The following is a 40,439-nucleotide window of genomic DNA, read 5'->3' on the forward strand; positions in this document are numbered from 1 at the left end:
CAGACCTTGAGAAACGGGTCGCACCATTCGGCGATGTCGTGGATCAGCGAGGTCGGCAGGTCGAGCCGAACGCCGCCCGGCCTGAAATACGCCGCGTGCATGCGCGAGCCCGAGGCGCGCTCGTAGAAGATCATCAGCTTCTCCCGCTCCTCGAAGCCCCAGAGCGGAGGCGTGAGGGCGCCGACGTCCATCGCCTGCGTGGTGACGTTCAGCAGGTGCGAGAGGATGCGGCCGATCTCGGAGTAGAGCACGCGGATGAGTTGGCCGCGCCGCGGCACGGTGATTCCCAGCAGCTTCTCCACCGCCAGGCAGTAGGCATGCTCCTGGTTCATCGGCGCGACATAGTCGAGCCGGTCGAAATAGGGCAGAGCCTGCAGATAGGTCTTGGCCTCGATCAACTTCTCGGTGCCGCGATGCAGCAGGCCGATATGCGGGTCGACGCGCTCCACGATCTCGCCGTCGAGCTCCAACACGAGGCGCAGCACGCCATGCGCCGCCGGATGCTGCGGGCCGAAATTGATCGAGAAGTTCCGGATGTTGTGTTCGGTCATCGCTCAGAACCTCGCTCCAGCGCCGAAGCGGATGCTGCTGTAACCGAATTCGCGCATGCAGGCCGGCAATGCGCCTGCGTCGATCTTGTCCCGGTTAGATGACTGAATGGCCTCGCAATACTTAGCGGCCAATTTGATACCGACATCCGGCGCACCGGCCCCCTGAGCCACGGCGCTGGTTGCCAAACCTGACAGCACGACGGCAGCGATCAATCGAGTCATCAACGCTCTCGCCTCCATCACGCCTTCGCCTTCTCATCGCCCGGCAGCACGTATTCCGTGCCTTCCCAGGGCGAGAGGAAATCGAAGTTGCGGAATTCCTGGTTGAGCTTCACCGGCTCGTAGACGACGCGCTTCTGCTCGTCGTCATAGCGCACCTCGACGAAGCCGGTCAGCGGGAAGTCCTTGCGCAGCGGATAGCCCTCGAAGCCGTAATCGGTGAGGATCCGGCGCAGGTCCGGGTGGCCGGAGAAAAGGATGCCGTAGAAGTCATAGGCCTCGCGCTCGAACCAGTTCGCCGCCGGAAAGACGTCGATCACCGAGGGAACCGGGGTTGCCTCGTCGGTGCGGACCTTGATGCGAACGCGCCGGTTCCTGTGCGGGGCGAGCAGGTGATAGACCACGTCGAAACGCTTCTCGCGGCCAGGATAGTCGGCGCCGGCGAGATCGATGAAATTGACGAAGCGGAAGCGCGGGTCGCTGTAGAGCGTGCGCAGCACCTCGACGATCGACGCCGCATCGGCTTGGATCGTGAGCTCGCCGAAGGCGACGACCGCGTCGGTGACCGCGCCGGGAAGCGCCGCCTTGATCTCTTCGCCGAGTTGTCCGAGCGCTTCGCTCATCGCTTCACCTCAACATCACCTGCCACGACAGCCGACCGGCGCTCAGCGCTCGATCGTGCCGGTCCGGCGGATCTTCTTCTGCAGCAGCAGGACGCCGTAGAGCAGCGCTTCGGCCGTGGGCGGGCAGCCCGGAACGTAGATGTCGATCGGGACGATCCGGTCGCAGCCACGCACCACAGAATAGCTGTAGTGGTAATAGCCACCGCCATTGGCGCAGGAGCCCATCGAGATGACGTAGCGCGGCTCCGGCATCTGGTCGTAGACCTTGCGCAGGGCCGGGGCCATCTTGTTGGTGAGCGTGCCCGCGACGATCATCACGTCCGACTGGCGCGGTGACGCGCGCGGCGCGAATCCGAACCGCTCGACGTCGTAGCGCGGCATCGAGAGCTGCATCATCTCGACGGCGCAGCAAGCCAGGCCGAAGGTCATCCACATCAGCGAGCCGGTGCGGGCCCAGTTGATGAGGTCGTCCGTCGCGGTGACGAGGAAGCCCTTGTCCGCGAGTTCGTTGTTGATCTCGACGAAATAGGGATCACGGGCGCCGAGGGGCTGCCCATCCGGCCCGAGCAGACCCTTGGGTGCCGGCGCGACCAGCGGGTTGCCGCGATCGATCGCTGTGACTGCCATAAACCTGATCCTCGTGAACTGTCAGCTATCAGATAAGAAGCGGAAAACCGTTTTTCTACCCGATAGTTAGTCCCACTCCAGAGCGCCCTTACGCCATTCGTAGACGAAGCCGACGGTGAGGACGCCGAGGAAAACCATCATCGACCAGAATCCGTACCAGCCGAGGCTGCCGAAGGCCACCGCCCAGGGGAAGAGAAAGGCCACCTCGAGGTCGAAGATGATGAACAAAATCGCGACCAGATAGAATCGGACGTCGAACTTCATGCGAGCGTCGTCGAAGGCATTGAAGCCGCATTCATAGGCCGAGAGCTTCTCGGGGTCCGGCTTGGAATAGGCGATCGCGAAGGGGGCGATCAGCAGCGCCAGGCCGATCACCGCCGAGACGCCGATGAACAGCACCAGCGGCAGGTAGTCGGTGAGCAGGGAGTGGACCGGGAGAGCTTGCATCGTCGAACTCGCTTGGCACGGCCGCGCAACGGCTCACCGCACCAGTCGCTTAGACCCTCGATTAGAATGAAGCAAGACTCCGCCGCACCGCACAATCGCCCCGGTGGGTTGAATCCCGCGCAAGATGCGGCAAATTGCGCCCCTCGCTTCCGCCTCTGCCCGCTCTCGGAGCGAAAACGGAGCGGCTTTGCCGGCTTTTCCCCGATTTCACGGCGGCGTGCTTCCTGTCCTCATGGCGAATCGTTCGTCACCGTACCCGAAAGGTCTCCATGTCTTCACCGGCCCGCACGCTCGCAACCTGCCTCGCGGAGGAGCATCGGGCGTGAGGTGCGGGAGGTTGGTCATCACTGTCGCCGCACTGCTGGCGGCGGACCCCGGCCTCGCGCAGGAGGGCCAGAGCCTGCGCGTGACGCTGCCGCCGCAAAGGCCTTTCGATCTCGACCTGGAGGGCACCCCGAAACTGCCCCCCATCATCGTCCCACCCGCAAAGGCACCGGCGCGCGAGACACCGGCGGCCGGCGTCTCCGAGGAGACGCCGGAAGAGGCGCCGTCACAACCTACGCCTGCTACGGACGGCGCCCCGGTCACGCCGCCGGCCGGCAGCAACCCGCCCTCCCCTGTGCTGGAAGAGGATGAGGACGAAGGGCCGGTCTGGCCCAAGCTCACGCCGGGCCAGAAGGCCGGCGCCGAGCCGCAATACGACCCGAACGAGAAGGCCGAAAGACCCGGCATTTCAACCGATCCCGGCACCTCGGTCGCCTGCCTGCCGAAGCCGCTGAAGGAGGTGCTCGGCCGCGTCGCGGAAAAATACGGTGCGGTGAAGGTGACATCGACATGGCGCCCGGCCTGGCGGGCGCGGCGCAACTCCTATCACCGGCGCTGCGAGGCGATGGATTTCCGGGTGCCGGGCGTCAAGCCGCGGCTCGTGCTGGAATGGGTGCGGGGGTTTGAGGATGTCGGCGGCCACCATGTCTACTGGAACGGCCTGATCCATGTGGATACGGGTCCGCGCCGACCCTGGTGAACGGAGGCGCGGCCAACGCGGCAGTCTGGCGTGAGCCCGCATTGCGGACGCGGCCAGGCCGAGGGCGAGCAGCGCCGATCACATGATCGCCGCTATCGTGACGGGGGCGAAGCCGATCGTCGACCCGGCGTCCTGTCGGCCGGAACGCCTGGAAGGCTCGACCTTCGGCAAGGTCGCCGAGTTCTGACCGGTGCCATGGTGACGGCCCGCTGTCACCGAACCGTTTAGAAGGGGTCACAAGAGGTTCATCCGCCGGTCCTACCTCCCCGCCGTCAAGAAGCGGCGGAGACATTGCATGGCTGGATTTTCGATCACCCGGCGGGCTGCGCTCGCCGGCGGCACCGCGTCCCTGATCCTTCCGCGCTTCGCGATCGCGCAGGCCGACAACCGGCCTTCGATCACCGTCGCGGTCCAGAAGGTCTCGAATACCAACACACTCGACGTGCTGCGCGAGCAGTCCAATGTCGGCGAGCGCGTGTTCTTCTCCTCGCTCTGGGAAGGGCTGATCGGTCGCAACTGGCTGGGCCAGCTCGAGACCGTGGCCGGCCTCGCCACGGAATGGCGGCGCATCGACGATCGCACGGTCGAGCTCAAGTTGCGCAAGGGCGTCAAGTTTCACAATGGCGACGAGCTGACGGCGGAGGACGTGGCCTTCTCCTTCGGCCGGCAGCGCATGTTCGGCGACACGCAGCCGACCGCGGGCAAGACCATCGCGGCCGATTTCTCGATCGGCGGCGGGCGCGCCTCCAAGGAGCTGCCGCCGGAGGTGCCGGCCGTGGCGCGGCGCAACTGGCCGGCTCTGCTCGGCGTCGAGATCGTCGACAAGCACACGGTCCGCTTCGTCAACGGCACGCCGGACATCACGCTGGAAGGCCGCATCTCGCGCTACGGCAGCGAGATCATGAACAAGCGCGCCTTCGAGGAGGCCAAGACCTATTCCGACTGGGCGACCAAGCCCGTCACCACCGGCCCGTATCGCGTCGCCGATTACCGGCCCGACGTCTCGCTGCTGCTCGAAGCCCATGACGAGTATTGGGGCGGGCGCCCGCCGCTGAAGTCGATCCGCTTCGTCGAGGTGCCCGAGACCGCCGCGCGCATCGCCGGCCTGCTCTCCGGCCAGTACCAGTTCGCCTGCGACATCCCGCCGGACCAGATCGCGCAGATCGAGCAGAACAAGGCCTTCGAGGTCCAGGGCGGCACGATCCTCAATCACCGCCTCACCGTGTTCGACAAGAACCACGAGCAGCTCGCCAACCCGCTGGTGCGCCGCGCGATGACCCACGCGATCGACCGCCAGGCGATCGTCGACTCGCTCTGGGCTGGCCGCACCGTCGTGCCGAAGGGTCTGCAATGGCCCTATTACGGCGAGATGTTCATCGAGGACTGGGCGGTTCCGGCCTTCGACGTCAAGCTCGCCAAGGATCTCGTCAAGCAGTCCGGCTACAAGGGCGATCCGATCCCCTACCGCCTGCTGAACAACTACTACACCAACCAGGTGCCGACCGCGCAGATCCTGGTCGAGATGTGGAAGGAGGCCGGGCTCAACATCGACATCCAGATGAAGGAGAACTGGCAGCAGGTGCTGGAGCGCACGCCGAGCCGTGCCGTGCGCGACTGGTCCAACTCCGCGCCGTTCAACGATCCCGTCTCCTCGCTCGTCAGCCAGCACGGCCCCAACGGCCAGCAGCAGCAGATCGGCGAATGGACCAACGCTGAGCTGAACCGGCTCTCGGTCGAGCTCGAAACCTCGATGGATCAGGCGCGCCGGAAGCAGGCCTTCCGCCGCATGCTTCAGATCGCCGAGCGTGAGGACCCCGCCTACACCGTGCTGCACCAGAACGCGACCTTCACCGCCAAGCCGAAGGCGCTGGCCTGGAAGGCTTCGCCCGCCTTCGCGATGGATTTCCGCACTGAGAACTGGGGCGGCCGCAGCTAAGGCCGCGCAAGCCGGCGCGCCAGCCGCGCCGGCTCCTTTCGATCACGCATCAGGTTTCACGCATGACCCATTTCGACCGCCGCCAGTTCCTGCGCCTGGGTGCCGCCGCGGGCGGTACACTCGCCCTGCCCGGCTTTTCCGTCGCGCAGGCCGATACCCGCCCGTCGATCACCATCGCGGTCCAGAAGGTGGTCAACACCAACACGCTGGAGACGCTGCGCGAGCAGTCCAATGTCGGCACGCGGGTGCTGTCGAACATGCTGGAGCCGCTGATCGCGACCGACTGGCTTGGCGATCTCTCGCTGCAGCCGGGGCTCGCCACGGGCTGGCGGCGCCTCGACGAGCGCACCGTTGAACTCACGCTGCGGGAGGGCGTGACCTTCCATGACGGCGAGCCGATGACGGCAGAGGACGTCGCCTTTTCCTTCGGCGCCGAGCGCATGTGGGGCGGCGCAGCCGAGGCTGGAGCGGCCGGGCTGTTCGGCTCCGTCACGGCCGGACAGGGCGGCAAGCAGCCCCCGGCGGAGGTCGTCGCGGTCGCCAAGCGCGCCTTCCCCGCCTTCGAGCGCATCGAGATCGTCGGCCCGCGCACCGTCCGCTTCGTCAACAAGACGCCGGACATCACGCTGGAAGGGCGCATCTCGCGCAATGTCGGCGTCATCGTCTCGCGCAAGGCCTTCGCGGCGGCACCGAGCTGGCTCGACTGGGCGCGCAAGCCCGTCGGCACCGGCCCCTACAAGGTCGCCGAGTTCAAGCCCGACCAGTCGCTGACTCTGGTGGCGCATGACGCCTATTGGGGCGGGCGGCCGCCGCTGAAGCAGATCCGCTTCGTCGAGGTCCCCGAGATCGCCTCGCGCATCAACGGGCTGCGCTCGGGCGAATACGACTTCGCCTGCGACATCCCGCCCGACCAGATCGGCGACATCGCCGCGAGCGGCCGGCACGAGGTGCTCGGCGGGCTCATCGCCAACCACCGCCTCACCGTCTTCGACAAGAGCCATCCGCTGCTGGAAAGCCCGCTGATCCGCCGCGCCATGACGCATGCCATCGACCGGCAGGCGATCGTCGAGGCGCTCTGGGCCGGCAGGACCCAGGTGCCGAAGGGGCTGCAATTCGACTTCTACGGGCCGATGCTGATCCAGGACTGGGCCGTGCCGGCCTATGACATGGCGCTGGCCCGCAAGCTGGTGAAGGAGAGCGGCTACAAGGGCGATCCGATCCCTTACCGCCTGCTCAACAACTACTACACCGGCCAGGTCGCGACGGCGCAGATCCTGGTCGAGAGCTGGCGCGAGGCCGGGCTCAACGTCGCCGTCGAGATGAAGGAGAACTTCCCGCAGGTCCTCGCAAAGGGGCCGAGCCGGGCGGTCCGCGACTGGTCCAACAGCGCCTCCTACAACGATCCGGTCTCCTCCATCGTCGCCCAGCACGGGCCGACCGGCCAGCAGTGGCAGATCGGCGAATGGCGCAACGAGGAGATGGGCAAGCTCTCCGGGGTCCTCGAGACCTCGATGGACATGGGCCAGCGCAAGGCCGCCTTCCGCCGCATGCTGGAAATCTGCGAGCGCGAGGACCCCGCCTACACCGTGCTGCACCAGACCGCGAACTTCACCGCCAAGCGCAAGGATATCCGCTGGAAGACCGGCCAGTCCTTCGCGATGGATTTCCGCGCCGCCAACTGGGGCGGGATGGGCTGATTTCGCCTCCCGCCTCGCCTGCTCGCACGACAGGAAGACACCCATGCCCCATTCGATCAGCCGTCGCGGCGTCCTGCTTGGCGCGGGCGCCGTTCTCGCCGGTGCTGCCGCCGGTCCCCTGCGGGCGCAACCGGCGAGACGCATCGTCGTCGCGATGCCGAACTCGCCGAACGTCGCGACGCTGGAGCCTGTCCGCGACTACGGCAACGTCTCGTTCCGCATGGGCTACAACCTCTACGACAACCTGATCGGCATCGATTACCGCAACGGCGCGAAGCTGGTGCCGGCCCTGGCGACGAGCTGGAAGCGGGTCTCGCCCGTCGCGATGGAGTTCACGCTGCGCGAAGGCGTGCGCTTCCACGACGGCGGCGCGATGACCGCCGAGGATGTCGCCTTTACCTTCGGCCCGGAGCGCATGTCGGACCCGAAATCGCCGGGCTATGCGCAGACGCGCCCCTTCCTGCCGACGATCGAGAGCGTCGAGGCGACCGGCCCGATGACCGTGCGGGTCACGACCAAGGGCCCCGACCCGCTGCTGGAGCGGCGGCTCGCCGGCTGGGGCGGGCAGATCATCTCGAAAAAGGCCTTCCTCGCCGCCGGCAACTTCGCAGCCTGGGAAAAGGCGCCGGTCGGCACCGGGCCGTTCAAGGTCAAGGAGTTCTCCTATGACCGCCGCTTCGTCTTCGCAGCGCATGACGCCTATTGGGGCGGCCGGCCGATGGCGGACGAGCTCGAATTCCGCATCGTGCCTGAGCTGGCGAGCCGGCTGAACCAGCTCGCCACCGGGGAGGCGCAGTTCATCACCGAGGTCTCGCCGGACCAACTCCCGACGATCAAGGCGATGGCGGGCCGCGAGATCGCCGGCGGCGCGATCCAGAACGTGCGGGCGGTCGCCTATAACAAGTTCGACCCCGCGCTCGCCGATCCGCGGGTGCGCCGGGCACTGTCCTGCGCCATCGACCGGCAGGCGATCGTCGACAGCCTCTATGACGGGCGCACCTGGGTGCCCAACGGCCATCAGGACAAAAGCTATGGCGAACTCTATCTCGGCGACTATGCCGGCCCGGGCTTCGCGCCCGCCAAGGCCAGGGCCCTGATCAAGGAAGCGGGCTATGACGGCAAGCGCATCGCCTACCGTGTCCTCAACAACTACTACACCTTGCAGGTGCAGACCGCTCAGATCCTTCAGCAAATGTGGGCCGAGGTCGGGCTGAACGTCGAGATCGAGGTCAAGGAGAGCTGGTCGCAGGTCTACCAGCCGGGCCTGGGCATCTTCGACGCCTCCGACACCATCTTCTGGCAGGACCCGGTCGGCGCGATGGTGCGCCGCTACGGGCCGGCGGGCAATGTCCAGGCCGTCGCCAAGACCTGGGCGAACGACGAGTTCAACCAGCTCTGCCCCATCCTGCAGAGCTCGCTCGACACGGCAGAGCGCAAGCGCGTCTTCCGCCGCATGCTGGAAATCTATGACGAGGTCGACCCGCCGGGCACCGCGCTGCACGACCTGACCATGTTCTACGGGAAGGCCAAGGACATCCCGTGGCAGGCCTATCCGGTCGAGTATATGGACTTCCGGGCAGGCAACATGGTCTGACGCCATGATCGCGCAGCCCCAGCCCCTCGTCACCATCCGGAACCTCGCCGTCTCCTTCGACGGCGTCCGCGCCCTTCACGGCATCGACCTCAGCGTCGCGCGCGGGGAAGCGCTGGGGCTCGTCGGCGAATCCGGCTGCGGCAAGTCGGTGACCTGGCTCGCCGCGCTCGGCCTGCTACCGAAAAAGGCGAAGGTGACGGGCAGCGTCCAGCTCGAAGGGCGCGAATTGCTCGGTGCCGCGCCCGTGGTGCTCGATGATGTCCGCGGCGGGCGGATCGCGATGATCTTCCAGGACCCGGCGAGCGCGCTCAACCCGGTGCTTCGGCTGGGGAAGCAGGTCGGCGAGGCGCTGGCGCTGCATCGCGGCCTCTCCGGCTCGGCGATCAAGGCCGAGGCCAGGCGGCTGTTCGACCTCGTCGGCATTCCCGACGCGGCGCGCCGGCTCGACGCCTTTCCGCATGAGCTCTCCGGCGGGCAGAACCAGCGCGTGATGATCGCCATGGCGCTGGCCGGCAATCCGGACCTGCTGGTCGCCGATGAGCCGACGACGGCGCTCGACGCCACGATCCAGGCGCAGATTCTCGAATTGCTGACGCTGATCCGCCGCGAGACCGGCATGGCGCTGGTCCTGATCAGCCATGATCTCGGGGTGATCTCGCAGACCTGCGAGCGCGTCTGCGTGATGTATGCCGGGCGCATCATCGAGACCGCCCCCGCCGACCTGCTGTTCGAGCGGCCGCTGCATCCTTACACCCAAGGCCTGATCAGCGCCCTGCCGCCCCTGGACGGCGTGCGCCGACGTCTTTCGCCGATCGAGGGCAACGTGCCCGAGCCCTGGAACCTGCCTGCGGGCTGCTCCTTCGCGCCGCGCTGCCCGAGGGCCGTCGCCGCCTGCGACGAAGGCATCCCGCCGCTGGCGGACAAGGCGCCGCAGCGCCGCGCCGCCTGCATCCGGGTCGCACCGGCCGAGGCGCCGGCGCAGCGGGAGCCCGTCTTCGCATGACCGGACCGATGAGCCCCGAAACCCTCCTCGCTCTGCGCGATGTCTGCCGCAGCTACTCCATGCGCCGCGGCCTGCTCGGCAGGCCAACCGCCGTCCACGCGGTCGACGGCGTATCGCTGACGGTGGAAAAGGGCCGCACGCTCGGCCTTGTCGGCGAGTCCGGCTCTGGAAAATCCACCACCGGCCGGCTTGCGCTCGGGCTGGAGCCGCCGGATCGTGGCGCGGTTCTGTTCAAGGGCGAGCCTCTGCCGAAGGACGGCACCCAGGAATGGCGCGCCATGCGGGCCCGCATGCAGATGATCTACCAGGACCCGCTGGGCGCGCTCGACCGGCGCCTGCCGATCCTTGAGCAGGTGCGCGAGCCGCTCGACGTCCATGGCATCGGGGAAGCCAAGGCGCGGGACGAGAAGGCGCTCGCCCTGCTGCAATCGGTCGGCCTGCGCGCCGACCAAGGCAGCCGCTATCCGCATGAGCTCTCCGGCGGGCAGCGCCAGCGCGCGGTGATCGCCCGCGCTCTCGCGACCGGCCCGGATCTCCTGGTCTGCGACGAGCCGGTCTCGGCGCTGGATGTCTCGATCCAGGCGCAGGTGGTCAATCTGCTGGTCGATCTGCAGGAGGAGCTGGGGCTCGGCCTGCTCTTCATCAGCCACGACCTCAAGGTGGTGCGGCAGGTCAGCCACCGCGTCGCGGTGATGTATCTCGGCCGCATCGTCGAGGAGGGCGAGGCCGACCTGCTGCTGCATGCGCCGGCCCATCCCTATACCGAGGCGCTGGTCTCGGCCTCGCCCGAGCCGGGCCGCCGCGCCCGGCCGCGCATCGTGCTGCAGGGCGACCCGCCCAACCCGGCGGCCCGCCCCTCCGGCTGCGCCTTCCATCCCCGCTGCCACGCCGCGCGCGAGCGCTGCAAGGTCGAGACCCCGGCGCTGTTGCCGCTGCCTGACGGCCGCCTGACCGCCTGCCATGTCGCGCACGACCAGGCCAACTTCCTGACATCGCCTTTGCTGAAAGCCGCAAGCTGATGCTGCGCTTCCTCCTCATTCGCTTCGGGCGCGCGGCGCTCACGGTCGCGCTCGTCGTGACCTTCGCCTTCATCGTGCTCCGCCTCTCGGGCGACCCGGCGCTGATCATCATGAGTGTCGATGCGCCACCGGAGGCGATCGCCGCCTTCCGCAAGGCCTGGGGCCTCGATGATCCGATCTGGCTGCAATATCTGCATTATTTCACCGCCATCGGTCAGGGCGAGCTCGGCCAGTCGATGCGGGACGGGCGCCCGGCCCTCCAGCTCGTGCTGGAGCGCATCCCGGCGACTCTGGCACTGACCCTGCCGGCGCTGGCGATGAAGCTCGGCATCGGCATCCCCGCCGGCATCTATGCGGCGCTGCATCGGGACAGCCTGATCGATCGGGCGGTGATGGTGACCGCGGTCGCCGGCTTCACCGTGCCGAGCTTCGTGCTGGGCCTCGTTCTCGTCTTGGTGTTCTCGGTCCAGCTCGGCTGGCTGCCATCCGGCGGGCAGGAAAGCTGGCGCCACGCCATCCTTCCCGTGCTGACGCTGGGCATCGGCGGCGCGGCGGTCCTCGCCCGCTTCACCCGTTCGGCCATGCTGGAAGTGCTGGGGCAACCCTATATCCGCACCGCCAGCGCCAAGGGCGTGCCCTGGGCCCGTGTCGTGCGCGGCCATGCCCTGCCCAACGCCGCGATCCCGACCGTCACCATCGTCGGCTTCATGGTCGGCAGCCTGATCGCGGGCGCGGTGGTGGTGGAGAGCGTGTTCTCCTGGCCCGGAGTCGGGCGGCTGCTGGTCGTCGCCGTCGCCAATCGGGACCTCGCGGTGGTGCAGTGCATCCTGCTGCTGGTCGCCGTCACCATGGTCTCGTCCAACCTGATCGTCGACCTGCTCTACGGCGTGATGGACCCGCGCCTGCGCAGCGGCGCCAAGGCGGGAGCGCATTGAGATGGCCGACATCACCGCCTCCGCCCTCCCCGCCGCCGCGGCGAAACCCGCGCCGAGGCCGAAGCGCCGCGTGCCGCCGGTGGTCTGGCTCGGCCTTGCCTGGCTGGTGCTGATCATCGCCGTCGCGCTGGCCGCCGACTGGATCCAGCCCTATCGCTTCACCGCCTACGATCTGCGCAACCGGCTCAGCCCGCCCTTCCACCCGCTGCACTGGCTGGGCACCGACGAGCTCGGCCGCGACGTGCTCTCGCGGCTGATCGTCTCGGTGCGTATCTCGCTGCTCGTCGCCTTCGGGGCGACCATCATCTCCGCCGTGCTCGGTACGGTGATGGGCTTCCTGGCGGCGCATTTCCGCGGCTGGGTCGAGCAGATCGTGCTGATGCTGGCCGATTTCCAGGCGGCGATGCCCTTCCTCATCCTGGCGCTCTCGGTGCTGGCCTTCTTCGGCAACGGGCTGACGCTCTTCATCTGCCTGATGGGCCTTTATGGCTGGGAACGCTATGCCCGCATCGCACGCGGCCTCGCCATCTCGGCTGGCGCACAAGGCTATGCGGGCGCGGTGCGCCAGATCGGCGCCTCGCCGTCGCGGGTCTATCTGCGCCACATCCTTCCCAATATCGCCTCGACGCTGATCGTCTCGATGACGCTGACCTTTCCCGAGGTGATCCTGCTGGAAAGCGGGCTGTCCTTCCTCGGCCTCGGCGTCCAGCCGCCGATGACCTCGCTCGGCAACATGGTCGGCTATGGCCGCGAATACCTCACCCGCGCGCCGTGGATCATGCTCGCCCCGGCCGCGACCATCGTCATGACCACCCTCGCCGTCAGCCTCGTCGGGGACTGGCTGCGCGACAAGCTCGACCCGACCCTGCGCTGACCATCGGAGACTTCCCATGCTGCCCAACGGCGTTCTCGGCACCGGCATTTCCGCCCCCTATCCGAAGGGCGACCTCTCGGACTTCGCCGCGATCCTCGACCGTGTCGAGGCGCTCGGCGTCGAGACGATCGAGCTGCCGACCTTCTCGGCCGACCTCGTCATCGGCGGGCGCATCCACCGCCCGCATCTGGAGACGCTGAAGCGCGCCTGCGCCGGGCGCAACGTCCGCTATTCGGTGCATGGCCCGCTCTCGATCAACTTCTTCGACGACCCGGCCCGGCTGCCGCGGCATTTCGAGGTACTGGAGGCGTCGCTGGAGGTCGCGGCCGAGATCGGCGCGGTGAACTACGTCGTTCATTCCGGGCTTCACCCCGTCGCCGAGGCTCCGGTGCTGGAAGGCGCCTATGCCCGCCAGCGCGAATGGCTTGCCAAGGCCGGCGAGATCGCGGCCGATCTCGGTCCGCTTGTCTGCGTCGAGACGCTGTTCGGCGGCCATGAGGGCAAGGTCCACTGCTCCTCGCCGCGGCGGCTGGCGCAGGAGCTGGCCGCAATCGACCACCCGCATATCCGCGCGACGCTCGACTTCAGCCATTCCTTCCTGCGCGCCGGCTTCCAGGGCACGGATGAGTTCGTCGCCGAGATCGCCGAGCTCGCGCCCTATGCCAACCATCTCCACATGCACGACTCCTTCGGCCGGGCCGACGCGATCTGGATGTATCACGACAGCGAGAAGACCGCCTTCGGCCATGGCGACCTGCACATGCCGGTCGGCTGGGGCGCCATCCCGTGGGAGGAGCTGATGGCGGCCTGCACCTTCCCGGAGGGCGTGATGTTCAACATCGAGCTGAACCAGCGCTACTGGTACGCGGTCGAGGAGTGCATCGCCGCGACCAAGGCGCTCGCCGCCAAGGCGAAGACGCAAGCGCTGAAGGCCGCAGCATGAGCGCAGCCAAGCCTGCCGCCGACACGGTCGTCATCTGCGTCTTCGACGGGCTCAGGCCCGATTTCGTGACACCGGAGCGCATGCCGAACCTCGCCCGCTTCGCCGGGCAAGGCACCTGGTTCCTCGAGGCACGCAGCGTCTTCCCCTCGATGACGCGCGTCGCCACCACCGCCATCGCCACGGGCGCGCATCCGCGCGTCCACGGCATCGTCGGCAACGCCTTCTATTTCCCGCAGGCGACGCAGGCCCATGCGATCGATCTCAGCCGCTGGGACGACATCGCGCTCGCCATCGAGGCGACCGATGGACGCTTCGTCACCGCCGAGCCGATGGGCGACGTGCTGGCGCGCGCCGGCAAGCGCATGGCGGTGGTGCATACCGGCTCGGCGGGCTCGGCCTATCTGATAAACCCGAATGCCCGCGAGAACGGCCACTGGACCTTCTCCCTGCTCGGGCGGGAGCATACCCGCACGCCCGAGGCGGTGGACGAGGTGGTCGCGCGCTTTGGCCCGCTGCCGCCGCGCCGCCTGCCCCGCTTCGAGGAGACCGACTATGCGGAGCGCATCTTCCGCGAGCATGTGCTGGAACAGATCAGGCCGGATGTGGCGCTGATCTGGTTCAACGAACCCGACACCTCCTTTCACTACCGCTTCCTCGGCGCGCCCGAGACGCTGAATGTCATCCGCACGGTGGACGAGGCTTTCGGCCGCATCCTCTCCTGGGTCGACGCCCAGCCGGATGCCGAGCGCTACACGGTGATCGCCGCCTCCGACCATGGCCAGATCACCATGAGCGACGCGCTGCCGCTCTCCGAGCTGCTGGGGGCCGCGGGCCATGCCGGCCGGAGGGCCTCCGAGCGCACGCTGGAAGGCGCGCAGTTCACGATGACCGGCGGCGACATGGGCGAAATCCGCATTCTCGAAGGCGGCACGGCAAGGCGCGACGCGATCGCGCGCTGGCTGATGGAGCAGGACTTCACCGGGATGCTGTTCACGCCCGGCGGCGACGGGATCGAGGGCGAGCTGCCTGGCACCTTCTCGCTTGGGCTGGTCGATCTCGACCATGAGCGCGCGCCGGAACTCGTCTTCACCTTGCGCTCGAACGACGATGCCGATCCCTTTGGACATCCGGGCCTCGGCCTGATGACGAAGGGCGATGTGCCGATCGGCGGCGGCATGCATGGCGGGCTGAACCGCCACGAGCTCAACACCACGCTGATCGCGCGCGGGGCCGGCCTCACCGCCGGCACGGTCGATGGCCGGGCGACCGGCATCGTCGACATCGCTCCAACGGTGCTGGCCGCCTTGGGGCTTGCTCCGGCCGCCACGATGACGGGCCGCTCCCTGCTCGGCTCGCCAACGCCGGAGCAAGCGCCGCGGCTCTGTGAAACCGGCAGCGGCGGCTTCCGCCAATATCTGGAGGTCGCCGACCGCGGCGGGTCGCGCATCCTGCTGCAAGGGGGCCGCCGCGATTAAGTCGGCCGTGCCGCGCGTCGAACGGCGTTGCGGAGATCGACGGCATGAGCAAACGGTTCTACAGCCGGGGCCGCAAGGCGGCTAATCTCCGCCGAGTCTGAGAGTCCCGGAGCCGAATTTCCCCATGACCATGCCAGTGAATTTCGACGAGCGGATCGACCGCCGCGGCACCCATTCGGCCAAATGGGACATGATGGAGCCGCTCTTCGGGGTGCCGGCAAGCGACGGCATCTCGATGTGGGTGGCGGATATGGACTTCCGGCCTCCCGTCTGCGTGCAGGCCGCGCTGGAGCAGATGACCGTCCACGGCATCTACGGCTATTTCGGCGACGACAGGGCCTATGTCGCGGCGATCCGCTGGTGGATGCAGAACCGCCACGGCTGGGCGGTCGAGCCGTCCTGGATCTTCACCACCCATGGGCTCGTCAACGGCACGGCCTTGTGCGTCGACGCCTTCACGGCGCCCGGCGACGGCGTGGTGCTGATGACGCCGGTCTATCACGCCTTCGCGCGCGTCATCGCGGCGGCGGGGCGGCAGGTCGTCGAATGCCCTCTCGCGCTCGAAAATGGCCGCTACGAGCTCGATATCGCGGGCTGGGATGCGCAGATGACCGGCAAGGAGCGGATGCTGGTCCTGTGCTCGCCCCACAATCCGGGCGGGCGTGTCTGGTCGCCGGAGGAGTTGCGGGAGATTGCCGCCTTCTGCGAGCGCCACGATCTCGTCCTGGTCAGCGACGAGATCCATCATGACCTCGTCATGCCCGGCCACAAGCACATGGTCATGCCGCTGGCGGCGCCGCAGGCACTGCCCCGCCTCGTGATGATGACCTCGACCACCAAGAGCTTCAATACCGCCGGCGCCCATATCGGCAACGTCATCATCCCGGACGCCGCCCTGCGGAAGCGCTTCCAGCAGCGGATGGATGCGCTCGGCATCTCGCCGAACTCCTTCGGCATGGTGATGGCCACCGCGGCCTACAGCCCCGAGGGCGCAGCCTGGATCGACGCGCTGAACGCCTATATCGACGGCAACCGCCGGATTTTCGACGCGGGCGTCAACGCCATCCCGGGGCTCCGTTCCATGGTGCTGGAAGGCACCTACCTTGCATGGGTCGATTTCGCCGGCACCGGGATGGAGGCGGCCGAGTTCACCCGCCGCGTCGGAGAGCAGGCGCGGATCGCTGTCAATCGCGGCCCGACCTTCGGCAAGGGCGGCGAGACTTTCCTGCGCTTCAACATCGCCACCCAGCGCGACGTCGTCGAGCAGGCGGTCGGGCGGCTGGCCGAGGCCTTCGCAGACTTGCAGTAAGCTCTTGCAGCGGGCGAACGTGATCGTTCGTGGCGCTGATGATCCAAGGCCGGACCGGCGAAATCAGGTCCGGGGCAAGGCCGTTCACCACAATCAAACCTGACAGGCGCTGGCCGGGACAGGATGGGGACAGATGATGATGCGTGATTTCGAACTTCCGGGCCGCTCGCTCGCGGTGGGCCGCAACGGCATGGCCGCGACCTCCCATCCGACGGCGACGCTGACCGCCATCGAGGTGCTGAAGGCGGGCGGCGCCGCCATCGACGCCGCGGTCGCGGCCTGCGCGGTGCAATGCGTGGTGGAAGCGGGCTCGACCGGAATCGGCGGCGACTGCTTCGTGCTGATGGCGCCGAAAGGCGGCGATCAGGTGCTCGCCTATAACGGCTCGGGCCGCACGCCCGCCGCGCTGACCGCAGCGGCGCTGGCGGAACGCGGCGTGACGACGCTGGAGCGCAGCTCCCCGCATGTCGTGACCGTGCCGGGCGCGATCGACGCCTGGACCCGGCTCGTCGCCGATCATGGCCGCATGAGCATGGCCGAACTGCTGGCGCCGGCGATCGGCCTCGCGCGGGATGGCTACGGCATCACCCCGCGCGTCGCGGCCGACGCAGCCGGGCAGCGCGAGCTGCTCGCTGCCGACCCGACGGCGCGCCGCACCTTCCTCGTCGGCGACGAGGCGCCCAAGGTCGGATCGATCCAGCGCCAGCCGGAGCTGGCCGCGACGCTGGAAACGATCGGCCGCGAGGGACGCGACGGTTTCTATCGCGGCGCGGTGGCGCAGGACATGGTCGAGCGCCTGAGTGGTCTCGGCGGCTTCCACACCCTGGCTGATTTCGAAAGCGCCGCCGGCGAATATGTCGAGCCGGTCACCGCGACCTATCGCGGCTGGACCGTGCATGAATGCCCGCCCAACGGCCAGGGCATGATCGCGCTGATGATCCTGAAGATCCTCGAGCGCTTCAAGCCGGCGAGCGACCCGCTCGATCTCGACGGGCTGCATGTCGAGGTCGAGGCGACCCGCCTCGCCTATGCGGCGCGCGATGCCTATCTCGCCGACATGTCGGCCGCCAAGGTCCCGGTCGAATACCTGCTCTCGGACGAGGTGGCCGACCGACTGGCCGCGCAGATCGACCCCAAGCGGGCGCTCGATCCGCTGCCGGTGCTGGACGGCGTCGAGCACCGCGACACGGTCTACATCTCCGTCGTCGACAAGGATCGCAACGCCGTCAGCTTCATCAACTCGATCTTCCACCCCTATGGCTCGGGCCTCGTCGCGCCGCGCTCGGGCGTGCTGCTTCACAATCGCGGCCAGAGCTTCTCGCTCGCCGCCGGCCACCCCAACCAGATCGGCCCGCGCAAACGGCCGATGCACACGATCATCCCCGGCATGGTCACCCGCGACGGACGAGCAGTCATGCCCTTTGGCGTCATGGGCGGGCATTACCAGGCGATGGGGCATGCGCATCTGCTCTCGAAGCTGTTCGACCACGGCCTCGACCTGCAGAGCGCCATGGATCTGCCGCGGCTCTTCCCTCTTCCCGGCACGAAGACGATCGAGATGGAAGGACGGCTGCGCACCCTCCGGGGCGAAGGCTTCGCCGCGCGCGGCTTTACGGTCGCGCCGCCGAAATCGGCGATCGGCGGCTCGCAGGCCATCTGGATCGACTGGGAGAACGGGACGCTGCTCGGCGGCTCCGATCACCGCAAGGACGGCTGCGCGCTCGGCTGGTGAGTGCGCGAAGGAAAAGGACTACGATCATGACCGACTATCGCGATACCGACCTCTTCATCGACGGCGTCTGGCGGAACGGCTCGCAGGACCGCCTGCCGGTGCTCGACCCCGCGACCGAAGAGACGATCGGGGCACTCGCCCATGCGGGCATCGACGACCTCGACGAGGCGCTGGCGGCGGCGGCGAAGGGCTTCAAGCTCTGGCGCGACGTGGGCGCCTTCGACCGCTCCAAGCTGATGCGGAAGGCCGCCGGCATCCTGCGCGAGCGGGCCGAGCAGGTCGCCTATCTGATGACCCGCGAGCAGGGCAAGCCGCTGGTCGAGGCACGGCTGGAAACCCTGGGTGCCGCCGATACCATCGAATGGTTCGCCGAGGAGGCGCGGCGCGGCTATGGCCGCATCGTCCCCGCCCGGGCGACCAACGTCACCCAGCTCGTGATCCATGAGCCGGTCGGCCCGGTCGCCGCCTTCACGCCGTGGAACTTCCCGCTCAACCAGGCGGTGCGCAAGGTCTCGGCCGCGCTCGCGGCCGGCTGCTCGGTGATCCTGAAGGGGCCGGAGGAGACGCCGGCGAGCTGTGCCGAGCTGGTGCGCGCCTTCGCCGATGCAGGCCTGCCCGCGGGCGTGCTGAACCTTGTCTACGGCGTGCCGGCGACGATCTCGGGCCATCTGATCCCCCATCCGGTGATCCGCAAGATCTCCTTCACCGGCTCGACGCCTGTCGGCAAGAAGCTGGCGGCGCTGGCGGGCGAGCACATGAAGCGGGTCACCATGGAGCTCGGCGGCCATGCTCCGGCGCTCGTCTTCGACGATGCCGACGTGGCGCTCGCCGTTCGCGTCCTCTCCGGCGCCAAGTTCCGGAATGCCGGCCAGGTCTGCGTGGCGCCAACGCGCTTCCTCGTCGCGGACGGGGTTTATGACGACTTCCTCGACGGCTTCGTGAAGGCGGCGAAGGCGGTGAAGGTCGGCAACGGGCTCGAAGACGGCGTGACCATGGGCCCGCTCGCCAATCGCCGCCGCGTCGAGGCGATGGAGGCTCTGACGGCGGATGCCCTCGAGCGCGGCGCCAAGGTCGAGACCGGTGGCGAGCGCATCGGCAATCGCGGCTATTTCTTCCAGCCGACCGTGCTGACGGGCGTGCCGCTCGATGCCCGCATCGCCAATGACGAGCCCTTCGGCCCCGTCGCCCTGATCAGCCGCGTGGGCAGCTATGACGAGGCGATCACCGAGGCCAACCGCCTGCCCTTCGGCCTCGCCTCCTATGCCTATACGCGCTCGGCCAAGACGATGGCCGATCTCGGGCGCGACATCGAGGCCGGCATGCTCTCGATCAACCACCATGGCCTCGCCCTGCCGGAGCTGCCCTTCGGCGGCATCAAGGATTCCGGCTATGGCTCGGAGGGCGGCACCGAGGCGATGGACGCCTATGTCAACACCAAGCTGGTGACGCAGGCGGTCTGAACGGAGCGCCAAAAACACTTCCGCAGGCAAAGCCCGGCTCGCCTGCGGAAGAACCCTTCGGATTTCAGCGCCGGGTGAGCCGGCCCCTCGCGCCGCGGCTCCGCCCACTGGCGCGAGGGCTCAGTGCCCCTCGCCCCCGCCAAGATAGGCGGCGATCAGCTTGGGGTCGTGGATCAGGGTGTCGGCCTTGCCCTGCTGGACGATCTCGCCGGTCTCGAGGACATAGCCGTAGTCGGCCGTCTCCAGCGCGGCGCGGGCATTCTGCTCGACCAGCAGCACCGAGACGCCGAGTTCGCGCAGCGACGAGATCGTGCGGAAGATCTCGCGCACGATGAGCGGGGCGAGACCGAGACTCGGCTCGTCGAGGATCAGCAGCTTGGGCTTCGCCATGAGGGCGCGGCCCAGCGCCAGCATCTGGCGCTCGCCGCCGGACAGGGTGCCGGCCTTCTGCCGCCGTCGCTCCTGCAGCCGCGGAAAGCGCTCATAAACCTGGCCCAGCGCGGCGTCGACGCCGGAGCGGTCCTTGAGGCTGTAGGAGCCGAGGATCAGGTTGTCGGCGACCGACATGTCGGAGAACAGCTCGCGCTTCTCGGGAACGAGGCAGATGCCGCGCTCGACACGCTCCTCCACCTCCAGCCCGGCGAGGTTCGTACCCTCGAACGTCACCTCCCCGACCAGCGGGAGAAGCCCCATCGTCGCGAGCATCAGCGTGGTCTTGCCGGCGCCGTTGGGGCCGATCACCGAGACGATCTGGCCGGGCTCGACGGCCAGCGAGACGCCGCGCACCGCCTCGACCTTGTCGTAGGAGACGCTGACATTGCGGAGCGAAAGCAGCGCCATCAGACCGTGCTCCCCAGATAGGCTTCCTGCACGCGGGGATCGTTGCGGATCGCGGCCGGGTCGCCCTCGCAAAGCTTGGTGCCGAAATCCATGACGACGATGCGGTCGACCAGGTTCATGACGAATTCCATGTCGTGCTCGACCAGGAGGATGGTGACGTGCTCGCGGCGCAGAGTGGCGAGAAGCTCGGCGAGCTTCTGCTTCTCGTTGCGGCGCAGGCCGGCGGCCGGCTCGTCGAGGACGAGCAGCAGCGGGTCGGCCGCGAGCGCGCGGGCGATCTCCAGCAGGCGCTGGTTGCCGAGGGGCAGGTTGCCGGCCAGCTCGAAGGGGTTGTCGCCGAGCCCGATGCGCTCGAGCTGGCGCATGGCCTCGGCGCGGGCGCTCGCCTCCTCCTGGCGGTCCAGCCGCAGCGCGCCGCCGAACAGCCCGGCCCTGGTGCGCGGATAGGTGCCGATCAGCACGTTGTCGAGCAGCGTCATGCGCGGACGCAGCTTCACATGCTGGAACGTGCGGGCGATGCCGGCGCGGGCGATCCTGGCCTGCGAGAGCCGCTCGATATTGCGGCCTGCGAAGACGATCCTGCCGCTGTTGCAGGCGAGCGCGCCGGTCAACAGGTTGAACATCGTGCTCTTGCCGGCGCCATTGGGGCCGATCAGGCCGAGGATTTCGCCGGCGCGGACCTCGAAGCTCACCTTGTTGACGGCGACAAGCCCGCCGAAACGGCGCTCGGCGCCGTCGACCTGCAGCAGCACCTCGCCCGGAGCGGGCTGCCGGCGCAGCGGCAGAGGCGGCGCGGGCTGAGGCCGCTCCAGCTGCGCCTGCGGCAGGAAGCGCGTGAGATAGGGCACGATGCCCTGGCGCGCGCGCTGCAGGAACAGGATGAAGATGCTGGCGAAGACGACGATCTCGAGCTGGCCGGAGGCGCCCTTGGCTATCATCGGCAGGTAGTCCTGAACGGTGTTCTTCAGCAGGATGATCACCGCGGAGCCAATGATGCCGCCGAGGAGGCTGGTCGCGCCGCCGATCATCGCCATCATCAGATATTCGATGCCGGCCAGCGGCTCGAACGGCGTCGGGCTGATGAAGCGGCTCATATGGGCATAGAGCCAGCCCGACAGCGCCGCGAGGAAGGCGGCGATGACGAAGGCGGTCAGGTTCACCCAATAGGCGCTCACGCCGAGGCTTTCGACCAGGGTCTTGCCGCCGCGCATCGTCCGCATCGCGCGCCCGAGGCGGGAGTTCAGCAGATTGTGCAACAGGATGAGCACCACGATCACGATCGCCCAGATCAGATAGTAGATCTGCCAGCCTTCGACGAGCGCATAGGAGCCGATCGAGATCGGCGGGATGTTGGACAGGCCGTTGAAGCCGCCGAGCCCGTCGATGTTCCCGAACAGAAAGCCGATCGAGAGGCCCCAGGCGATGGTGCTGAGCGAGAGGAAATGCCCCTGCAGGCGCAAGGTGGCGAGGCCAAGCACCGCCGCGACCGCGCAGGTCAGCACGACGGCCAGCACAAGGCCGAGCCAGGGCGACTGGCCGTTGATCGCCGAGACCCAGGCCGTGGCATAGGCGGCGATGCCGATGAAGGCGGCCTGGCCGAAGGAGATGATGCCGACGATGCCGGTGAGCAGCACGAGGCCGACGGCCACGAGAGAATAGATACCGATATAGTTCAGCAGCGTGATCGAGAAGGGGCTGAGGAGGAACGGGGCCGCGGCCAGCGCCAGCACGGCCACGATCTTCACGGCAGCGAGCTGGACGCGCGTCATTCCTCGACCTCTTCTTCGATATGCGGCGACACGATCGAGCGCCAGATCAGGATCGGGATCAGCAGGGAGAAGACGATCACCTCCTTCAGCGCACTGCTCTCGAAGGAGGCGAAGCTCTCCAGCACACCGACAAAAACGGCGCCGATCGCGGTGCCGGGATAGCTCGCCAGCCCGCCGATGATCGCGCCGACGAAGGCCTTCAGACCCAGCAGGAAGCCGGAATCGTAGAAAATGGTGTTGACCGGCGCGACGAGGATGCCGGAGACGCCGGCCATCAGCGAGCCGACCAGGTAGGCGATGGTGCCCGAGCGCGCCGGACGGATGCCCATCAGCCGCGCCCCGGTGCGGTTGACGGCCGTGGCGCGCAGCGCCTTGCCGGTCAGCGTGAACTCGAAGAACAGATAGAGCAGGCCCGAGAACAGCACGGATGCCAGCACGATCAGCAGCGTCTGCCCGCTGACATGCATGCCCATCAGCTCGAAGGCGCTGTCGGTCAGCGGCTGGGTGCGGACACCCTCGGGCCCGAAGAACAGAAGCCCGAGCCCGACCAGCGCAAAGTGCAGCGCCATCGAGACGATCAGCAGCAGCAGCACGCTGGCATCCGCGATCGGGCGGAAGACGATCCGGTCGAGCAGCGGCGAGATCGGCATGACGAGCAGGAGCGCGAGCACGATGCGCACCGGCATCGACGGCGCCAGCGGCAAGGCGAGCCTCACCAGCACGACGACCAGCACCGGCAGCAGCAGGTAGAAGGCCAGCGCCTTCGGAATCTGCCTTGCCCTGCCGCCGCGCGCCAGCGACCAGCATTCCGCCAGCGACGCCAGCACGGCCAGCACCAACACGAGGCCGACCGTACCGGGCAGATGCCCGGTCTCGAGGGCCGCCAGCGTCAGAGCCGTGAAGGCTGCGATGTCACCGAAGGGGATGAACATCACGCGGGTGACGGTGAAGATCAGCACCGTGCCAACGGCGACCAGAACATAGATGGCGCCGGTGGCAATGCCGTCGAGGGCCAGGATCGCCGCGATATCGCTCGTCATGCCGGGTTTCTCTGTGCAGCCGAAGCTGTTGCCTCAGGGCTTGTAGGTCCAGACGCCGTTCTTCAGCTGGACGATGACGAGGCTGCGCTCATCCACGCCATGGCTCGCACCCGGCTTGAAGTTGTAGACGGCATGGACGCCGGGCACCTCCTTGGTCGCGAGCAGCGCGTCGCGCAGTGCGGTGCGGAACTCGGCCGTGCCCGGCTGGGCGGTCTTGAGTGCCGTCGGGGCCGCGTTGAGCATCACCAGCCAGGCATCGAAGGAATAGCCGGAGAACCCGTCAGTGCTGGCGACGCCGTTGGCCTTGAGGAACGACTCTTTGAAGTCGGCGGAGAGCTTCTTGGCGAAGTGGCCTTCAGGCAGCTGGTCCGCGACGATCACGGGGCCGGTCGAGACCTGGATGCCCTCGGCTGCCTTGGCGCCGACGCGGACGAAGTCAGGGTTGACCAGGGCGGTCGTGCCGTAGGTCGGGCCCTTGTAGCCACGCTCGGCGAGCGCCAGCAGGGGCAGCGCGCCCTGCGTCGCGGAGCCGCCATCGAGGATGCCGTCGGGCTTCGCGGCCACCAGCTTCAGAACCTGGCCGGTGACGGAGGTGTCGGTGCGGGCGTAGCGCTCATTGGCGACGACCTCGATGTCGCCGCGCCCCTCGGCAGCCTTGGCTCCGTTGTAGACGAGATCGCCCCAGGCGTCGGAAAAGCCGATATAGCCAACCTTCTTGACGCCATCGCGCTTCATGCGGTCCGCCACCACCTTGACCAGCAGCGGCGCAGGCTGCGGAATCGCGATCGCCCACTGGTTCGCGGGATCGGCGGTGGGCTGGATCGGCGAGACCGCGATGAAGGGCACCTTGAGCTCGGTGGCGACGGCCGCGATGGCGATCGTCGAAGGCGCCGTGGCCGTTCCGATCAGGAGGTCGACCTTCTCTTCTTCCGCAAGCTTGCGCGCGTTGCGGGTGGCGGCCGAGGGGTCGGACGCATCGTCGAGCTGGATCAGCTTGATCTTCTGGCCGGCGACCTCGCTGCGATAGGCGAAAGCCGCCGCGATACCGCGGCCATAGGGGATGCCGATCGAGGAACCCGGCCCGCTCAGCGAGGTGACGAAGCCGATGGTGATGTCGGCGCGCGCCGCCGAGGTCATCGCAGCCAAAGCAGCAACAGAGACGCAGAACTTGCGGAATCTTGTCATCTTATTTCCCCTCACCTGGTTGACGCTGGTTATCCGAGCTTATTAACAGTATTGATCAGATTTAAACGTAGTCGACCCCAAAACCCCGGAGCCTCCGATGACGAAACCCGGCCCCGCGCTCGCGCGCAGATTCATCGGCGTCGCTCATGGCCGCATCCATGCCGCGATCTGCGGCACGGGCTTTCCCGTCCTGCTGCTCCATCAGACACCGCGGTCCTGGGACGAGTATCGCGACGTCCTGCCGGTGATCGGCGAGCAGCGCCGTGCGATCGCGATCGACACGCCGGGCTTCGGCGATTCCGAGCCGCTGCCGGGCACGCCCACCATCGAGGGCTGGGCCGGCGCTGCGCTGCAGGCCATGGACGCGCTCGGCGTCGGGCGCTTCGCCGTCGTCGGCCATCATACCGGCGCGGCCATCGCGGCCGAGATCGCGGCCCGAGATCCCGAGCGCATTGCCGCCGCCGTGCTGTCGGCCTGCCCCTTCGTCGATGCCGCGCGGAGACAGCATCATGACGGCCAGCGCGTCATCGACGACGTCACCGAACGGGCCGATGGCAGCCATCTCACCGAATTGTGGAACCGCCGCCGCCCCTTCTATCCCGAGGGCGACGTCGACCTCCTGCGCCGCTTCATGGCGGATGCGCTGCGCAGCGGGCCGATGGCGGTCGAGGGCCACCGCGTCGTCAACCGCTACCATATGGAAGACCGGGTGGGGCTGATCGCCTGCCCTGCGCTCGTCCTGGTGCCGGAGAACGACCCGAATGCCCGCTCGGGCGATGCCGTTGCGGCGGCCATCCGCGGAAGCAGAATGCACCGCGTTCCGGGGGCGCAAGTGCCCTTCCCCGACCAGATGCCGGAGATCTTTGCCGAGCAGGTCAATTCCTTCCTGCGCGAGCATGGCTGCTGACCGCGGGAGCGGAGCACCATCTGCGGACAAAGCGGACCTCGCCACCATCGTCTTCTCCGTTCCCCATCAGCTCGCCTCGCCTCGGAGAGAGCAGCGGGGAGCAATTAATTAATGTCCTAAATATCTTTCGAAAATCCGTCAACTCCGATGGCGATGCAAGGTCAGGCAATCGAGCCGAATTTTCGCGCATTTCGTGGGGATACGTGGCCGTCAGCGCAATGATATCCGGCATGGGTATCATGCACGCAGCCGCTCAATCGTCGCCGGCCGCGCTTGACCCCCAGATTCTTCGTGCTTTAATTAATTCAACGCAGACGATGGCGCCTGCACCCCGAGGGACCGCGCGGCCATGAAAATCTTCTGGCAAAGCTTTGTCGATGCGAGCCTCAACGCGCCCTATCTCGCCAAGCTGTCATCCTATTTGAACGAGATTGCCGCTCCCGGCACAAGCGTTCATGTCGCCGGGATGACGCCGCCGGATCGGGATTTCGGCAGGCTCAGCGAGTTTCGCTGCGCGATCGCCGCCATCGACAACGGCCTGCAGGCCGAGGATGACGGGTTCGACGCCTATGTCATGGGGCACTTCCAGGACCCCGGCCTGTACGAGCTGCGCTCCGCCCTCCAGATCCCGGTCGTCGGAACCGGCGAGGCGACGCTGCTGGCCGCCTCCCAACTCGGGCGGCGGCTCGGACTGGTGACGATCGACAAGGTGTTTTCGACCTATCACTACGAGCAGGCCGATCGTTATGGGCTTGGACAGCGCATCGGCGGGGTCGTCGGACTTGGTTGCAAGCCGGAGGACTTCTCCGAGGCCTTCGCCGGCAACGAGAGCGCCCGGCTCAGCATGCTCGCCGATTTCACGGTTTGCGCCCAGCCGCTGATCGAGGCCGGCTGCGATGTTCTGGTGCCGGCCGGCGTGCTGCCCGGGCTGCTGCTCTGCTCCGAGCATAACCTGCGGGTCGCCCACGCGCCCGTCGTCAACTGCGCGGCGGTGGCGCTGAAATCGGCCGAGATGTGGGTGCAGCTTCAGCGTCTCAACGGCACGCAGCCGAGTCGCGGCCCGAGCTTTGCGCTCGCCAGCCGCCGGGCGCGGGAGGATTTCAGCCGCCTCGCCCGCCATGGCGGCGCCTCCTTCGCAGCAGCCACGAAGACACCCAGCGAGGCCCATCGATGACCGTCGTTCCCGAGAAGATTCTGTTCGAGGCGCAGATGACCGCCACCGGCGGGCGCGAAGGCAAGGCGCACAGCCCCGATGGAGGCTTCGCGCTGACGCTTTCGCTGCCGAAGGAGCTCGGCGGGCCCGGCGGCGGGGGCACCAACCCGGAGCAGCTCTTTGCTGCCGGCTATGCCGCCTGCTTCCTCGGCGCGGTGAAGCTGGTCGCCCGCCAGCGCAAGGTGAGCCTCACGGAGGACAGTTCGGTCACGGCCAAGGTCGGCATGGGGCCGGTCCCGACCGGCTATGCACTCACCGTCGAGCTCGAGGTCGCGCTGCCGGGCGTCGAACGGGCCCTGGCGCAGGACATCATCGAGGGTGCGCATCAGCGCTGCCCCTATTCGAATGCGACGCGCGGCAATATCGACGTGAAGCTGACGGTCGCCTGAGATGAACCACGCCGCGCGGCAGCGCCTCTCCTATGACGGCGTCGTCGTCGCCGCGCCGGTGACGGTTCCCTATGAGCGCTACTCGATCGAGAGCGCGCAATGGTGGATCGGCCGGGCGCTGAAAGGCCTCGTCGAGAGCTCGGGCATCGACAAGCGCGCCATCGACGGGCTGGTGGTCTCGAGTTTCACGCTCCAGCCCGATTCGGCCGTCGCACTGACGCAGCATTTCGGGCTGAGCACGCGCTGGCTCGACACGGTCCCGCTCGGCGGGGTCAGCGGCATCGCGGGCCTGCGCAAGGCGGCGCGCGCCGTGCAGGCGGGCGATGCCGATGTCGTCGCCTGCATCGCCGGCGACACCAACCAGGTCGACACCTTCCGGCGGACGCTGGAGAATTTCTCGCGCTTCGCGCAGGATGCCGCCTATCCCTATGGGGCCGGCGGCGCCAATGCGAGCTTCGCGCTGATCGCGCAGCACTACATGAAGCGCTTCGGAGCGACGCGCGAGGATTTCGGCCGCATCGCCGTGTCGCAGCGGGCCAATGCGCTGCGCAATCCGCATGCGCTGATGAAGGCGCCGCTGACGCTCGAGCAATACATGAAGGCGCGGCCGATCTCGGACCCGATCCATCTCTTCGACTGCGTGATGCCCTGCGCCGGCGCGGAAGCCTTCCTCGTCATGCGCGAGGATATCGCCGCCTCGCTGAAGCTGCCGGTGGCGCGCATCGCGGCCACCATCGAACGGCACAATGCCTTCCCGGACGATGTGGTGCAGATCCGCGGCGGCTGGGCCAGGGATATCGGCGAGCTCTACGCCATGGCCGGCATGCGGCCGGACGATCTCGACGTCGTCCTCACTTATGACGACTACCCCTTCGTGGTGATGATGCAGTTCGAGGATCTCGGCTTCTGCGAGAAGGGCGAGGGGCCGCGTTTCGTGCGCGAGCACGACCTCACCATCGGCGGCAACTTCCCCCACAACACCTCCGGCGGCCAGCTCTCGGTCGGACAGGCCGGCGCGGGCGGCGGCTATCTCGGGCTGACCGAGGGGCTGCGGCAGGTGCTGGGCCAGGCCGGGTCGACGCAGGTGGCGGGCGCGAGAGCAGCGCTGGCCTCCGGCTTCGGGATGATCAATTACGAGCGCGGCCTGTCCTCGGGTGCCGCCATCCTGACGGGGCCGAGCTCATGACGCAGCCGCTCTCGCCACCCCGCAAGCGCAGCCCCCTCAACCGCACGCTGGCGCCTTCGCAGCCGCCGGCCGCGCGCAGCCGAACCTCCCATGGCTTCACCGCCGCGGCGGCCGAAGGCCGCTTCGCCCTGCAATGCTGCGCGCATTGCGGCAGCTTCACCTATCCAGCCCGCGAAATCTGCCCGGAGTGCCTCTCGACCGAGCTTCCCTTCGTCGAGGCGCCGCGCGGCGGGGTGCTCGTTTCCGAGACGACGGTGCGCGTGCCGGCGGATGTCTATTTCAGGGAGCGCGCGCCCTGGCGCATTGGCCTGGTCAAGCTCGACTGCGGGCCGGTGATGGTGTCCCATCTCCATGGCGATTGCGCCGAGGGCGAGCGGGTGGCGATGTCGCTTCAGCTCGACAAGAGCGGCCAGGCGGTGGCCTTCGCCAAACCGCAACAGGAGACCCCGCACATGCAGGACGACCGGCAATGGCGGGAGATGACCGCCGACCCGAAGTTCCGGCGCATCCTCGTCACCAACGGCCGCAGCCCGGTCGGGCTGGCGGCCGTGGAAGCGCTGCTCAAGGCCGGCGCGCGGACGATCCATGTCGGCGTTCCCGAGAACTGGAAGCCGTTTCCCGAAGAGGAGCGGTTGCGCGCGCTGGACGGCGTGAAGCTCGTGCCGCTGGATCTGGGGGACGAACGCTCGGTGCGCGATCTCGCCGCCGACATCGCCGGCAAGACCGACATCCTCGTCAACACCGCCGAATTCGTGCGGCCCGGCGGCCTCACCGACCGGCAGGGGACCAGCTTCTTCCAGATGGAGCTGGCCGAGACCTATATGGGGCTCGTCCATCTCGCCCAGAGCTTCGGCCCGGCCATGCGAATGCGCGGCGCCGACGGGATCGACAGCGCCGCCGCATGGGTCAATGTCCTGTCCGTCTACGCTCTGGCGAACTGGCAGCCCTTTGGCGCCCATGCCGCCTCGCAGGCGGGGTGCCTTGCCCTCTCCCACTGCCTGCGCAGCGAACTGCGCAGCGGCGGCGTGAAGGTGATGAACGTCTTCACCGGGCCGATCGACGGCGACTGGTTCCAGACCCTGCCGCCGCCCAAGGTGGCGCCTCGCGCCGTCGCGGATGGGATCGTCTCCGGCCTTCGCCAGGGCCTCGAGGAGGTCTTCGTCGGCGACGTCGCGCAGGATGTCCGCCGCCGCCTCGCCGCCAATCCGAAGGCGCTCGAACGCGAACTCGGCTGATCGTCGCATCGCCCCACCGACAGGAGCCCGCCATGGCCGCCACCGACCTCGCCGCCTTCGCCGCCGCCCTCGCCGGCGGCTCGGTGAAGGTGATCGACCTCACCTTCACGCTCAGCCCGGATTTCCCGGTGATCGTGCTGCCGCCGGAGTTCGGCCAGGCCTCGCCGCTCCGGATCGAGCAGATCTCGCGCTATGACGCCGCCGGCCCCGGCTGGTACTGGAACAACATCACGCTGAGCGAGCATACCGGCACGCATTTCGATGCTCCGATCCACTGGTTCACCGGCAAGGACCTGCCCAACAATGCGGTCGATACGATGCCGGTCGCCGACATGGTCGCGCCCGCCTGCGTGATCGACTGCTCGGCGCAGTCGGCAGCCGACCCGGACTTCCTGCTGACGATTCCCGTGGTCGAAGCCTGGGAGGCCGAGCATGGCCGCATCCCGGAGCGCAACTGGGTGCTGCTGCGCACCGACTGGTCGAAGCGCAGCGGGCGCGACTATGCCAATCTCGGCGAAGGCGGCCCGCATACGCCGGGGCCGGACTCGGCCGTGATGCGCTGGCTGGTCGAGGAGCGCGGCATCATCGGCTTCGGCACCGAGACGATCGGGACCGATGCGGGGCAGGCCGCCCATCTCGACCCGCCCTACCCGGCCCATCACTTCCTGCATGGCGGCGGGCGCTACGGCCTGCAATGCCTGCGCGATCTCGACAAGCTGCCGCCGACCGGCGCGGTGATCATTGCGACGCCGCTGAAGATCATCAACGGCTCGGGCAGCCCGGTGCGTGTGCTGGCGCTGGTGGGCGAGACTGGGTGACGAGAACCCGCAGGGCGCGCTGGCTGCCTTGATCAGGCTTGAAGCGTGCTGGATCGTCCCTGAACCGCCACGTCATCCCGGCCTTGAGCCGGGATCCATCGGAGGCCTCCGGAGGGCTATGATGGATCCCGGATCGACGCTGCTGCGCAGCTTGTCCGGGATGACCCGCATTTTCCCGGAAGCGTGACGGCCCGCGAACGCTCGCAACGCGAACGTTCAGTGTTTGCGGAGGCTGGCCTTCAGCGGGCGCAGATCGAGCGCCGTGCCATCCTCCACCGCCTTCGCGGCGAGTTGCTTGATCTCGCCGCGCGCCAGCTTCTTCGTCGCCGAGAGCGGCAGATCCGGCACGAAGGCCACATAGCCAGGCAGCTTGTGATAGGCGATCAGCGCGGCGCTTTCGCGCAGGATGCGCTCGGCGAGGGCCGCTTTTTCCGCAGTGTCGGCGACGATGAAGGCGAAGACCTCCTCGCCGCGAAGCTCGTCCGGCACGGGGGTGACGGCGGTGGCCCGCACAGCCTCCTGCCGTTGCAGCACCGATTCGACCTCCAGCACCGCGATGTTCTCGCCGCTGCGGCGCACGATGCTCTTCTTGCGATCGAAGAAATAGAGCAGGCCGTCATCGCCCTGCCGGATGAAGTCGCCGGTGTGGAACCAGCCGCCCTGCCAGGCTTCCTCCGTCGCGGCTTCGTCGTCGAGATAGCCGCTGAAGAAACCCGCCCGGGGATCGTCACCGCGGGCACGGACGAGCAGCTCGCCCGCCTGGCCCTTGCCGACCTCGCCACCCTGCTCATCGACGATGCGATAGTCCATGCTCGCCGCGGGCTTGCCGATGCAGCGTGACTCGAAGCCCGCGGGAACCTCCGCCGTCGTCGTCGCCGCCGCACCGCCCGTCTCGGTCATCGCCCAGGCATCGACGATGCGGATGCCAAAACGCTCCTCGAAGGCGGCGCGGTGGCGGACATCGACGCCGGGCGCGAAGGCGAAGCGGACCTTGTGGCGTCGATCGTCCGGGCTCGGCGGCAATTGCAGCAGGATCGCGGGGATGACGCCGAGACAATGGATGATCGTCGCGCCGCTATCGGCGACGCTGGCCCACCAGCGGCTGGCATGGAAGCGATCGAGCGGAACGACCGCCCCGCCCGTGGCCATCATGCCGACGGCGCTGCAGCCCAGCGCGTTCATGTGGAACATCGGCAGCGGCGTCAGATTGATGTCGCCCTCCTCCACCGCCGCGATGCCGCCCTGGCCGTGATACCACTGCGCCACCTGCAGGAAGTAGCGGTTGGACAGGATGCAGCCCTTGGGCTTGCCGGTGCTGCCCGAGGTGAAGAGCAGCGCGCATTCCGCGTCGCGGTCTCCGGCCTGCGCCGTAACCGTCTTGCGGCAATCCGGAATGGCCGCTCCGAGCTCGACCGGCCGGAAGCGGGTGAACTCCGCTCCCTTTGCGAGCGGTGCGATGCGCTCGCCGACGCCGAGGGCCAGATCGACATCGGCGAGCGAGAGCTGGAAGGCGAGTTCCTCCGGCCGCAGATCCGGGTTGATCGGGACGATCGAGACCCCGAGCGCGTTAAGCGCGAGCCAGTGCACGAAGAATTCGGGCCGGTTGTCCAGCAGGAGGGCGACGCGCGCGCCGCGGCCGTAACCAGCCTGGCTGTAGGCGGCTTTCGCCCGCTCCACCTGGGCCCCGACCTCGCCATAGGCGAGGCTGAAGCCGCCCGGCGCATAAGCGAGCCCCGCGCTCGCGGGCGCGATCAGGAAGGGTGCGTCCGGGGACCGTTGCACGGACGCGGCAAAGGCATCATGCGGCGAAGCGAAGCGGCCAAGAACGTCCATGAACCAATCTCCGGAGCAGAAGCACCTCATCTATAAAGCGATCCGCACGCAGCGCGATAGGCCCTTGTCAAATTACTTCGGGCATGAACTAATTTGCCGCTTGCCGGCCCTTTAGGCCTGCCGGCTTTTGCATCCGCGCAGATTGGAGGATCGCATGAGCGATCTCGGCCGCACGCCTCTCGACGCCATCGACGCGGTTCGGCGCTTCGCCCCAGCCGAGCGCGTGCTGCCGACCCTGCTCCAGCGACAGGCCGAGCGCTACGGCGGCCGACGCCTCCTCGTGTTCGGAGAGACGGTCTGGAGCTTCGCGGATACCGCCAGGATCGCAGCGGCCTCCGCCAAGACGCTGGCGGATGCGGGGCTGCGCCATGGCGACCGCGTCGCCATCCTGTGCTCGAACCGGCCGGAGTTCCTGCAGGTCTATCTCGGCTGCGCCTGGCTCGGCGTCATCGCCGTGCCCATCAACCTGGCGCTGCGCGGCGGCCAGCTGGAGCATGTGCTGCGCAATGCCGAGCCGGCGCTGCTGGTGATCGAGGATGCCTCGTTTCCGGCGCTCGACACGATCGATGCCGGGTTGCTGCCGCCCAAGACCTGGGTGGCGGGGGACAGCGCGCCGGCGCGGGCCGGCTGGCGCACCCTTCCCGTTCTCGGGGAGGGAATCGCGCCCGGGCCGGTCAAGCCCGGCGACACGGTCGCGATCCTCTACACCTCGGGGACGACAGGCCCCGCGAAGGGCGTCTGCTGCCCGCAGGCGCAGATGTTCTGGTGGGGTGTCTATTCGGCTCGCGCGCTCGATATCCGCGAGGGCGAGACACTGCTGACCACGCTGCCGTTGTTCCACACCAATGCGCTCAACGCCTTCTACCAGGCGATCATCAATGGCTGCACCTATGTGCTGGAGCCGAAATTCTCCGCCTCCCGCTTCTGGGACTCGATCCGCAAGCACGAGGCCAATGTAGGCTATCTGCTGGGCGCGATGGCGGCGATCCTGCTGGCGCAGCCGGAACGGCCCGAGGATCGCGAGCACAAGCTGCGGGTCGCGCTGGGCGGCGGCGTGCCGGCGCGCTTCCACGACGTGTTCCGCAGCCGCTTCAACGTTCCGCTGCTCGACGGCTACGGCTCGACCGAGACGAACTTCGTCTTTGCCAGCCCGATCCCGTCCGATCATCCCGGCAGCCTGGGCTATCTCGCCGAGGGCGTCGAGGCCTGCATTGTCGACGAGAACGACGAGCCGGTTCCGGATGGCGTCTCGGGTGAGCTGCTGCTGCGTCCGACCCGAGCGTTTTCCTTCGCCACAGGCTACTACAACATGGCGGAGAAGACCGTCGAAGCCTGGCGCAACTACTGGTTCCACTCCGGCGACCGGGTGGTGCGCGAGCCGGCCGGACATTACCGCTTCATCGACCGGATCAAGGACACGATCCGCCGGCGCGGCGAGAACGTCTCCTCCTGGGAGGTCGAGCAGATCCTGCTGGCGCATCCTGCCATCGGCGCCTGCGCGGTCTACCCGCTGCCGTCCGAGCTCGGCGAGGACGAGGTGGCGGCGGCGATCCAGTTCGAGGCCGGCGCAGCGCTTTCACCGGAGGAGGTGCTGCGCCATTGCGAGGACCGGCTGGCCTATTTCGCACTGCCGCGCTTCCTGACCTTTGTCGAGGCGATGCCGCTGACCGAGAACGGCAAGATCAGCAAGCCCACGCTGCGCAGCCGGGGTGTGAGCGAGCAGACCTGGGATCGAGAGAAGTCCGGCTATCAGGTGAAGCGGTGACAGCCTGACCGGCTGCTTCGACCCTCAGCCAGAGGCGTCGGGAGCGAGGACCACCACTTCGGCGGAGACCTGAGGCCGCGGCCTCAGGCCGTCGGGCCGCCGCAGCGGTCGCGATAGGCCTCGAAGGCCGCGCGCAGATCGTCGGGGACGGGAATGGCCTTGTGCTCGGCCAGCGAGGTCACGACGGTGACGAAAGAGCCCCTGGCGCATTCGAGCCCGTCCTTGAAGGCATGCAGCTTCAGCGTCACGGAACTGCGCCCGAGCGCCTCGATGACGACCGCGACCTCCAGCGTCTCGCCCATGCGCGCAGGCTTGGCGAAATCGGCCGAGGCGTGGGCATAGCCCAGCCCGGTTCGGCGCGGGCCGATCAGCTCGTAATAGGAGATGCCCAGCGCCTGCGCGTACCACTCTTCAAGGACGGTGTTGAAGAGGTGGAAGTATTGCGGCGTGTAGACGATGCCAGCCGGGTCGCAGTGGCCGAAGCGGATGGCGAGAGCGTGCCGCCAGATGGCTGGAGAGAGATCGCTCGTCCGCAAGGGAGCGAAACGCGACATGGACCCTCGCATTAGTTAAGGCACTAAGCAATTCTTAGAGCGACGCGCCTCTGCTGTCGAGAGCGAAACCGGCTTCCGTTCAAAAGAACGGTTTCATTGCCGGGAGTTTTGAGCGATATCAGCGAGGAGGAAGAGACAGCCGGCGGCCGGGTGACATCTCAAAAGGATCGTGCCTTGACTATCCACGAAGAACTCGACGATTTTCGCCTCGGCGAGCGGTCTGCCGGCGACCAGGATCACCGCGGCGAGGTGCGGCTCTGGCTGCGCCTGCTTGCCTGCTCCACCCTGATCGAGTCCGAGCTGCGCCGCCAGTTCCGCGAGACCTTCAACTTCACCCTGCCACGCTTCGATATCCTGGCCCAGCTCGACCGTGAGCCGGGCGGGCTCGTGCAGGGCGAGCTGTCAAAGCGCCTGATGGTCTCGCAGGCCAATGTGACGCCGATCATCGAGCGGCTGATCGCGGACGGGTTCGTGACCCGGAGGCCCTCCAATCTCGACCGCCGCATCCAGATCATCTGCCTGACGGTGGAGGGCCGGCAGAAATTCCGCCGGATGGCGAAGAAGCACAGTGCCTGGCTCGCCGATGTCATGGCCGGCTTCCCGGAAGAAGACATCGACGATCTGGTCAAGAAGCTGGCCTCGTTGAAGCGCGTCGTCGTCGCCAACCGCAGTGACGGCGGGCGCTAGAGCGTTCCGGTCTTTCTCGGAAACATCACGATCGAGACCGTAGTGGCTTCCGCGCGGCCCCGATCATTCCAGACGGCGCCGGCCCAGCGATGGATGCTCAGGCCTCGAAGGCGCCCTCCAGCGTCTTCAGCGCTCCCTCCAGTGCCTCGCCCTGCTCGTCGGCCAGCGCGGCCGTCCGCAGCCGCCGCAACCAGCCGGCGCCATCCGGCTTGCCGACCAGCCCGGGGGCCGCGGCGAGCACGCGATCGAACTTCGATTCGCCGCGCGCATGGGTGTCGGAATACCCCTTCACCAGCCGGCGGCAGGCCAGTACCTCGACGGCGAGTGCGTAATCCTGCGCGACGATCCGTTCCGCCAGGGCCAGCCAGTTCGCGATATGAGCGCCCTCTCGCAGATGGCGAAGCAGGCGCCGGCGCGCAGGCCGCAGAGCGGCGACGAGGTTGAGCGATAGGAACCAGGAGACATGCCCGGTCTTGACGCGTCGACCGCGATTGACGACGCGGTCGAGCAGGCGCACCAGCCGGGGCTGGCCCTCGAGCCAGAGGCCGAGGCCCTTCGGCATGGTCCCGATGACCTCCTCCATGCGCGGATGCATGAACTCGGTCATATAGAGGAGTTGCCCGTCCCGCTTGCCGACCTCCTGGTCGATGCGGGCAAAGCGCGAGGCCCGCGTCTTCAGATCCGCGACGCGGATGACGTCGTCATAGGCCATGGCGACGGCGAGGTATTTGGCGGCCGCATCGGTGAAGGCATAGCCGGCCGCCTCGCCGCCATGGGCACGGTCCAGCGCCAGGAAGCCGCGCAGGCGGTCGAGATATTCGCCGGCATAGGCGACATCCTGATAGTCGGTCAGGCGCTTGACCCCGGCGAAGACCATCGGCCGAACGGAGGTGGGGAACTCGCCGTGGACCCTGGCCAGCAGGGCGTCGAGCTGGGGCACGCCGACGCTCGTCGGCACCGGTGGCGGCAGGGCTTCGGCTTCCAGCACAGGAACCGGCTCGGGCGGGCGCGCCGCCCGGTCGAAGCCGGCCGCGAAGGCGCGCAAGCTCGGCTCGACACCCTTGCCACCCTCGCGGATCGCAGCCTCGTAGGTCTCGCGCGAAAAGGGCAGCACGCCGGAACCGGCCAGCGCGCCGAACATCACCGCGGAGATCACGCTGCCGTTCCTTTCGGCGAGCGCCTGCATGTCGAACTGGATCGACTGGCGCGCGGCGAAATCAGACGCCTCGTAAACCGGGCCTGAAGCGGCGATGCCGTCTCCGGGCTTCTCCTTCTCGCTCACCGCCAGGCTGCGATGCGTCGAGGCGATCAGCGTCGTGCGGTCCGGCGTCACCAGCCCGCGGAGCATGGCGCGGCCTGCTTCCATGAATTCGGCCGCAGCCACCACATCGACATCGCCCGGGGTCGGCATCAGCGAAAGCACCGGGTGGCGGCCACCGCGCGGCGGCAGCATCTCGACATAATAGATCGTCGCACCGGTGCGCTGGGCAACGCCGGGCACGGAGGTCGATTGCGCGACCCAGCCGGCATGCTCGGCCGCGGCCACGATCCAGTCGGTCAGAACGCCGCCGCCCTGCCCGCCCATGGCGAGCACGGCGATCGAGAGCGGGCGGTCGAACGCGGCACTTTCGCCGGTCGGCAGCGGGGCAACAGCGTTCACGAGAACACCACCCGCCGGGCGTCGCGGCGCCGCTGCAAATAACCGATCACGGCGCCGCGCAGCTTCGCCATGAAGAGGTCGAAGCGTGTGGGATTATAGATCACGTCGGCGCGGTAGAAGGAGGGGCAGAGCACCGCGGCCTCCGCCACCTCGCCGCAATTGCCGCAGCCGACGCAATTGTTGTCGATCGCGGCGACGGGATCGTCGCGCAGCGGGTCGTCGAGATGCTTGACCGAGAGCGAGGGGCAGCCGGAGAGCCGCATGCAGGCATGGTCGCCGGTGCAGACATCCTCGTCGACGCCGAAGCGCTGCTTGACCGAGCGCTTGCCCTCCTTGACCGCCTTGTTGAACAGCGGCTTCACCCGGCGCTGCTTGTTCAGCATGCATTCGGAGGAGGCGATGATGATCTTCGGCCCCTCCTCCTTCGAGGTCAAAGCCGCCTTCAACGTGTCCCGCATCTTGGCGACGTCATAGGTCCGGTCGATCTCGCGGACCCATTTGGCGCCGATGCCGCGCACGGCCCTGGCGATCGGGTTGTTGGTGGAGCGGCGGGCATTGTCGGCGCGCGAGGACATGATGTCCTGCCCGCCCGTCGCCGACGAATAATAGTTGTCGACGACCATGATGACCTGGTTCTGCTTGTTGAACACGGCATTGCCGATGCCGGACGACAGGCCGTTGTGCCAGAAGCCGCCATCGCCCATCACCGAGATCGGCCGTTTGTCCGCCTCGACGTTGAAGGCCGAGGCCGAGGCCGGGCCGAGGCCATAGCCCATCGTCGTGCCGCCGAGATTGAAGGGCGGCAGGATCGAGAACAGGTGGCAGCCGATATCCGCCGAGATCTGGTGCGGCCCCAGTTCCTTCTCGACCAGCTTCATCGCCGCGAAGATCGGCCGCTCCGGGCAGCCGATGCAGAAGCCGGCCGGGCGCGGCGGCACGATCTCGGCGAGCTGCTTGACCGGGGCGGCGGAGACGACCGCATCGGCGCTCGGCAACGGCGGGCGGTTCCCGAGAAGATGCGGCGCGTTCTGGTCGAGAAAGGCGCCGATGCCCTTGCTCAGCACGGCGGCGGTATAGTCGCCGCCGAGCGGCAGCACATCCTTGCCGGCAAGCCTGGCCGCCACGCCCCGGCGTCGCAGGACGGTGCCGATCGCCTGCTCGATATATTCCGGATGCCCCTCCTCGACGACCAGCACGGCGCGCTTGTCGCGGCAGAACTCCGCCACCTCGTCATCGGCGAGCGGATAGGTGACGTTGAGGACATAGAGCGGAATCTTGCTCTCGCCATAGGCATCGGCGAGGCCGAGATATTGCAGGCCGCGCATCACGGAATTGTACATCCCGCCCTGCATCACGATGCCGACCTCGCCGGCCTCGGGTCCGAAGAACTCGTTGAGCTTGCGGCGCTTGATGAAATCGACCGCCGCCGGCCAGCGCTGCTCCAGCTTCTGCCGGTCCTGCAGCATGGAGGCCGGCGGCAGCACGATGCGGTTGAGATCGCGCTGCGGGTTCTCCAGCGCCTCACGGATGGTGTAGGCCGGCTTGCGGTTGTCCTTGGCGACGAACTGGCCATGGACATGGCAGGCGCGGATGCGGACCTGCAGCATCACCGGCGTGTTGGTCGCTTCCGAGAGCTCGAAGCCGTCCTCCACCGATTTGACGATGGATTCGAGGTTGGGGCGCGGGTCGAGCAGCCAGATCTGCGACTTCATCGCGAAGGCATGGCTGCGCTCCTGCGGGATGGAGGAGCCCTCCCCGTAATCCTCGCCGAGGATGATCAAGGCGCCGCCGGTGACGCCGCCGGACGCCAGATTGGTCAGCGCGTCGCTGGCGACGTTCGTGCCGGCCGTCGACTTCCAGGTCACGGCGCCGCGCAGCGGATACATCACCGAGGCCGAGAGCGAGGCGGCGGCAGCAGCCTCCGAGGCGGAGGACTCGAAATGGACGCCGAGCTCGTCGAGCACGTCCTTGGCGTCGGCGAGAACGTCCATCAGATGGGAAATCGGCGAGCCCTGATAGCCTCCGACATAGGAAACGCCCGATTGCAGCAGCGCCTTGGTGATGGCAAGGATGCCCTCGCCGCGAAAGGTATCGCCGTCGCCGAGGCGCAGATCCTGGACCTCGCGCGCAAATGAGCGTTCCGCCATCGATACCTCCACGCCGAGCCCGCCGTGGAACGGCTCCATGCGAGCCCCTCCCCTCGAGGTTCGCGCAAGCCGGATCGCACGGTCTTCAGGCTGTTCCGCGAGTTACTTTATGTCTTAAGTAATTTGCGTCAAGCCCGCGGTGGCGCCGATGCCGCTGGAACGGGGCCCCCGACACCGAACCAAGCCCTTGCCCGGAAACGACAAAGTGCTTTCCCGGTTATTTTCGTAAGAATGCCGCTCTCTCGAAAACTTGACAGCATTCGTTCGTGGGCTGAATGTTTCTGCGGTTTCATGCGGGCCGATTGCCTATGGCGGCCTGCCCCGCGAGGCCTGGTCACATCCATGCAGAGAGCGTGCCGTGGACCGCTGCGGCCGTGCTGCGGCGACACCAACAACAGGGGAATCGTCATGCGTCACCGGATCCTTGCCGCCGCGACGGCCATCTCGCTCGCACTGGCGGCCACCGCTGCGCGTGCGGAAATCGTGGTCGGCTTCGTCACCGGTCTGAGCGGCCCGATTTCGTCGATCGGCATCCCGAACGCCAAGGGGATCGCGGCAGGCGCCGCCTATCGGGGCGAGGTCGGCGGCGAGGCGATCCGCATCATCCAGCTCGACGACGCCTCCGATCCCACCGCCGCGGTCAGGAACGCGCGGAAGCTCGTCGAACAGGAAAAGGTCGATATCCTGATCGGCACCTCGGGCGCGCCGCAGACCTTCGCGATGGCCACCGTCGCCGCCGAATTGAAGGTGCCGATGGTCGCGATCTCGCCGATCGCCGAGCCGCCGAAGGGCGATGGCGGCCCCTGGGTCGTCCAGATCCCGCAGCCGCAGAAGCTGCTGGCGCAAGCCATCGTTGCCGACATGAAGAAGCGCAACCTCAAGACCGTGGGCTTCATCGGCTTCAGCGACGCGCTGGGCGACCTGATGCACGACTCCCTTTCGGCCGCCGCCCAGGAGGGCGGCATCAAGCTCGTCAACAACGAGCGCTATGCCCGCACCGACACCTCGGTGATGCCGCAGGTGCTGAAGACGATCGCCACCCGCCCCGATGCGATCGTTGTCGGCGGCACGGCGACGCCAGGCGCCCTGCCGGTCCTCGCGCTCAGCGAGCGCGGCTACAAGGGCCCGATCTACGGCAATAACGGCATGATCAGCACGGATTTCCTGCGCGTCGCCGGCAAGGCGGCCGAGGGGCTGATCTGCCCGACCGGGCCTGTCGCGGTCGCCGAGCAGCTGCCGGACAGCAACCCGATCAAGCCGGTCGCGCTCGCCTATCGCGCGGCGTATGAGAAGGCGAACGGCAGCAAGCCGACCGACGGCTTCTCGGCCTATGCCTTCGACGGCTGGGTGGTTCTCACCGATGCTGCCAAGCGTGCTCTGGAGAGCGGGGCCAAGCCCGGCACGCCGGCCTTCAAGGAAGCGCTGCGCCAGGCGCTGATGTCGAGCAAGGAGATCGTCGGCACCCACGCCGTCTACAACTTCACGCCGCAAAGCAGCTTCGGTGTCGACGAGCGCTCGCGCGTGCTGGTGAAGATCGAGCAGGGCGGCTGGAAGCTGCTGCCCTGAGGAGAGACCTGGACTCATCCATGCCGTCATTCCGGACGGAGCGAAGCGCAGGCCCGGAATGACGATGTGGTTATCGGGAAGCCGGCGCGGCCTGCATGTGGGCTTCGACGAGCTCCGAGGTCTTGCGGTAATGGGCGGCGAGCAGTGCCGCCGCCTCGTCGGCGCGCCTTGCCAGTG

General features: G+C 67.8%; 35 protein-coding genes (1 of these 35 cut by a window edge). 22 read left to right on the plus strand and 13 right to left on the minus strand.

The window, feature by feature from the left end; all coding sequences use genetic code 11:
- From BW981_RS09085 to BW981_RS09105, 5 genes are all read right to left on the minus strand, one after another.
- Positions 1-551: the 5' portion of an NADH-quinone oxidoreductase subunit D gene (locus tag BW981_RS09085; RefSeq protein ID WP_076438303.1), read on the minus strand. 640 nt of this gene lie to the left of the window's left edge; 551 of the gene's 1,191 nt are visible here — the first part of the coding sequence; its start codon is at positions 549-551; the stop codon falls past the left edge of the window.
- Between the two features lie 3 nt (positions 552-554).
- On the minus strand, positions 555-773 hold the full coding sequence (locus BW981_RS09090) for a hypothetical protein (RefSeq protein WP_139333694.1): 219 nt from the start codon (positions 771-773) through the stop codon (positions 555-557).
- A gap of 17 nt (positions 774-790) precedes the next feature.
- Positions 791-1,393, minus strand: coding sequence for an NADH-quinone oxidoreductase subunit C (locus BW981_RS09095; RefSeq protein ID WP_076438306.1), 603 nt, complete (start codon positions 1,391-1,393; stop codon positions 791-793).
- A 42-nt stretch (positions 1,394-1,435) separates the two neighbouring features.
- On the minus strand, positions 1,436-2,020 hold the full coding sequence (locus BW981_RS09100; RefSeq protein ID WP_076438308.1) for a NuoB/complex I 20 kDa subunit family protein: 585 nt from the start codon (positions 2,018-2,020) through the stop codon (positions 1,436-1,438).
- Positions 2,021-2,086: 66 nt separating this feature from the next.
- Positions 2,087-2,467, minus strand: a complete 381-nt coding sequence (locus tag BW981_RS09105; protein WP_076438309.1) for an NADH-quinone oxidoreductase subunit A — start codon at positions 2,465-2,467, stop codon at positions 2,087-2,089.
- A gap of 337 nt (positions 2,468-2,804) precedes the next feature.
- Between BW981_RS09105 and BW981_RS09110 the strand changes: the two genes are divergently transcribed.
- From BW981_RS09110 to BW981_RS09170, 13 genes are all read left to right on the plus strand, one after another.
- Complete coding sequence (locus BW981_RS09110) at positions 2,805-3,491, plus strand: D-Ala-D-Ala carboxypeptidase family metallohydrolase (protein WP_076438311.1); 687 nt, start codon at positions 2,805-2,807, stop codon at positions 3,489-3,491.
- A gap of 295 nt (positions 3,492-3,786) precedes the next feature.
- Positions 3,787-5,427 carry an ABC transporter substrate-binding protein gene (locus BW981_RS09115; protein ID WP_076438313.1) on the plus strand — a complete coding sequence of 547 codons (1,641 nt, stop codon included), beginning with the start codon at positions 3,787-3,789 and terminating at the stop codon, positions 5,425-5,427.
- A 62-nt stretch (positions 5,428-5,489) separates the two neighbouring features.
- Positions 5,490-7,124 (plus strand): ABC transporter substrate-binding protein, encoded by a 1,635-nt coding sequence (locus BW981_RS09120; protein ID WP_076438314.1) that lies wholly within the window; start codon positions 5,490-5,492, stop codon positions 7,122-7,124.
- Between the two features lie 43 nt (positions 7,125-7,167).
- On the plus strand, positions 7,168-8,718 hold the full coding sequence (locus BW981_RS09125; protein WP_076438316.1) for an ABC transporter substrate-binding protein: 1,551 nt from the start codon (positions 7,168-7,170) through the stop codon (positions 8,716-8,718).
- Positions 8,719-8,722: 4 nt separating this feature from the next.
- On the plus strand, positions 8,723-9,721 hold the full coding sequence (locus BW981_RS09130; protein WP_076438318.1) for an ABC transporter ATP-binding protein: 999 nt from the start codon (positions 8,723-8,725) through the stop codon (positions 9,719-9,721).
- A complete protein-coding gene (locus BW981_RS09135; protein ID WP_076438319.1) occupies positions 9,718-10,740 on the plus strand; it encodes an ABC transporter ATP-binding protein in 1,023 nt (340 codons plus the stop codon). The genes BW981_RS09130 and BW981_RS09135 overlap by 4 nt, the downstream gene beginning before the upstream one ends.
- The gene (locus BW981_RS09140; RefSeq protein WP_076438321.1) at positions 10,740-11,675 is read left to right on the plus strand and encodes an ABC transporter permease; all 936 of its coding nucleotides are present in this window, start codon (positions 10,740-10,742) and stop codon (positions 11,673-11,675) included. The genes BW981_RS09135 and BW981_RS09140 overlap by 1 nt, the downstream gene beginning before the upstream one ends.
- A 1-nt stretch (position 11,676) precedes the next feature.
- On the plus strand, positions 11,677-12,549 hold the full coding sequence (locus tag BW981_RS09145) for an ABC transporter permease (RefSeq protein WP_076438322.1): 873 nt from the start codon (positions 11,677-11,679) through the stop codon (positions 12,547-12,549).
- Positions 12,550-12,565: 16 nt separating this feature from the next.
- Positions 12,566-13,492 carry a sugar phosphate isomerase/epimerase family protein gene (locus BW981_RS09150; protein ID WP_076438324.1) on the plus strand — a complete coding sequence of 309 codons (927 nt, stop codon included), beginning with the start codon at positions 12,566-12,568 and terminating at the stop codon, positions 13,490-13,492.
- The gene (locus tag BW981_RS09155) at positions 13,489-14,967 is read left to right on the plus strand and encodes an alkaline phosphatase family protein (RefSeq protein WP_076438325.1); all 1,479 of its coding nucleotides are present in this window, start codon (positions 13,489-13,491) and stop codon (positions 14,965-14,967) included. The genes BW981_RS09150 and BW981_RS09155 overlap by 4 nt, the downstream gene beginning before the upstream one ends.
- Before the next feature lie 124 nt (positions 14,968-15,091).
- Positions 15,092-16,276 (plus strand): MalY/PatB family protein, encoded by a 1,185-nt coding sequence (locus BW981_RS09160; protein WP_244560274.1) that lies wholly within the window; start codon positions 15,092-15,094, stop codon positions 16,274-16,276.
- 139 nt (positions 16,277-16,415) lie between these two features.
- A complete protein-coding gene (locus BW981_RS09165) occupies positions 16,416-18,008 on the plus strand; it encodes a gamma-glutamyltransferase family protein (protein WP_076438398.1) in 1,593 nt (530 codons plus the stop codon).
- A gap of 26 nt (positions 18,009-18,034) precedes the next feature.
- Positions 18,035-19,468, plus strand: a complete 1,434-nt coding sequence (locus tag BW981_RS09170; RefSeq protein ID WP_076438327.1) for an NAD-dependent succinate-semialdehyde dehydrogenase — start codon at positions 18,035-18,037, stop codon at positions 19,466-19,468.
- A gap of 120 nt (positions 19,469-19,588) precedes the next feature.
- On the opposite strand, the gene BW981_RS09175 is transcribed toward BW981_RS09170, so the two are convergent.
- From BW981_RS09175 to BW981_RS09190, 4 genes are read right to left on the minus strand one after another with little or no spacing between them, the layout of a single operon-like run.
- A complete protein-coding gene (locus tag BW981_RS09175) occupies positions 19,589-20,311 on the minus strand; it encodes an ABC transporter ATP-binding protein (RefSeq protein ID WP_076438400.1) in 723 nt (240 codons plus the stop codon).
- Positions 20,308-22,077 carry a branched-chain amino acid ABC transporter ATP-binding protein/permease gene (locus BW981_RS09180; protein ID WP_076438329.1) on the minus strand — a complete coding sequence of 590 codons (1,770 nt, stop codon included), beginning with the start codon at positions 22,075-22,077 and terminating at the stop codon, positions 20,308-20,310. Before BW981_RS09180 ends, BW981_RS09175 begins: the two co-directional genes overlap by 4 nt.
- Entirely contained in the window at positions 22,074-23,117 is a 1,044-nt protein-coding gene (locus BW981_RS09185; RefSeq protein WP_076438330.1) for a branched-chain amino acid ABC transporter permease, read from the minus strand. Before BW981_RS09185 ends, BW981_RS09180 begins: the two co-directional genes overlap by 4 nt.
- Positions 23,118-23,150: 33 nt before the next feature.
- A complete protein-coding gene (locus BW981_RS09190; RefSeq protein ID WP_076438332.1) occupies positions 23,151-24,302 on the minus strand; it encodes an ABC transporter substrate-binding protein in 1,152 nt (383 codons plus the stop codon).
- Positions 24,303-24,399: 97 nt separating this feature from the next.
- Between BW981_RS09190 and BW981_RS09195 the strand changes: the two genes are divergently transcribed.
- From BW981_RS09195 to BW981_RS09220, 6 genes are all read left to right on the plus strand, one after another.
- Positions 24,400-25,209, plus strand: coding sequence for an alpha/beta fold hydrolase (locus BW981_RS09195; protein ID WP_076438334.1), 810 nt, complete (start codon positions 24,400-24,402; stop codon positions 25,207-25,209).
- Between the two features lie 349 nt (positions 25,210-25,558).
- Positions 25,559-26,383, plus strand: a complete 825-nt coding sequence (locus BW981_RS09200; protein WP_076438335.1) for an aspartate/glutamate racemase family protein — start codon at positions 25,559-25,561, stop codon at positions 26,381-26,383.
- Entirely contained in the window at positions 26,380-26,811 is a 432-nt protein-coding gene (locus tag BW981_RS09205; protein WP_076438337.1) for an organic hydroperoxide resistance protein, read from the plus strand. Before BW981_RS09200 ends, BW981_RS09205 begins: the two co-directional genes overlap by 4 nt.
- 1 nt (position 26,812) lies before the next feature.
- Positions 26,813-27,997: a thiolase family protein gene (locus tag BW981_RS09210; protein ID WP_076438338.1), complete on the plus strand. Its 1,185-nt coding sequence runs from the start codon at positions 26,813-26,815 to the stop codon at positions 27,995-27,997.
- The gene (locus BW981_RS09215; RefSeq protein ID WP_076438340.1) at positions 27,994-29,232 is read left to right on the plus strand and encodes an SDR family NAD(P)-dependent oxidoreductase; all 1,239 of its coding nucleotides are present in this window, start codon (positions 27,994-27,996) and stop codon (positions 29,230-29,232) included. Before BW981_RS09210 ends, BW981_RS09215 begins: the two co-directional genes overlap by 4 nt.
- Before the next feature lie 32 nt (positions 29,233-29,264).
- The gene (locus BW981_RS09220; protein ID WP_076438342.1) at positions 29,265-30,050 is read left to right on the plus strand and encodes a cyclase family protein; all 786 of its coding nucleotides are present in this window, start codon (positions 29,265-29,267) and stop codon (positions 30,048-30,050) included.
- 216 nt (positions 30,051-30,266) lie between these two features.
- Here BW981_RS09220 and BW981_RS09225 read toward each other — a convergent pair whose 3' ends face one another.
- On the minus strand, positions 30,267-31,883 hold the full coding sequence (locus BW981_RS09225; RefSeq protein WP_076438344.1) for an AMP-binding protein: 1,617 nt from the start codon (positions 31,881-31,883) through the stop codon (positions 30,267-30,269).
- A 154-nt stretch (positions 31,884-32,037) separates the two neighbouring features.
- Between BW981_RS09225 and BW981_RS09230 the strand changes: the two genes are divergently transcribed.
- The gene (locus BW981_RS09230) at positions 32,038-33,648 is read left to right on the plus strand and encodes an ATP-dependent acyl-CoA ligase (RefSeq protein WP_076438345.1); all 1,611 of its coding nucleotides are present in this window, start codon (positions 32,038-32,040) and stop codon (positions 33,646-33,648) included.
- A gap of 83 nt (positions 33,649-33,731) precedes the next feature.
- On the opposite strand, the gene BW981_RS09235 is transcribed toward BW981_RS09230, so the two are convergent.
- Positions 33,732-34,202, minus strand: coding sequence for an acyl-CoA thioesterase (locus BW981_RS09235; RefSeq protein WP_083712247.1), 471 nt, complete (start codon positions 34,200-34,202; stop codon positions 33,732-33,734).
- Positions 34,203-34,376: 174 nt separating this feature from the next.
- Between BW981_RS09235 and BW981_RS09240 the strand changes: the two genes are divergently transcribed.
- Complete coding sequence (locus BW981_RS09240; RefSeq protein ID WP_244560275.1) at positions 34,377-34,889, plus strand: MarR family winged helix-turn-helix transcriptional regulator; 513 nt, start codon at positions 34,377-34,379, stop codon at positions 34,887-34,889.
- Positions 34,890-34,986: 97 nt separating this feature from the next.
- Here the strand turns inward: BW981_RS09240 and BW981_RS09245 are convergent, their stop codons facing one another.
- Together BW981_RS09245 and BW981_RS09250 are read right to left on the minus strand one after the other, a co-directional pair.
- Positions 34,987-36,549: an indolepyruvate oxidoreductase subunit beta family protein gene (locus BW981_RS09245; protein WP_083712248.1), complete on the minus strand. Its 1,563-nt coding sequence runs from the start codon at positions 36,547-36,549 to the stop codon at positions 34,987-34,989.
- Positions 36,546-38,696 carry an indolepyruvate ferredoxin oxidoreductase subunit alpha gene (locus tag BW981_RS09250; RefSeq protein ID WP_076438406.1) on the minus strand — a complete coding sequence of 717 codons (2,151 nt, stop codon included), beginning with the start codon at positions 38,694-38,696 and terminating at the stop codon, positions 36,546-36,548. The genes BW981_RS09245 and BW981_RS09250 overlap by 4 nt, the downstream gene beginning before the upstream one ends.
- Positions 38,697-39,104: 408 nt before the next feature.
- Between BW981_RS09250 and BW981_RS09255 the strand changes: the two genes are divergently transcribed.
- Complete coding sequence (locus BW981_RS09255; protein WP_076438346.1) at positions 39,105-40,262, plus strand: ABC transporter substrate-binding protein; 1,158 nt, start codon at positions 39,105-39,107, stop codon at positions 40,260-40,262.
- Positions 40,263-40,439 lie beyond the last annotated feature (177 nt).

Source organism: Allobosea sp. TND4EK4 (assembly GCF_900156025.1).
Lineage (GTDB): Bacteria > Pseudomonadota > Alphaproteobacteria > Rhizobiales > Beijerinckiaceae > Allobosea.

What these genes read in the sequence shown, in the direction of transcription:
- BW981_RS09185 (WP_076438330.1), bottom strand. Translation starts at nt 23,117, where the DNA reads ATGACGAGCGATATCGCGGCGATCCTGGCCCTCGACGGCATTGCCACC.
- BW981_RS09165 (WP_076438398.1), top strand. Translation starts at nt 16,416, where the DNA reads ATGCGTGATTTCGAACTTCCGGGCCGCTCGCTCGCGGTGGGCCGCAAC.
- BW981_RS09090 (WP_139333694.1), bottom strand. Translation starts at nt 773, where the DNA reads ATGACTCGATTGATCGCTGCCGTCGTGCTGTCAGGTTTGGCAACCAGC.
- BW981_RS09195 (WP_076438334.1), top strand. Translation starts at nt 24,400, where the DNA reads ATGACGAAACCCGGCCCCGCGCTCGCGCGCAGATTCATCGGCGTCGCT.
- BW981_RS09155 (WP_076438325.1), top strand. Translation starts at nt 13,489, where the DNA reads ATGAGCGCAGCCAAGCCTGCCGCCGACACGGTCGTCATCTGCGTCTTC.
- BW981_RS09125 (WP_076438316.1), top strand. Translation starts at nt 7,168, where the DNA reads ATGCCCCATTCGATCAGCCGTCGCGGCGTCCTGCTTGGCGCGGGCGCC.
- BW981_RS09205 (WP_076438337.1), top strand. Translation starts at nt 26,380, where the DNA reads ATGACCGTCGTTCCCGAGAAGATTCTGTTCGAGGCGCAGATGACCGCC.
- BW981_RS09095 (WP_076438306.1), bottom strand. Translation starts at nt 1,393, where the DNA reads ATGAGCGAAGCGCTCGGACAACTCGGCGAAGAGATCAAGGCGGCGCTT.
- BW981_RS09190 (WP_076438332.1), bottom strand. Translation starts at nt 24,302, where the DNA reads ATGACAAGATTCCGCAAGTTCTGCGTCTCTGTTGCTGCTTTGGCTGCG.
- BW981_RS09215 (WP_076438340.1), top strand. Translation starts at nt 27,994, where the DNA reads ATGACGCAGCCGCTCTCGCCACCCCGCAAGCGCAGCCCCCTCAACCGC.
- BW981_RS09130 (WP_076438318.1), top strand. Translation starts at nt 8,723, where the DNA reads ATGATCGCGCAGCCCCAGCCCCTCGTCACCATCCGGAACCTCGCCGTC.
- BW981_RS09220 (WP_076438342.1), top strand. Translation starts at nt 29,265, where the DNA reads ATGGCCGCCACCGACCTCGCCGCCTTCGCCGCCGCCCTCGCCGGCGGC.
- BW981_RS09235 (WP_083712247.1), bottom strand. Translation starts at nt 34,202, where the DNA reads ATGTCGCGTTTCGCTCCCTTGCGGACGAGCGATCTCTCTCCAGCCATC.
- BW981_RS09170 (WP_076438327.1), top strand. Translation starts at nt 18,035, where the DNA reads ATGACCGACTATCGCGATACCGACCTCTTCATCGACGGCGTCTGGCGG.
- BW981_RS09120 (WP_076438314.1), top strand. Translation starts at nt 5,490, where the DNA reads ATGACCCATTTCGACCGCCGCCAGTTCCTGCGCCTGGGTGCCGCCGCG.
- BW981_RS09180 (WP_076438329.1), bottom strand. Translation starts at nt 22,077, where the DNA reads ATGACGCGCGTCCAGCTCGCTGCCGTGAAGATCGTGGCCGTGCTGGCG.
- BW981_RS09200 (WP_076438335.1), top strand. Translation starts at nt 25,559, where the DNA reads ATGAAAATCTTCTGGCAAAGCTTTGTCGATGCGAGCCTCAACGCGCCC.
- BW981_RS09115 (WP_076438313.1), top strand. Translation starts at nt 3,787, where the DNA reads ATGGCTGGATTTTCGATCACCCGGCGGGCTGCGCTCGCCGGCGGCACC.
- BW981_RS09230 (WP_076438345.1), top strand. Translation starts at nt 32,038, where the DNA reads ATGAGCGATCTCGGCCGCACGCCTCTCGACGCCATCGACGCGGTTCGG.
- BW981_RS09100 (WP_076438308.1), bottom strand. Translation starts at nt 2,020, where the DNA reads ATGGCAGTCACAGCGATCGATCGCGGCAACCCGCTGGTCGCGCCGGCA.
- BW981_RS09140 (WP_076438321.1), top strand. Translation starts at nt 10,740, where the DNA reads ATGCTGCGCTTCCTCCTCATTCGCTTCGGGCGCGCGGCGCTCACGGTC.
- BW981_RS09145 (WP_076438322.1), top strand. Translation starts at nt 11,677, where the DNA reads ATGGCCGACATCACCGCCTCCGCCCTCCCCGCCGCCGCGGCGAAACCC.
- BW981_RS09250 (WP_076438406.1), bottom strand. Translation starts at nt 38,696, where the DNA reads ATGGCGGAACGCTCATTTGCGCGCGAGGTCCAGGATCTGCGCCTCGGC.
- BW981_RS09160 (WP_244560274.1), top strand. Translation starts at nt 15,092, where the DNA reads ATGACCATGCCAGTGAATTTCGACGAGCGGATCGACCGCCGCGGCACC.
- BW981_RS09135 (WP_076438319.1), top strand. Translation starts at nt 9,718, where the DNA reads ATGACCGGACCGATGAGCCCCGAAACCCTCCTCGCTCTGCGCGATGTC.
- BW981_RS09150 (WP_076438324.1), top strand. Translation starts at nt 12,566, where the DNA reads ATGCTGCCCAACGGCGTTCTCGGCACCGGCATTTCCGCCCCCTATCCG.
- BW981_RS09105 (WP_076438309.1), bottom strand. Translation starts at nt 2,467, where the DNA reads ATGCAAGCTCTCCCGGTCCACTCCCTGCTCACCGACTACCTGCCGCTG.
- BW981_RS09210 (WP_076438338.1), top strand. Translation starts at nt 26,813, where the DNA reads ATGAACCACGCCGCGCGGCAGCGCCTCTCCTATGACGGCGTCGTCGTC.
- BW981_RS09255 (WP_076438346.1), top strand. Translation starts at nt 39,105, where the DNA reads ATGCGTCACCGGATCCTTGCCGCCGCGACGGCCATCTCGCTCGCACTG.
- BW981_RS09225 (WP_076438344.1), bottom strand. Translation starts at nt 31,883, where the DNA reads ATGGACGTTCTTGGCCGCTTCGCTTCGCCGCATGATGCCTTTGCCGCG.